Source organism: Flavobacterium sp. N2550 (genome assembly GCF_025947265.1).
Taxonomy (GTDB): Bacteria; Bacteroidota; Bacteroidia; order Flavobacteriales; family Flavobacteriaceae; genus Flavobacterium; species Flavobacterium endophyticum.
Map to the genome: position 1 here is coordinate 3634369 of NZ_CP110007.1, position 56371 is coordinate 3690739.

The 56371-nt window shown below is 38.1% G+C and carries 62 protein-coding genes, 2 tRNA genes and 1 pseudogene (2 of these 65 running past the window's edge); 33 read left to right on the forward strand and 32 right to left on the reverse strand.

Annotated features, from left to right (window positions below; genetic code table 11):
* Both OLM56_RS16230 and OLM56_RS16235 read left to right on the forward strand, forming a co-directional pair.
* A protein-coding gene (locus OLM56_RS16230; RefSeq protein ID WP_264527720.1) for a PAS domain S-box protein crosses the window boundary here: on the forward strand, positions 1 to 2928 show its 3' portion. Its footprint begins 570 nt before the window's first position; 2928 of the gene's 3498 nt are visible here — the last part of the coding sequence; the start codon falls outside the window, past its left edge; the stop codon is at positions 2926 to 2928.
* 1 nt (position 2929) lies between these two features.
* Positions 2930 to 3328, forward strand: coding sequence for a response regulator (locus OLM56_RS16235; RefSeq protein WP_182492435.1), 399 nt, complete (start codon positions 2930 to 2932; stop codon positions 3326 to 3328).
* Between the two features lie 47 nt (positions 3329 to 3375).
* Here the strand turns inward: OLM56_RS16235 and OLM56_RS16240 are convergent, their stop codons facing one another.
* From OLM56_RS16240 to proS, 5 genes are all read right to left on the reverse strand, one after another.
* Positions 3376 to 5400, reverse strand: a complete 2025-nt coding sequence (locus tag OLM56_RS16240) for a zinc metalloprotease (RefSeq protein WP_264527721.1) — start codon at positions 5398 to 5400, stop codon at positions 3376 to 3378.
* 321 nt (positions 5401 to 5721) lie between these two features.
* Positions 5722 to 5973 (reverse strand): 30S ribosomal protein S20, encoded by a 252-nt coding sequence (rpsT, locus tag OLM56_RS16245; RefSeq protein WP_121374831.1) that lies wholly within the window; start codon positions 5971 to 5973, stop codon positions 5722 to 5724.
* A 32-nt stretch (positions 5974 to 6005) separates the two neighbouring features.
* Positions 6006 to 6077, reverse strand: a tRNA-Glu gene (locus tag OLM56_RS16250).
* Between the two features lie 44 nt (positions 6078 to 6121).
* Positions 6122 to 6193, reverse strand: a tRNA-Glu gene (locus OLM56_RS16255).
* A gap of 78 nt (positions 6194 to 6271) precedes the next feature.
* Positions 6272 to 7750 (reverse strand): proline--tRNA ligase, encoded by a 1479-nt coding sequence (gene proS, locus OLM56_RS16260; protein ID WP_264527722.1) that lies wholly within the window; start codon positions 7748 to 7750, stop codon positions 6272 to 6274.
* A gap of 100 nt (positions 7751 to 7850) precedes the next feature.
* Here proS and OLM56_RS16265 point away from each other — a divergent pair, with 100 nt between their 5' ends.
* Positions 7851 to 8831, forward strand: coding sequence for a hypothetical protein (locus tag OLM56_RS16265; RefSeq protein WP_264527723.1), 981 nt, complete (start codon positions 7851 to 7853; stop codon positions 8829 to 8831).
* Positions 8832 to 8922: 91 nt separating this feature from the next.
* Complete coding sequence (locus OLM56_RS16270; protein ID WP_264527724.1) at positions 8923 to 10422, forward strand: OmpP1/FadL family transporter; 1500 nt, start codon at positions 8923 to 8925, stop codon at positions 10420 to 10422.
* A 52-nt stretch (positions 10423 to 10474) separates the two neighbouring features.
* Here the strand turns inward: OLM56_RS16270 and OLM56_RS16275 are convergent, their stop codons facing one another.
* Positions 10475 to 11383 (reverse strand): M23 family metallopeptidase, encoded by a 909-nt coding sequence (locus OLM56_RS16275; protein WP_264527725.1) that lies wholly within the window; start codon positions 11381 to 11383, stop codon positions 10475 to 10477.
* Positions 11384 to 11450: 67 nt separating this feature from the next.
* Between OLM56_RS16275 and rimO the strand changes: the two genes are divergently transcribed.
* A complete protein-coding gene (rimO, locus tag OLM56_RS16280; RefSeq protein WP_121374836.1) occupies positions 11451 to 12767 on the forward strand; it encodes a 30S ribosomal protein S12 methylthiotransferase RimO in 1317 nt (438 codons plus the stop codon).
* A 55-nt stretch (positions 12768 to 12822) separates the two neighbouring features.
* On the opposite strand, the gene OLM56_RS16285 is transcribed toward rimO, so the two are convergent.
* The 3 genes from OLM56_RS16285 to OLM56_RS16295 all read right to left on the reverse strand — a co-directional run bounded on the left by OLM56_RS16285 (position 12823) and on the right by OLM56_RS16295 (position 14476).
* The gene (locus tag OLM56_RS16285; protein WP_182492441.1) at positions 12823 to 13599 is read right to left on the reverse strand and encodes a tetratricopeptide repeat protein; all 777 of its coding nucleotides are present in this window, start codon (positions 13597 to 13599) and stop codon (positions 12823 to 12825) included.
* Positions 13600 to 13711: 112 nt separating this feature from the next.
* Positions 13712 to 13921 (reverse strand): helix-turn-helix domain-containing protein, encoded by a 210-nt coding sequence (locus tag OLM56_RS16290; protein ID WP_182492442.1) that lies wholly within the window; start codon positions 13919 to 13921, stop codon positions 13712 to 13714.
* A gap of 3 nt (positions 13922 to 13924) precedes the next feature.
* Entirely contained in the window at positions 13925 to 14476 is a 552-nt protein-coding gene (locus OLM56_RS16295; RefSeq protein ID WP_264527726.1) for a DUF2975 domain-containing protein, read from the reverse strand.
* 206 nt (positions 14477 to 14682) lie between these two features.
* Here OLM56_RS16295 and OLM56_RS16300 point away from each other — a divergent pair, with 206 nt between their 5' ends.
* The gene (locus OLM56_RS16300; RefSeq protein WP_264527727.1) at positions 14683 to 14850 is read left to right on the forward strand and encodes a FeoB-associated Cys-rich membrane protein; all 168 of its coding nucleotides are present in this window, start codon (positions 14683 to 14685) and stop codon (positions 14848 to 14850) included.
* Positions 14851 to 14933: 83 nt separating this feature from the next.
* Entirely contained in the window at positions 14934 to 15368 is a 435-nt protein-coding gene (locus OLM56_RS16305) for a hypothetical protein (RefSeq protein ID WP_264527728.1), read from the forward strand.
* 5 nt (positions 15369 to 15373) lie between these two features.
* Here OLM56_RS16305 and OLM56_RS16310 read toward each other — a convergent pair whose 3' ends face one another.
* The 5 genes from OLM56_RS16310 to OLM56_RS16330 form a co-directional block, all read right to left on the reverse strand.
* Positions 15374 to 17566: a B12-binding domain-containing radical SAM protein gene (locus tag OLM56_RS16310; protein WP_264527729.1), complete on the reverse strand. Its 2193-nt coding sequence runs from the start codon at positions 17564 to 17566 to the stop codon at positions 15374 to 15376.
* Positions 17567 to 17659: 93 nt separating this feature from the next.
* Positions 17660 to 18346 (reverse strand): hypothetical protein, encoded by a 687-nt coding sequence (locus tag OLM56_RS16315; RefSeq protein ID WP_264527730.1) that lies wholly within the window; start codon positions 18344 to 18346, stop codon positions 17660 to 17662.
* A gap of 83 nt (positions 18347 to 18429) precedes the next feature.
* Positions 18430 to 18954, reverse strand: a complete 525-nt coding sequence (locus OLM56_RS16320; RefSeq protein WP_264527731.1) for a hypothetical protein — start codon at positions 18952 to 18954, stop codon at positions 18430 to 18432.
* Positions 18941 to 19630, reverse strand: coding sequence for a peptide chain release factor H (gene prfH, locus OLM56_RS16325; RefSeq protein ID WP_264527732.1), 690 nt, complete (start codon positions 19628 to 19630; stop codon positions 18941 to 18943). The genes OLM56_RS16320 and prfH overlap by 14 nt, the downstream gene beginning before the upstream one ends.
* An 11-nt stretch (positions 19631 to 19641) precedes the next feature.
* Positions 19642 to 21033, reverse strand: coding sequence for an RtcB family protein (locus OLM56_RS16330; protein WP_264527733.1), 1392 nt, complete (start codon positions 21031 to 21033; stop codon positions 19642 to 19644).
* Positions 21034 to 21565: 532 nt separating this feature from the next.
* On the opposite strand from OLM56_RS16330, the gene bshC reads away from it, so the two are divergent.
* Complete coding sequence (gene bshC / locus OLM56_RS16335) at positions 21566 to 23164, forward strand: bacillithiol biosynthesis cysteine-adding enzyme BshC (protein ID WP_264527734.1); 1599 nt, start codon at positions 21566 to 21568, stop codon at positions 23162 to 23164.
* Positions 23165 to 23271: 107 nt separating this feature from the next.
* Positions 23272 to 23691 (forward strand): nucleoside-diphosphate kinase, encoded by a 420-nt coding sequence (locus OLM56_RS16340; protein ID WP_121374845.1) that lies wholly within the window; start codon positions 23272 to 23274, stop codon positions 23689 to 23691.
* Between the two features lie 77 nt (positions 23692 to 23768).
* Here OLM56_RS16340 and OLM56_RS16345 read toward each other — a convergent pair whose 3' ends face one another.
* A complete protein-coding gene (locus OLM56_RS16345; protein WP_264527735.1) occupies positions 23769 to 24065 on the reverse strand; it encodes a DUF721 domain-containing protein in 297 nt (98 codons plus the stop codon).
* Complete coding sequence (locus OLM56_RS16350) at positions 24046 to 24486, reverse strand: hypothetical protein (protein WP_264527736.1); 441 nt, start codon at positions 24484 to 24486, stop codon at positions 24046 to 24048. The genes OLM56_RS16345 and OLM56_RS16350 overlap by 20 nt, the downstream gene beginning before the upstream one ends.
* A gap of 103 nt (positions 24487 to 24589) precedes the next feature.
* On the opposite strand from OLM56_RS16350, the gene OLM56_RS16355 reads away from it, so the two are divergent.
* Positions 24590 to 25657: a serine hydrolase domain-containing protein gene (locus tag OLM56_RS16355; protein WP_264527737.1), complete on the forward strand. Its 1068-nt coding sequence runs from the start codon at positions 24590 to 24592 to the stop codon at positions 25655 to 25657.
* Between the two features lie 10 nt (positions 25658 to 25667).
* On the opposite strand, the gene OLM56_RS16360 is transcribed toward OLM56_RS16355, so the two are convergent.
* From OLM56_RS16360 to OLM56_RS16405, 10 genes are all read right to left on the reverse strand, one after another.
* A complete protein-coding gene (locus OLM56_RS16360; protein WP_182492453.1) occupies positions 25668 to 25877 on the reverse strand; it encodes a hypothetical protein in 210 nt (69 codons plus the stop codon).
* 12 nt (positions 25878 to 25889) lie between these two features.
* A complete protein-coding gene (locus OLM56_RS16365; RefSeq protein WP_264527738.1) occupies positions 25890 to 27122 on the reverse strand; it encodes a hypothetical protein in 1233 nt (410 codons plus the stop codon).
* 28 nt (positions 27123 to 27150) lie between these two features.
* Positions 27151 to 28086, reverse strand: coding sequence for a signal recognition particle-docking protein FtsY (gene ftsY / locus OLM56_RS16370; RefSeq protein ID WP_264529028.1), 936 nt, complete (start codon positions 28084 to 28086; stop codon positions 27151 to 27153).
* A gap of 185 nt (positions 28087 to 28271) precedes the next feature.
* Positions 28272 to 28424, reverse strand: a complete 153-nt coding sequence (locus OLM56_RS16375) for a DUF4295 domain-containing protein (protein WP_113988621.1) — start codon at positions 28422 to 28424, stop codon at positions 28272 to 28274.
* A gap of 9 nt (positions 28425 to 28433) precedes the next feature.
* Positions 28434 to 28616 (reverse strand): 50S ribosomal protein L33, encoded by a 183-nt coding sequence (gene rpmG / locus OLM56_RS16380; protein ID WP_056069900.1) that lies wholly within the window; start codon positions 28614 to 28616, stop codon positions 28434 to 28436.
* Between the two features lie 25 nt (positions 28617 to 28641).
* Positions 28642 to 28878: a 50S ribosomal protein L28 gene (gene rpmB, locus OLM56_RS16385; protein WP_056069897.1), complete on the reverse strand. Its 237-nt coding sequence runs from the start codon at positions 28876 to 28878 to the stop codon at positions 28642 to 28644.
* A 71-nt stretch (positions 28879 to 28949) separates the two neighbouring features.
* On the reverse strand, positions 28950 to 30215 hold the full coding sequence (locus OLM56_RS16390; protein WP_264527739.1) for a competence/damage-inducible protein A: 1266 nt from the start codon (positions 30213 to 30215) through the stop codon (positions 28950 to 28952).
* Positions 30216 to 30260: 45 nt separating this feature from the next.
* Positions 30261 to 30605, reverse strand: a complete 345-nt coding sequence (locus tag OLM56_RS16395) for an Hpt domain-containing protein (RefSeq protein ID WP_182492456.1) — start codon at positions 30603 to 30605, stop codon at positions 30261 to 30263.
* The gene (locus OLM56_RS16400) at positions 30605 to 31216 is read right to left on the reverse strand and encodes a fumarylacetoacetate hydrolase family protein (RefSeq protein ID WP_121374852.1); all 612 of its coding nucleotides are present in this window, start codon (positions 31214 to 31216) and stop codon (positions 30605 to 30607) included. Before OLM56_RS16400 ends, OLM56_RS16395 begins: the two co-directional genes overlap by 1 nt.
* A gap of 52 nt (positions 31217 to 31268) precedes the next feature.
* A complete protein-coding gene (locus OLM56_RS16405) occupies positions 31269 to 32045 on the reverse strand; it encodes a 3'-5' exonuclease (RefSeq protein WP_121374853.1) in 777 nt (258 codons plus the stop codon).
* Positions 32046 to 32254: 209 nt separating this feature from the next.
* On the opposite strand from OLM56_RS16405, the gene OLM56_RS16410 reads away from it, so the two are divergent.
* Positions 32255 to 33205, forward strand: a complete 951-nt coding sequence (locus OLM56_RS16410) for an erythromycin esterase family protein (RefSeq protein WP_264527740.1) — start codon at positions 32255 to 32257, stop codon at positions 33203 to 33205.
* A 60-nt stretch (positions 33206 to 33265) separates the two neighbouring features.
* Here OLM56_RS16410 and OLM56_RS16415 read toward each other — a convergent pair whose 3' ends face one another.
* The 4 genes from OLM56_RS16415 to OLM56_RS16430 form a co-directional block, all read right to left on the reverse strand.
* Positions 33266 to 34573, reverse strand: a complete 1308-nt coding sequence (locus OLM56_RS16415; protein WP_264527741.1) for a dihydrolipoamide acetyltransferase family protein — start codon at positions 34571 to 34573, stop codon at positions 33266 to 33268.
* A 158-nt stretch (positions 34574 to 34731) separates the two neighbouring features.
* On the reverse strand, positions 34732 to 35892 hold the full coding sequence (locus OLM56_RS16420) for a glycosyltransferase family 2 protein (RefSeq protein ID WP_264527742.1): 1161 nt from the start codon (positions 35890 to 35892) through the stop codon (positions 34732 to 34734).
* A gap of 55 nt (positions 35893 to 35947) precedes the next feature.
* The gene (locus OLM56_RS16425) at positions 35948 to 36463 is read right to left on the reverse strand and encodes a DUF4833 domain-containing protein (protein ID WP_264527743.1); all 516 of its coding nucleotides are present in this window, start codon (positions 36461 to 36463) and stop codon (positions 35948 to 35950) included.
* A 99-nt stretch (positions 36464 to 36562) separates the two neighbouring features.
* Positions 36563 to 36937 (reverse strand): DUF1801 domain-containing protein, encoded by a 375-nt coding sequence (locus OLM56_RS16430; RefSeq protein WP_319800571.1) that lies wholly within the window; start codon positions 36935 to 36937, stop codon positions 36563 to 36565.
* 144 nt (positions 36938 to 37081) lie between these two features.
* Between OLM56_RS16430 and OLM56_RS16435 the strand changes: the two are divergent.
* Together OLM56_RS16435 and OLM56_RS16440 are read left to right on the forward strand one after the other, a co-directional pair.
* Positions 37082 to 38945 (forward strand): annotated as a pseudogene (locus OLM56_RS16435) (ABC-F family ATP-binding cassette domain-containing protein).
* Positions 38946 to 38953: 8 nt separating this feature from the next.
* Positions 38954 to 39787 (forward strand): O-methyltransferase, encoded by an 834-nt coding sequence (locus OLM56_RS16440; protein WP_264527744.1) that lies wholly within the window; start codon positions 38954 to 38956, stop codon positions 39785 to 39787.
* A gap of 120 nt (positions 39788 to 39907) precedes the next feature.
* On the opposite strand, the gene OLM56_RS16445 is transcribed toward OLM56_RS16440, so the two are convergent.
* Positions 39908 to 40597 (reverse strand): hypothetical protein, encoded by a 690-nt coding sequence (locus OLM56_RS16445; protein WP_121374859.1) that lies wholly within the window; start codon positions 40595 to 40597, stop codon positions 39908 to 39910.
* Positions 40598 to 40781: 184 nt separating this feature from the next.
* On the opposite strand from OLM56_RS16445, the gene OLM56_RS16450 reads away from it, so the two are divergent.
* The 19 genes from OLM56_RS16450 (at position 40782) to OLM56_RS16540 (ending at position 54715) form a co-directional block, all read left to right on the forward strand.
* Complete coding sequence (locus OLM56_RS16450; protein ID WP_121374860.1) at positions 40782 to 41465, forward strand: ABC transporter ATP-binding protein; 684 nt, start codon at positions 40782 to 40784, stop codon at positions 41463 to 41465.
* Between the two features lie 87 nt (positions 41466 to 41552).
* Entirely contained in the window at positions 41553 to 42125 is a 573-nt protein-coding gene (locus OLM56_RS16455) for a cob(I)yrinic acid a,c-diamide adenosyltransferase (protein ID WP_182492464.1), read from the forward strand.
* A 184-nt stretch (positions 42126 to 42309) separates the two neighbouring features.
* On the forward strand, positions 42310 to 42531 hold the full coding sequence (locus tag OLM56_RS16460) for a DUF2795 domain-containing protein (protein WP_022828503.1): 222 nt from the start codon (positions 42310 to 42312) through the stop codon (positions 42529 to 42531).
* Positions 42532 to 42619: 88 nt separating this feature from the next.
* Positions 42620 to 45976, forward strand: coding sequence for a preprotein translocase subunit SecA (gene secA, locus OLM56_RS16465; protein ID WP_264527745.1), 3357 nt, complete (start codon positions 42620 to 42622; stop codon positions 45974 to 45976).
* 110 nt (positions 45977 to 46086) lie between these two features.
* Positions 46087 to 46500: a nuclear transport factor 2 family protein gene (locus tag OLM56_RS16470; RefSeq protein WP_264527746.1), complete on the forward strand. Its 414-nt coding sequence runs from the start codon at positions 46087 to 46089 to the stop codon at positions 46498 to 46500.
* 9 nt (positions 46501 to 46509) lie between these two features.
* Positions 46510 to 46866, forward strand: coding sequence for a DUF4180 domain-containing protein (locus tag OLM56_RS16475; RefSeq protein WP_264527747.1), 357 nt, complete (start codon positions 46510 to 46512; stop codon positions 46864 to 46866).
* Positions 46867 to 46985: 119 nt separating this feature from the next.
* Complete coding sequence (locus OLM56_RS16480) at positions 46986 to 47357, forward strand: glyoxalase (RefSeq protein WP_264527748.1); 372 nt, start codon at positions 46986 to 46988, stop codon at positions 47355 to 47357.
* 132 nt (positions 47358 to 47489) lie between these two features.
* Positions 47490 to 47810 (forward strand): ArsR/SmtB family transcription factor, encoded by a 321-nt coding sequence (locus tag OLM56_RS16485; protein ID WP_121374866.1) that lies wholly within the window; start codon positions 47490 to 47492, stop codon positions 47808 to 47810.
* The gene (locus tag OLM56_RS16490) at positions 47807 to 48310 is read left to right on the forward strand and encodes an SRPBCC family protein (protein ID WP_264527749.1); all 504 of its coding nucleotides are present in this window, start codon (positions 47807 to 47809) and stop codon (positions 48308 to 48310) included. Before OLM56_RS16485 ends, OLM56_RS16490 begins: the two co-directional genes overlap by 4 nt.
* 6 nt (positions 48311 to 48316) lie before the next feature.
* On the forward strand, positions 48317 to 48928 hold the full coding sequence (locus OLM56_RS16495; RefSeq protein WP_264527750.1) for a YdeI/OmpD-associated family protein: 612 nt from the start codon (positions 48317 to 48319) through the stop codon (positions 48926 to 48928).
* A 173-nt stretch (positions 48929 to 49101) separates the two neighbouring features.
* The gene (locus tag OLM56_RS16500; protein WP_264527751.1) at positions 49102 to 49680 is read left to right on the forward strand and encodes a Crp/Fnr family transcriptional regulator; all 579 of its coding nucleotides are present in this window, start codon (positions 49102 to 49104) and stop codon (positions 49678 to 49680) included.
* Between the two features lie 93 nt (positions 49681 to 49773).
* Positions 49774 to 50307, forward strand: coding sequence for a YceI family protein (locus tag OLM56_RS16505; protein WP_182492471.1), 534 nt, complete (start codon positions 49774 to 49776; stop codon positions 50305 to 50307).
* A 24-nt stretch (positions 50308 to 50331) separates the two neighbouring features.
* The gene (locus OLM56_RS16510) at positions 50332 to 50550 is read left to right on the forward strand and encodes a tautomerase family protein (protein WP_182492472.1); all 219 of its coding nucleotides are present in this window, start codon (positions 50332 to 50334) and stop codon (positions 50548 to 50550) included.
* A gap of 18 nt (positions 50551 to 50568) precedes the next feature.
* Entirely contained in the window at positions 50569 to 51309 is a 741-nt protein-coding gene (locus OLM56_RS16515) for an SDR family NAD(P)-dependent oxidoreductase (protein WP_264527752.1), read from the forward strand.
* Between the two features lie 27 nt (positions 51310 to 51336).
* Positions 51337 to 51714: a nuclear transport factor 2 family protein gene (locus OLM56_RS16520; RefSeq protein ID WP_182492474.1), complete on the forward strand. Its 378-nt coding sequence runs from the start codon at positions 51337 to 51339 to the stop codon at positions 51712 to 51714.
* A gap of 3 nt (positions 51715 to 51717) precedes the next feature.
* Entirely contained in the window at positions 51718 to 52791 is a 1074-nt protein-coding gene (locus OLM56_RS16525) for an NAD(P)H-dependent flavin oxidoreductase (protein WP_264527753.1), read from the forward strand.
* Positions 52792 to 52895: 104 nt separating this feature from the next.
* Entirely contained in the window at positions 52896 to 53144 is a 249-nt protein-coding gene (locus tag OLM56_RS16530) for a hypothetical protein (protein WP_121374875.1), read from the forward strand.
* A 25-nt stretch (positions 53145 to 53169) separates the two neighbouring features.
* Positions 53170 to 53964: a DUF3667 domain-containing protein gene (locus OLM56_RS16535; protein WP_264527754.1), complete on the forward strand. Its 795-nt coding sequence runs from the start codon at positions 53170 to 53172 to the stop codon at positions 53962 to 53964.
* A gap of 91 nt (positions 53965 to 54055) precedes the next feature.
* On the forward strand, positions 54056 to 54715 hold the full coding sequence (locus OLM56_RS16540; RefSeq protein ID WP_264527755.1) for a hypothetical protein: 660 nt from the start codon (positions 54056 to 54058) through the stop codon (positions 54713 to 54715).
* An 86-nt stretch (positions 54716 to 54801) separates the two neighbouring features.
* Here OLM56_RS16540 and OLM56_RS16545 read toward each other — a convergent pair whose 3' ends face one another.
* A complete protein-coding gene (locus OLM56_RS16545) occupies positions 54802 to 55734 on the reverse strand; it encodes a fibronectin type III domain-containing protein (RefSeq protein WP_264527756.1) in 933 nt (310 codons plus the stop codon).
* Between the two features lie 284 nt (positions 55735 to 56018).
* Between OLM56_RS16545 and OLM56_RS16550 the strand changes: the two genes are divergently transcribed.
* Positions 56019 to 56371: the 5' portion of a hypothetical protein gene (locus OLM56_RS16550; protein WP_264527757.1), read on the forward strand. It continues 181 nt past the right edge of the window; 353 of the gene's 534 nt are visible here — the first part of the coding sequence; it begins with the start codon at positions 56019 to 56021; its stop codon lies beyond the right edge, outside the window.

Below are 56371 nucleotides of genomic sequence, written 5' to 3' on the forward strand. Positions count from 1 at the left end.
GTCGCCAAGAAAGATTCTGAAAAAGCTTTCAATCTGGTTAAAGAAATAAGAGAAGACAGCAAATTCATGGAAACTTCCTTCAAGCACATCAAGAAGGATGGAGAGATGATTGATGTCATCACTCAAAGTAATGAGATCAATTTCAACGGAAGAAGAGCCAGACTCGTGTTAGTTACAGATGTCACGGAAAAATTAAAGTCCGAAAAAGAGAATGAACTGACAGAACAGCGCTTTCGGGCATTAGTTCAAGACGGATCCGAACTTATCGCTATTCTCGATACGGACGGAGTTTTTACCTACATAAGCCCGAATGTCGAAACAAACTACGGACTGAATCCTAACGACTATATCGGCATTAATGCTTTCGAACGACTTCATCCGGATGAAATGGAATTTTTCCAGCAAGAGTTTTCCCGTCTGAAAACAGAAAAACGCGTCGCAACACGGCCCTTCCGATATATAGAAATCGACGGTAAATGGCGGTGGCTCGAAGCTAATATCGTCGACATGACCGACAATGCCGCCGTCAACGGAATCGTTCTCAATGCCCGCGATGTTACCGAAAGAATCGAAAATGAGCTAAAAATAAAGGAGAGCAACCTTCGCTACGAAGCCATTGCCAAGGCTACTAGTGATGCTATTTATGAATTTGATACCGTTTCCAAAAAAATCTATATTACAGGATCGAATTACAAAAAGTTATTTGGATTTAATTTTGTAGACCAGCAGTATCTCGATCTGGATTTCTGGGTCTCGCGACTGCATCCCGACGAAAGAGAAGAAGTAAGAGCCAAAATAGCGGCTATCAAGGAAGACGCCTCAGGATCACATTTTGAAATTGAGTACCGATTCAGAAAACAAGATGATACCTATGCTCATGTTCTTGATCGTTTTGACCTTATATGGGAAGACGGCAAGCAGATTAAAAAAATAGGAGCGCTTCAAGACATCACGACTCGAAAATTTCAAGAGACCATACTTGCTTTTGAAAAAGATACATATAAGCTCAATGCTGAGCCTAATAAGTCGCTGAAAGAAGTTTTGGAAAAAGTAATCCAAAATATCGAAATTCTCATACCAGGAGCCATATGTTCCATCATTGAGATTAAAAACCATAAGATAAAACACTTTGTGGGAAATTCGCTTCCAAAAGGATATATTGAATATGTGAGTGAATTCGATATGAAAAAAAGTATTTTCAAAAATGAGAATGCTTTTATTTATGACATCGAAAAAGAGCCACTTTGCAAAAATTTTGCTCCCGCTGCAACTGCCCATGGCTTAAAATCTTGCTGGTCTATTCCGATTAAGAAGACAGACGGTACCAATCTCGCCAATTTCGTAACCTATTACAAAACCAACAGAGAACCGGATCAAAACGAAATCTATCTTCTTGACAGGATAGCAAACCTTGTAGGTGTGCTGATTGAAAACAGAAGAGCTGGCGAAGAGCTAAAACAAGCTATAGACCGGTATGATATTGTTGCAAAAGCAACCAGCGATACCATCTGGGACTGGAAAATCCAAGAAGACGATTTCCAATGGAATAAAGGAATTCGCAGCGTTTTTGGATATAGAAAAGACGAAGTCGGTGATACTTCAAAATGGTGGTTCGACCGAATCCATCCCGAAGACAGCCTCAGAGTATCCGTAAAACTTTATAATTTTCTAGAGAAAAAAGTTGAAAAATGGCAAGATGAATACCGTTTCAAATGCTCAGACGGCACTTATAAATACGTCTTTGATCGAGGATTCCTTATAAAAGACAACGATGGAAAACCGATTCGGATGATCGGTTCCATGCAGGATGTCACCAAACAGAAAGAAGAAGAACAGCGCCTAAAACTTCTTGAAACCGTAATCACCCAAGCCAAAGATGCCGTAATAATCACGGAAAACGATACTTCGGAAACTCCGATACCGAAAATCATCTTTGCAAACCAGGCATTTACAGAAATGTCAGGATACAAGGCATCTGAAGTTATTGGAAAATCACCATTGATATTCAGAGGAAAAAATTCTGATGAATCGGAGTTTAAAAAACTCATCAATGCAATCAAGAATGAAGAGGAAACTCAGGTAGAAACTATCAGTTACAGAAAAAATAATGAAGAATATTGGGTCAGTTTTTCAATGATCCCAATCGCAAATAAGGAAGGCCAGCTTTCGCACTGGATTTCAATACAAAGAGACATAACTTTACAGAAAAAGCAAGAAAAAGAACGCGAGCAGCTAATCCGCGAACTGACGCAAAACAACAAGGATCTAAAACAGTTTTCTTATATCACGTCGCATAATCTTAGGGCGCCGCTGTCAAATCTGACTGGGCTTCTTAATCTGATAGAGGACATTCCGATCGAAAATGACGACTTAAAGCTCATACTGAATGGGTTTACAAAATCGACGCATCTTCTCAACGAGACCATAAACGATTTGGTTAAGGTTGTCATTATCAAAGACAATCCTTCCATCCAAAAAGAAGAAGTTTTGTTCAGTGAGGTCTTTGAAAGTGTTTTTGACCAGCTAAGCTATCTTATAAATCTGCATCAGCCGATCTTAAAAATCAATCTCGAAAAAGATTCGCTTTCCTTTATAAACAAAGCTTATCTGGAAAGCATTATGCTGAACTTGCTCACGAATGCCATAAAATATAGGAATCCAGCAAAAAAATTAAAAATAACTATAGCGACAAAGGAGAAACATGATAAGACAATTCTTACCTTTGAAGACAATGGAATAGGAATCGATATTGAGAGAAACAAAGACAAAATATTTGGCCTCTATCAAAGATTTCACAACTATCCGGACAGCAAAGGACTCGGGTTGTATCTCGTCAAATCTCAGGTAGAAACAATGGGCGGAACAATAGAAGTCCAAAGCCAGGTGAATAAAGGAACTAAATTTACATTAACATTCAAAAAAGAATAAAATGCTACATAAAATCTTATGTGTGGATGATGATCCAATTACTTTAATGCTCTACAAGATGGTAATTGCCAAGGCATCTTTTACAGAAGAAATAATTACTGCAAAAAACGGACAAGAAGCCCTGGATTATTATAACAACCTAAGAGCGGAAGGCGAATCACAATCTCCGGAACTTATTTTCCTAGATTTGAACATGCCGGTCATGGGAGGATGGGAATTTCTGGACAATTTCACCAAATCCGAATATCAAGAATTCAATACCAAGACAAAAGTAATCGTGCTTTCGTCTACTATCGATCCGACTGACATCGAAAAATCCAAGACGTATTCGATTGTGATTGATTTCTTGTCAAAGCCCATCACTAAAGAAATGCTGGAAGACCTAAAAGATAGATTATAAAAAAAGCTCTCAATCGAGAGCTTTTTTATTTGAATCAGTGAAATGGGCTAATTATTGATTTTTATTTTTATCAACTGTCCTCCTATCAGCTCGCCATTTTCTGAATATTGTTCCACTAAAAACTGGTTTACATTTCGCCTAAACAATGGCTGTTTATCATTTTTTCTTGGATTTCTTTTCTGCTCGGAAAGGTTAAATATGATTGATACTATTTCGCCTCTCTCCATCTTTACACCCTTTATTTCTACGCCATTTTCCGCAACTACATACTCTCTTTCTGTAGGCTCAAGCCCTTTAGTGCCACGTATGTCTTCAACATTTTTCAAGAAGGTACTTCTCTTATCGATTCCCACTTTGGTATTTCCAAAAGTCTTGCCTTGATAAGGTTTTATCTTGATTATATATTTTTGGACTGTTCTTCCATAATTTGCTAGAAGTACAGAATTTTTATGACTGGCTCCATCAGCATCGGTAACTGACACATTCTTCCATACAATATTATTGTTATTTTTCACATTGTTTAAAAGATTAGAGGTTTCGGCAACAGCCATTCCAAAAGGAGCTGTTATAGCAGTTTCTATTCTAGACAAAAGACAGAAGTGATTTTGATCGGCTCCGAAAGCGGAGTATTCGCTTGGATCAGGTGCCGTCCATGGAAATTCTAAAATCACGAATCCATTTCCAGCTACCGCTCCGGTAGGCTTGCTCCCAATAGAATTACCCATTAATGCTGGGGATGTTACGCTGCCGTCCCAAGGAGAAGGCCATGCTAATCCTGAAGAGGCTTTTGCCCAATACAACTTCACATTTGCAGCAGTAGACGGCGAGCATCCTTTATTTCTCACTCGCACATATACATAGTTTGTCTGCTCTCCTATTGGGTTTTGATGCTCTTGATTCGTGAGTCCGTCGTTAGTATTTCGTATCCAGATATCATCCGTCAGGTAAAATACTGGAGATTCGTTATTCGCTTCATTACCTACGTCTTCATCGGTATCTTTGCTGAATAAATCTGCCGAGGCAGCAGCCGGAGGAGGCAAAGCGCCCAAAGAGGAAGCCAAAGACGCTCTTGTCGTCCAGAATGTAGCATCCATTCTTTCTGACTGTCCATTTGTAAATAGGTACATACAGGCATCATCGGTATAATCCATAAAATTCATAAACATATCGCCATTAGGTCCGTTCGAACAAGAAACATGAGGAAAAGACGGACAGCCATAGTTTTCTATTGCTTGAACTGGTGTATCTGCAACAGCATCGTCTGCGGAGCATTCATCTGGATCACCTGTATCATCACCCCAGATATGCCTTAAATTTAGCCAATGTCCTATTTCGTGTGTAGCAGTTCTTCCTAAATTGTAAGGAGCAGCCACTGTCCCAGTCGATCCAAAACAAGTAAAATCCATCACAACACCATCTTCAAGGGGACGAGTAGCCATATCTGCTGGAAAACTAGCATATCCTAATAATGTACCGCTCAGATTGCATACCCAAATGTTCAGGTATCTGTCGCTCGGCCAAGCATCATCACCTCCGGAAGAATTAAATTTTACAGGGTTTCTTACGGTTGCAACGCTAGAATTTGTATGAGTGAAAGAGGCTGTTGTAGTGCTTTTTCGGATAATACCTGTTGTAGGATTACAATTCGGATCTCTTCTCGCCAAAGCAAACTGGAAATGCGTATCGGAGGCCATCCCTGTATAGGCTGCAGGGCCACCTGGAATTTCAGTACTCAATCTTCTATAATCCCTATTCAGTACATCTATCTGGCTTTGGATCTGAGCATCCGAAACATTTTGCGTAGCATTATTATATACTACATGCACAACTACTGGAATGGTCACATTGGTGCTTCTAAAGTCAAATTTGTTGCCTCTCATTTTTCGAGTATATTCTAAAATGAGGCTTTCAAGTTTTTTTTCTTCCCTAGCAAAAACATTATCCTTGCTGAGTCTTTCTTTATAAAAATCTTCGGTACCACAATCTCTCTTGGTTGTGACAGGCTTTACTGGATCACAAGCCGACAGAATACAAAGCCCCATCAGCGTTGCCATTAAAAACATTTTTTTCATACTACACTATTTTATATTCCCTACTCTATAAGCTTTTCGGTTAACGCTTTTTACATAATTCCTTACCGGTAATACTTTGGGAAACAGGAAATAATCCCATCTCAACTAGCTGTTACAAAGTTGAAGAATTGGGAAATAGTGAGAAGAAGGCAAAAAGCCCATATTTAAAAGTAAATACCCTGTTTTTTAATGGTACCAAAACCTGCAGAAAGAAAGGGCGTAAAACAAAAAATCCCGAATGAACACATCGGGAATGAAGGGTGTAAAATAAAAAAAGCCCTCTCTTGAGGGCTTTCAATATAAAGTAGATTCAGTATCTAATTAAAGAGCTGAAACGTGTTTAGTCAATTTAGATTTTAAATTGGAAGCTTTATTATTGTGGATAATATTTTTCTTAGCCAATTTGTCAATCATAGAGATTACACCAGATAATTTTGCAGAAGCATCTGATTTATCTGTAGCTAGACGTAAAGCTTTAATAGCGTTACGAGTAGTTTTGTGTTGGTATCTGTTTAATACTCTTCTCTTTTCGTTGCTTCTGATTCTTTTTAGAGCTGACTTATGATTTGCCATTTTCTTTCCTTTTTTTCTTTAATGTTTTTTTGTAGTCCGTAGGGGAATCGAACCCCTGTTACCAGGATGAAAACCTGGCGTCCTAACCCCTAGACGAACGGACCTTGAATCCTTCTAAGTTAGTTTATTCCAATAAACTTTGAACTTGTAGCCCGTGGGGGAATCGAACCCCCCTTACCAGGATGAAAACCTGGCGTCCTAACCGATAGACGAACGGGCCTTGCTTCTCTAATGCGGATGCAAAAATACAACTATTTTTTATTCGCACAATAGCTACCGTAATTTTTTTTTATTTTTTTTAGTACGCCTTAGCAAAAAGTACTCTTCCGACAGAAGGTTTTCCAGTAAACACACAGCTTCCAGCCTCTTCTACTCTGTCTAAAGCAATACATCTGATGGTTGCTTTAGTCAAGTCTTTTATTTTTTCTTCTGTATCTGGAGTTCCATCCCAATGTGCTGCTACAAAGCCTCCTTTGTTCTCTAAAACATCTTTGAACTCGTCGAAAGAATTTACTTCTGTGATATGTGTGTTTCTGTAATCCAATGCTTTATTGAATAAATCTTCTTGGATTTTTTCTAATAAATCGCTTACATAGTTTACGATACCGTCTTTCAAGACAACTTCTTTCGACAATGTATCTCGTCTTGCTACCTCAAATGTCCCGTTTTCTAAATCTTTCGGACCGATTGCAACACGAACAGGAACGCCTTTCAATTCCCACTCAGCAAATTTGAAACCTGGCTTTTGAGTAGTCCTGTCGTCAAACTTCACAGAAATTCTTAGTTTTCGGAATTGCGACACCAACGTATTAGCAGCTTCCGTTATCGCGGCAAATTCTTCATCTGTCTTATATATAGGAACGATAACTACTTGAATTGGAGCTAAATTCGGAGGCAAAACCAATCCGTTATCATCAGAATGCGTCATAACCAAAGCACCCATCAGACGCGTTGAAACACCCCAAGATGTACCCCACACGTGTTCTTGCTTTCCTTCTGCATTTGCAAATTTAACATCGAAAGCTTTAGCAAAGTTTTGTCCTAAAAAGTGAGAGGTTCCTGCTTGTAGCGCCTTCCCGTCTTGCATCAAAGCTTCGATACAATAGGTTTCTTCTGCTCCAGCAAAACGTTCCGTTTCCGTTTTCAATCCTTTTATAACCGGGATGGCCATAAAATTCTGCACAAAATCAGCATACACATTCATCATTTGTTCTGATTCTGCTATGGCTTCGCTTCGAGTAGCATGAGCGGTATGCCCTTCTTGCCATAAGAATTCAGCAGTTCTCAAAAACAAACGCGTTCTCATTTCCCAGCGGACAACATTAGCCCATTGGTTAATCAGCAGCGGCAAGTCTCTATAGGACTGCACCCAGCCTTTATAGGTAGACCAAATGATTGCTTCACTGGTTGGACGAACAATCAGTTCTTCTTCCAGCTTGGCATTAGGATCTACCATCAATTTTCCAGGTTTGTCTGGGTCATTTTTTAATCTATAATGAGTGACGATCGCACATTCTTTAGCAAAACCTTCGGCATTTTTTTCTTCGGCCTCAAACATGCTCTTGGGTACAAACAGTGGAAAATATGCGTTCTGGTGTCCAGTCTCTTTGAACATCCTGTCTAACTCTGCCTGCATCTTTTCCCAGATTGCATAACCGTATGGTTTAATGACCATACAGCCTCTAACCCCAGAATTTTCGGCTAAATCTGCTTTTACTACCAGCTCATTATACCACTTGGAATAATCTTCTGATCTTTTTGTAAGGTTCTTACTCATATTGAATAGTTTGGCACAAATATTGTTTAACTTTATTTAACTATATAATTCAGCAAAACTAACTATTTTTGTATTGTCCAACAATAAAATTGCTCTAGATATGAAAACTTATTATTTTTCTCAAAAATCAGCCTCCATTTATTCATTGATTGGACTGCTGACAATTCTGATGACTTCTTGCGGGTCTTATCAGAATTCATCTTATTATGATTCCGACGGAGTGTATAACAACAACGAAAGAAAATCAAACAACAATACTGCCAGCAATGAGCAAAGCAGCAATGGATATCAGGAATATTTCAGGTCTTTGCAAGACGATCCTCAAGTTTTCACAGAACCAGACAACTATCAATCTCCTTCTTATAACGGCCAAGTAAACGATTCTACTTATGTAGCCACAACAGGATATCCTGCTTGGGGCAGCAGCTCAGAAAACGTAACTGTAAATATCTATGATAACAGCTGGGGCTGGAATAACTGGTACGGACCTGGCTGGGGCTGGGGTCTTGGATGGGGCGGCTGGTATGGCGGCTGGGGCTGGAATAGTTGGTATGGTCCAAGCTGGGGACTTGGCTGGGGCTGGGGAGGCTGGTACGGAGGTCCGTATTATGGAGGCTGGAACCACTGGCACAACCATGGATACTACAACAACTATGCGTATTCTAACGGCAGAAGAAGCAACTACGCTAACAGCAGCTTCGGAAGAAACAATTATTACAGAGGAAACGCAGCTAGAAGCAATAGAAGCAACAGCGCTTACAATACTTCTTCAAGAAGAACTGATGCAAATTATTCGACTAGAAATTCTACAAGATACAACACGAATACGAGCACGCGTAACAGCAATGCAACTACAAGAGATTATAACACGACAAGAAACAGCTATAATACTACAAGAAATAGCAGCAACAACAATTACAGCACTCCGACTCGAAGCAACAACTCTACGAGAAGTCAAAATGTAGCACCATCAAGATCGTACAGCAGCCCAAGCTCAAGCGGCGGCGGAAGATCGTCAGGAGGAGGTTCCTATGGCGGCGGCGGAAGATCTGGCGGCGGTGGCGGCGGACGAAGAGGATAACTACAAAATTTAATGATCCAAAATGCCTATGTCTAGACGTAAAAGTTATAGCATAGGTATTTTTTTGAACCCCTAAGAAAAAATTAATCCTATGAAAAAGTACTTTTTATTTATGATCACGGGACTTGCTTTAAGTTCTGCTCAGGCTCAAGAAGTTTCTGATGCCATGAGGTATGCTCAAGATAATCTGACAGGAACTGCTCGCTTTAGAGGAATGAGTGGCGCCTTTGGAGCTCTTGGTGGCGATTTTTCATCTATCGGTGTCAATCCTGCCGGAGGTGCCGTATTCACGACCAACCAAATTGCAATCACGCTCAGCAATTACAGCACAAGCAACAAATCGAGCTATTTTGGAACCACTACAAAAGAAAACGATAATACTTTCGACCTGAATCAAATAGGTGCCATTTGGGTTTTTCAAAACGAAAATACGTCAAGCAATTGGAAAAAATTTACTGTTGCAGCCAATTACGAGAACCAATCTAATTTCGATAACCAGTTCCATGCGGTAGGCTACAACCCGACAAATTCGGTATCGCAATATTTTTTAAGCCATGCTAATGGAATTCCGTTAGCTGATATTACAGGCCAGCCTTTTGGAGCAATGACTTACAAACAGCAACAAGCCTTCTTTGGTTATGATGGTTACCTAATCAATCCGGCTGTTAACACTGGAAACAACACAGCTTACACCTCGAATACTCCTGCAGGCGGCAATTATTTTCAAGAAAATTTCATTGAAACTACAGGCTATAACGGAAAGCTGTCTTTCAATGGAGGTGTGCAATATATGGACCGATTCTATTTCGGACTTAGCCTGAATTCGCATTTTACAGATTATACACGCGTCAGCAATTTCTATGAAGATTATCTGGACACACCAGGTAATAATCCAAATTCTGGACCTCAGGCGTTACGCTTCCGCAATGAATTGTATACCTATGGAAACGGATTTTCTTTCCAAGTTGGAGCAATTGCAAAAGTCACATCGGAACTCCGAATTGGACTTGCTTACGAATCACCAACATGGTTCCGTCTGAACGAAGAATTATATCAAAATTTAGTTGTGGACTGCCCAGACTGCGGAACAGGAAATCCCGTAATTGTTGACCCGAATCTTACGATTATCTATCCGTCATACAGATTACAGACTCCTGGGAAATATACTGGAAGTTTAGCCTATGTTTTCGGACAATACGGACTAATTAGCATTGATTATGCCATGAAAGATTACAGCAATACCCGATTCAAGCCAAGCAGCGACTTCCGGGAAACCAATGCACAGCTCGAATCATTATTAGACGTAACTTCAGAAGTGCGTGTTGGTGCTGAAGCCCGAGCCAAACAATGGAGTTTTAGAGGCGGATATCGCTTTGAACAAAGCCCTTATAAAAACGGAAAAACAGTTGGTGATCTTCAAGGGTTTTCCGCCGGACTTGGTTATAATTTTGGAGGAACTAGATTAGATGCCGCTTATTCTTACTCTAAAAGAGATATGCAGCAGACCTTTTTCTCGCAAGGGCTTATTGACCCTACAACAGTCAAATCGGTCAATAATAACGTAACGCTTACTTTGCTATTTGATCTATAAATCAATTTTACTTGATAAAAAAAGCATCCTTTGTGGGATGCTTTTTTTTGGATTAAAACTCATAATCTTTTTTATAAAATTTCTTTTCTTGCAGAAATTCTAGCCTATTCCCTTCTGTCCTGAATTTGGTGCGAATAGACCTTCTTCCTTTTTCAATATCAGACACAAAACTAAAAAAATGCAAGTGTGGCCCTGAAGACCAGCCAATATTGCCACTGAGTGCAATCTTGTCACCTCTCTTGATAATATCGCCTTTCTTGACAAAAGAGCCATTGGTATCTATATGCGTATATTCGGCTAAAGTGCCATCTTCGTGATAGACGACGATATAATTATTAAACTCAGCACAGTCTTTTTTCATGCAATTTTCCGTATTGCTGTCTTGCACATCAACTACAATTGCATCTCTAACGGCCGTGATTTCAGTACCAATCGGCATGATAAAGTCAAGTGCAAATTCGCCTTGATGTGAAATCTTTCCGTTGTAGCCTTGCCCTATCATATATTCTTCACCCTGCTTATACGGCAGACTATACGGAAAATCAATATCATATTTCTTAAGGTTGATATCGCCTAACAGAAAAGAGTTCTGGTATTTGAAATTGAATTCTTTTTTTAAATCAACTACAGATATTTCGGCAATCACGAATCTTTTAGTTCTTGCCGGAACCAAAACATAAGGCGCTTTAAGACTGCTCCTCATGTTTACTAATTCAGCACGCATCAAGACTGATACTGGACAAAATTCGTTATTGTCTGCAAATACGACTGTTTTTCCTTCTATAAATTCCCTATAAACCTTAACATCGCGCTGTTGCGAAAAAAGCATCAGAGGAGCGAACAATAAAAAAAGGGCAGTGATTTTCTTCATAACTACTATCATAAAACGTAAGGGTTGCAATATATCAAAAGTAATGTCGATATAAAAACGGCTTTCCTTCAAATCTATTTTACGCTTCATAAAATTTACCAAACGATGATGCTACTATTCATAAAAAGCTTAATTTTGCACTCCAATTTACAATTCTATGAGAACCAAGACGTTAAAGAAAAACAAGATTAATGTAATCACTTTAGGATGTTCTAAAAACGTGTATGACAGTGAAGTGCTGATGGGACAATTGCGGGCCAGCGGCAAAGATGTTGAGCATGAGGCACCAGCGGAAAGAGAAGGAAACATTATCGTTATCAACACCTGTGGTTTTATTGATAATGCGAAGGAAGAATCTGTAAATATGATCCTGAATTATGTCGACAAAAAAGAACAAGGTTTAGTAGACAAAGTATTCGTAACCGGATGTTTATCTGAAAGATACAAGCCAGACTTAATCAAGGAAATTCCTAACGTAGACCAATATTTCGGAACAACAGAGTTGCCAGGATTATTGAAAGCGCTTGGCGCCGATTACCGACATGAATTGCTTGGCGAGCGTTTGACGACAACTCCAAAAAATTATGCTTACCTTAAAATAGCCGAAGGATGTGACCGTCCTTGTAGTTTTTGCGCAATTCCATTAATGCGCGGCAAGCACGTTTCTCAGCCAATAGAAAAATTGGTAAACGAGGCAAAAGGATTGGCCAAGAACGGCGTAAAAGAACTTATATTAATAGCACAAGACCTGACGTATTACGGACTCGACTTATACAAAAAAAGAAATCTGGCTGAATTGCTAGAAAATCTAGCCGCAGTAGAAGGTATTGAATGGATCCGTCTGCATTATGCTTTCCCTACAGGATTTCCGATGGATGTGCTGGAATTGATGAAGCGCGAGCCAAAAATCTGCAACTACCTTGATATTCCGTTACAGCACATTTCTGACAAGATCTTAAAATCGATGCGTCGCGGAACAACACAGGCTAAAACAACAAAACTTATCAACGATTTCCGTGAAGCTGTTCCAGGAATGACTATCAGGACAACTTTGATTGTCGGTTATCCAGGTGAAACAGAAGAAGATTTCCAAATCCTAAAAAATTGGGTGGAAGAAATGCGTTTTGAAAGATTAGGCTGTTTTGCCTATTCACATGAAGAAAACACGCATGCTTACTTGCTTGAGGATGATGTTCCTGCTGAAGTGAAACAGCAGCGCGCTAACGAAATCATGGAAATACAGTCACAAATTTCATGGGAATTGAACCAAGAAAAAATCGGGCAGACTTTCCGTTGTATTATTGACAGGAAAGAGGGAGCTCACTTTATTGGCAGAACGGAATTTGACAGCCCTGATGTTGATAATGAAGTTTTAATCGACGCTTCAAAAGCATACTTAAAAACAGGCGAATTTGTAGATGTTAAGATTACAGATGCAGCCGAATTTGATTTATACGGCGAGGCTATTCTATAAAGAAAGTTGCCTTCCAAAATAAAAAAAGCCTTGACCGAGTCAGGGCTTTTTTATGTTACCATAATTTCAAAAAATAGGCTTGATAGGGATAGCGTTCGTAAATTGCGTTATCTTCATTGATAGTAAATCCATTCTTATAATCTGCAATAGCCTTGCGTAGCAACACATCGGCTTCCTTGCTCCTTCCTAGCTTGTGCAGGCACAAAAACTTGTAATATTCTGCATCTGAAAATTCTGGATAGGTTTGAAGCGCCTTATCAAATTCCGTCACTGCAGCCTCGAATTTTCCTAATTCATACTTTGCGATTCCTAAATAAAATACATCTAAAAAATGTGCTTCCACTCCACCTCTAGCCTGAAGCGCCTCTCGATCGATTTCCAGTATCTTTTCTGCTTCACTGAATTTCCCCAACTGCAAACAACAAAGCGCAATGTAGAAATCATAGGTATGATCCATCACGTACGAATTGCCGCTAATTGCTTTGGCAGCCTCAAAATCTTTGATTGCCTCAGTATAATTCTTGGAAAAAATACATTTCATAAAAGCCCTATAATCCATATATTGCTTCGGATCTAAGTCCACGGCTTTGTCGAGTATCGGCATTGCTATTTCATACTTACCTTGTTTGAAAAGCGGCATTGCTTTTTGTTGCCAAGCATAAGCCGAACGTGGATGATCTTTCAATATGGCGTCGAGAGCTAATTGATAATCTTGCGAAAACAAGAATAATTTACTTGCTTCTGAAATGCGTTTTTCTACTATTTCTTTTTCAGTCTGCCCTTGAACATTAAAACCAATTAGAAAGACAAGAATTGCAACTATTATTTTCATTGACAAAAATTTAATCATTGTCTTACAAATGTATCATTATTACGGAAAGACTGTGTTAATGGAAGCTACTTCTTGGTTAATGGCTTGTTAACTGTTATACAAATGCCATCTTCTATATAGTATCCCTATATTCTAAGATATCGGCTGGCTGACAGTCCAGTGCCTTGCAAATTGCCTCCAACGTGCTAAACCGAACGGCTTTTGCTTTTCCTGTTTTTAAGATGGAAAGGTTAGACAATGTTATATCAACCTTTTCTGAAAGCTCATTTAACGACATCTTGCGCCTTGCCATCATTACGTCTAAGTTTACTATTATGGGCATGAGTTATATGGTTAAATCATTTTCGGACTGGATCTCTATACCTCTTTTGAAAATCTGCGCTATTATTAGAAGAATAATGCCCATGAATATCCATACATCTTCGCCACCTAAACGTAAATACAGTATATCAGGCATTTCTACACCTTGCTTGACCAACCACTCACTATAGTTAACTCCGCAATGCGAAAATAAACCTACTCCTAAAGCCAAGTAAGATAATCCTGAAATAAAGCGTTGCATCTCTTTATTAAAAGGTTGCGATATGCTTAGTTTTTTATTGTGTAAAATCCTTATAATCAGATAAAACATGATCGCTCGCATTACTGACACAATAATCATCACTGATATCATTATGACAAAATATCCAGGATCATATTTATAAAGACTTGACAGGTCAATTTCTTTCCAAAAAAATCCAGCTTCGGGTTCCAGTGCAAATGTAAAAATAGCATTGAAAATAAAACCACCTGCTTCAATACCGACACCAATAAATAATAGCCAGCAAATGATGTACAATACCTTAAGCATCTCTTTACTACCAATTTTAATTTCCATAATTGTTCGATTTTAAATTTCTATGGGACAAATATATTTATTTTTATTGAAAAACAATAAATATATAATGAAAAATAAAAATTATTTCTTGATTACAGGTTAAATTATATTGATAAAAGGCATATTATATGAATAAGAACAATTGTAATTTTATTCCGTATGTCCGATTTTCAAAGGGTATTGCTTAACTTTATAGAAAAAAGATAATGAAAACAGATTGGATTATTATCGGCATAGTAGTTCTGTTCGCAGTTGTTTTGATTATTCTTTTGGTTAAGCGAAATCTGAAAGACAAAAAAGAAATCGAAAAATTTCTTAACCAAGATCATAAAGCAACCCAAAAAGAAGAAGCTGAGATGAATGACGATCGCTAAACAGCACAACATGATGTTAAAAAGCATCACATTTTATTATTAGCCCAAAAATGAGTAAGTTTGGGTCTTGAAATTTTCAACTTATGAAGACTAAATTATTTTTTATCGTGGCAATAGTATTCATGCTCCTACCTGACACAGCTTCTGCTCAATATTACGGTAGCAGTACTGGTGGTGTTGATAGATCTATCGGCAGAGAAGTAAGAGGAAACGGCCCTAGAAATAAGAATAAAAAAGCAACTAACGATTTTGGAGAGGTTTGGGCTAAGTACTTAGGCCAAGAACTAAATTTGGACGGACTGCAATATGCGGGAGTAAAGTCTATCATGAATGAGAATAGAGAAAGTCTTGAGCAAATCTCAAAAGACGAAACACTGCACCCGCAAGAAAAAAAGAACAAAATGCTCGAGATCATGAATAAAATTGATATTCAGATCTTAAAGTTTCTTTCTAAAGAACAGGGAGAAAAATATACCAAACTTAAAGAAGAGCGAGAAAGAAGAGCGATGACGCAATAAAAGCATCAAAGTACTAACAGGCCTTGCTCTCGCAAAGAATTCACTGGCCTGCTCTGCCAAAACAATTCAAAATCGTCTAATCCTGCATTTTCATAATCTGTCTTCATTTCTTGGTACGTATAGATTTTTGAATTAGAAACAGCTATCTTAGCAAGTATATCAGCTAGCCACATCCCTTGTTCCTTGCTTGCCGTAATACTGAAAGCTTCTTTTTTGGTATGAAAATCCAACAAAGCCATTTCCCAAGAATTTCCTTTTTTAGACTTGTTATAGGTTGAAATAGAAGGCTTGCTACCAATCCAGACTATTTTTGCCGAAGGTTTTACCAACGAATCTTCTTCTTCATGTATTGCATTATAAATGTAATCGCTTGGTATTTTGGTACGCGGTACTTTGAATTCAAACCAATCCTGAAGCGGAAAGTCAAAACAGATTCCATGCATATAGTTAAAAAGCGACTTTTTTAGTCCGAAACTGAACGCATCATGGTCAGTCCCTGTCTTGTCTATATGAATGATATCATTATTAGCAAAAGCTCCGACGGCTTCGGTTTCTTTCAAGACGCCAAATTTTTCAGGATACATCCCCACCGGACTATGTGCCGTCATGGCAAATTGATGCCAAAAGCCAGATTGCAAGATTCCGATTTCGAATAACTGGCGTACCATTTCTAATGAATCTATTGTTTCCTGCGCTGTCTGGGTCGGAAAACCGTACATCAAATAAGCATGCACCATAATTCCTGCTTCAGTAAAATTCCTCGTCACACGGGCTACTTGTGCCACGGTCACGCCTTTTTGAATGAGCTCCAACAGCCTGTCAGATGCGACTTCCAATCCCCCAGAGATTGCAATACAGCCGGAGGCCTTAAGCAATAGGCATAAATCTCGGGTAAAACTTTTTTCAAAACGAATATTTGTCCACCAAGTAACCGTCAGTTTTCTTCGGAGAATCTCCAACGCCAAAGCCCTCATCAATGCAGGAGGTGCCGCTTCATCAACAAAATGGAAACCGTTTTGCCCCGTTTGCGCAATCAGTTCCTCCATCCTATCGCAGAGCAGCTTAGCGGCAACCGGCTCGTATATTTTTATATAGTCTAATGAAATATCACAGAAAGTACATTTTCCCCAATAGCAGCCATGAGCCATAGTAAGTTTGTTCCATCTTCCGTCGCTCCACATTCTATGCATCGGATTGACAATTTCTATAACAGAAATATATTGATCTAGAAGCAGGTCGGAATAGTCCGGCGTTCCTACTTCGGACTGCTTATAGTCTTTTTTAGCAGAATTATTTTTATAGACAATCTTTCCGTTCTCTAGAAGAAAAGTTCGTTTATAGGAATCATATTCTGAATTCTGCATGCTCAAGATCAGCTCTTCGAGCGGCACTTCACCGTCATCCAATGTAATAAAATCAAAGAATTCCATCACTCTGACATCCGCCAGCGAACGCAGTTCCGTATTTGGAAAGCCGCCTCCCATCGCAATCTTTGTATCGGAAAAATGCTTTTTAATAAATTGGGCACTTTTAAAAGCACTGTATAAATTACCTGGAAAAGGAACTGAAAAGCAAACCAATTTTGGTTGCAGCTTTTTCATTTTCTTATTTAGATTCTCAAGCAATAGCCTATCTATATAAGTCGGTTCTTTTTGCAACATTTCGTAAAGCGAATCAAAAGAATTGGCCGAACGTCCCATTCTTTCGGCATAGCGACTGAATCCGAAATTTTCATCGACACACTCGATAATCAGGTCTGAAATATCTTCAAGATATAAAGTCGCCAAATGCTTGGCTTTATCTTGCGTTCCCATTGTTCCGAATGCCCAATCCAATTCTTCCAATTGTGAAAACCGTGAGGCTTCCGGCAGAAAATCTTCTTGACAGATGAGATGAGAAAGCGTAGGATTTTTGCCTTGCAGAAACAGCATGACCGAATCAATCGTTTTGATATACTCTTCTTTCAGCGCAAGAATCCTCTTTGCATTTTCTGATTTTTCTTTCGCTTTTTCGGCTTCAATAAACAAATCAGTTAATCCTTGCTTTGAAAATAATTCCAATATAACTTCAATCCCAAGGTCAGCTTGAAAAGATGAAATGTTTTTCGTGTTCAAAAATCCTTTTATATAAGCCGTAGCCGGATAGGGAGTATTCAGCTGGGTAAAAGGTGGCGTGATTAGAAAAACGGTAGGATTCAAAACATACAAATTGAACTGCAAAAATATTGCTTATTTATGAAAATGCTTGTATAAAAAGAAAAAACTCCCGATTGGGAGTTTTGAATTCTAAATTTAATCTTTAGTCAGGAATTCATCGAGTGCTTCTTCCCGAATTTCTTGCTCTTCTTTATAGAAATTTTTCAGGTATTTTTCCATCCCGAAAAACATGATTATAAGCAAGAACAGAATGGTCGCCATGTAATAGGCCGTTCCCATTCCAATAGAAATCATTCCACCTCCCATACCATCAGCCATTGATGAAACGGCGTTCAGTTCGCTCGAACTTTTGATGATGATACCGAAAATCAGCAGTACCAAAAATCCGATGGCTGAAAAAATGATATGCAGCAAACCTTTACGTTTGATTCTTATAAAACTGAATATGAGTCCGGCTATAGCCATCAGAAACGGAATCCCCATCATGATCATCATCGCGATTCTTGAATTTTTCTCATCAGCAGTTTCTGCTGGCAACGGAAGTCCTTCTGTTTTCTTCGGATTTCCATCTTCATCAACTGCAGAAGAATCTTGAGTCGTATCAAACAAATCTTTTCCTAGTTTTTCCTGCATTTTTTTTGAAAATTCATTGCTTTTCATTTTTTCTTTCATATCTGTTCCTACAACATAATCAAAACCAGTCACAGAAACCAATTCTGTCGTACCACATTTGATGGTTATAAACGGAAAGAAAAAACAGATTAAGATTACCGTATAACTTGGAATCGGAAGTAAATCTGAAATGATTTTGAGTGCTCTCATAAAAGGTTTGTCTTTTTTATATTCATTTCAAACATAACACATATATCTTAAATTTCAGACAAAACCGATTCCATTTTATAAAATTATTTTTTTCCTGATTTCTTTTTAGGCTTTACTTTTTTCTTTTTAACCAACTCCATCTTATTCTTAATCCTTTTTTCTACTTCGCTGATTTCAGATTCTGAAGCATAGCAAATAGAATGCAGCTTCGCATTTCTGATTTCTTTTTTTGCTTTCTTGAATTCATGCTGCGCCTCAAACAGAATGGCTTTCTTTATAAAAATCTCGGCTTTACTTATACCTTTAATAGTAAGTGCAAAATCGATTAGTTTCTGCGCTTCTTCATAATCTTCATTTAGGATAAGCGTTTGGATATAATACGGATAGACTTCAAGCGCATGGATATTAATCGTAAAGGCTTCTTCAAAATAATTTTTAGCGGCTTCATAATTCAATAGCTGTTCTGATTGAATTCTTCCGTAAAGGCAAAGTACCATCGTATTTTTAGCATCATAGGAAAAAGCGTAATCTAAAGACTCAATAGTTTCTTCAAGCGAATATGGATAGCTATCCAATGCTTGGAATACATATTTATCAATTGTTTTCATTTCTTAAATCTGTTTTTAATTTCTGGCGCATTCCTTTGTAGCTTTTCTCAATTTTATTCTTCTTGAAATCTGTCCCGGTAAATGTTCTTGTGGGATTACCACGCTGAATGTTCAACTGGTTTTCCCATTGCTTACCGACCTGATTTTTGAGATCTTGCAAAGTTTCGCCTTCTAATTTTTTTAATAATCGTTCTGTTGCCAGTTTTTTGTTTTGGTGCTGCGAACGACTGTCCATTGCCACGACAGCAATTCCTGTCGGCAGATGTGTCGCTCTGACAGCAGAGCTGATTTTATTGACGTGCTGACCTCCTGCTCCTGAACTTCGCATTGCTTGGTACTGGATATCGTTTTCTGAAACTGTCCAATTCTTTTGTGGCTCTATTTCAAAAATTCCGATAAACCAATTCTTGCGTTTGTGCATCTTTCTGAATTGGCTTTGCCCGATCCATTGAATCGTTCCCAACCAAGAATTTGCGAAGGTTGCAGCATTTTTTCCTTTCAAGGAAACTGTAGCTGTCTCGACCGTTCCATTTTCAGAACCTGCCTGTCGCTGCAACACTATAGCTTCGAGTTGCTGTTCTTGTGCTTCTTCCAAAACTTTTTTAAGCACTTGGGCAACTACCCAAGTGCATTCTGCAGGTCCGCGACCCGCCGTTATCTGAATTATTTTTTCCATTTTTTTACTTTTTAACGGTCCATCCTGACAATTTTCGGAGTAAAAGTTCCAAGCACTTCTACCAATTCGCTCTGGTTCGCCATTACCTTCGTAATGTCTTTGTATGCCATGGGTGCTTCATCAATATTGCCTCCAATCAGAGTGACATCATTGGCCTGCAGCACTTTTTTAATTTCGCTTTGCGTAAAAGTACTTTTGCACTTTGCTCTTGAAAATAATCTTCCGGCACCATGAGAAGTCGAATTCAAGCTTTCTGCATTTCCTTTTCCTCTAACAATATAGCCTGGCGCAGTCATCGAACCTGGAATGATTCCTAATTGCCCTTCGGCTGCTGGAGTCGCTCCTTTTCTATGGACGATACATTCCTTGCCATTGACCATTTCTTTCCACGCAAAATTGTGATGATTTTCGATGGTCACTACTACTCTTTTCCCAAGCACTTTGGCAATTCTTCGATGGATATCATCATGGCAAGCTTTGGCATAATCGCCAGCCAGATTCATTGCCAGCCAATATTCCTTTCCGTCATGCGTGTTCAGATCGAGCCAAGCCAAATGCTGTACATTTTTTGGCAACGGACATTGTTTTGTTGCCAGATAGGTATAATGCTTCGCAATATTAGCTCCTAATCCTCGCGAACCGCTGTGGGAAAGAACAGCGAAATACTCCCCTGCTCCTATTTTCCACTCGTCAAGCGGATTATCGATTTTGACTATTCCAAACTCCACAAAATGATTTCCTCCTCCAGACGTACCCAACTGTTTGTAGGCTTTGTCCAAAAGGCGTTTCAACAGCGGAATGTCTTGAAATTCTTGTCTGTAAAACACCTCATGGTCTGCCTTGACCGCATGGGTTTCATTCATCCCAAATTTGGTATGGTCTTTCAAGATAGCTTGTAATTGATGATCTTTCCCTTTCAGGAAGGATGTCGGCAGATCAAAAATCGAAAGGCTCATGCGGCAACCAATATCGACACCAACTCCATACGGAATCACTGCATTGTCTGTTGCTAAAACACCTCCAATTGGCAGACCATATCCTGAGTGCGCATCGGGCATCAAAGCTCCTGCTATCGAAATCGGCAGTTTTAATGAGTCATACAATTGAAACTTGGCCTGCTCATCGATTTCATTTTCTCCAAAAATCGTAAACGGAACTCGCGTCATTTTCAATTGGTGCATTCTCACTTGCACAGGATTTACCAAACCTTCGGCAACTTTTCCCCAAGTTCCGTGACCGCTGAATTTATCTGGATAGAGCAAAACTTCTTTTGCTTCTGCTAGGATGGATTCTTTCTTTTCTCTTTTTCTATATCTATTTATCTGCCCTAAGGCGATATTTATTGAATTGTTTTTTGGAAAGCCTAATTTGATTAGGTCTTTTCCAGATAATTTATTTCCCATAAATTTTGTTGATTCGTAATTTCTTTGTGCACAGCATTGAATCAATTTCTAAATAATTTAAAATGAGACATAAGCGTGCTAAACCTTTTATCCCTTCGGATAAATAATGGAACTGACTTTCGGGAAAATTTTGAAGTATCTAGAATAAAAAAGCCCGAAACTAAATGGCTTCGGGCTTTTTCATATATCTAAAAATGTATTTCTAAGATTGAAATAAGCCACGAAGACGCACCGCACCAAATCCTGTTGGTGAGTAGCTTTGAAATGATGATGTTGATACAAACATTTTTCTTCGTTTTAAAAGTGTTACTAATTTTTCGTGTGCAAATATTTAGAATAGTTTTTGGATTATCCAAATTTAATTGTAAAAAAGTCGAAAGTTTTTAAAGTTGGAAGTCATAAAGTCCCCTGTTTATCGTATTTATCGTAATTAAAAAGCCATTTATCTTTCGACTTTTTGACTTTCGACTTTAAGACTTATTTAATTATTTATGCCTTAATTTTATTTATTTTTACAAAAAATTTCTAAACTATGCCAACCGACTGTATCAGTTATCAAGAATCTGGTTATTTCACATCGCTCATCAACGATTATCTAAATCAAAAACCAGGCTTACAGTCGCTTTACCATCGATTTCCTACTTTAGAAAATTTTGAAAAGCAATTGCTTGAAAAAGAAAAGAATTTCAATTCAAGTGATAATTTGAAGCGAAAAACGTTGGTTTCTGCTTTAGAAAAACAATATTCAAAACTCAATGTTTCTGACTTGACAAAATTGAACATTCAAGCATTGGAAAGTTCTAAAACATTTACGATTACGACCGGGCATCAGCTAAACTTGTTTACTGGACCATTGTATTTTTTATATAAAATCGTTTCGACGATCAATCTTACGAAGCAATTAAAATTAAAATATCCTGAGTATAATTTCGTGCCAGTATATTGGATGGCAACGGAAGACCATGATTTTGAAGAAATCAACTATTTCAATCTTCATGGAAAAAAAGTACGTTGGAATACAGAAAGCGGCGGACCAGTAGGAAGATTGTCTACTCAAGGATTAGAAGAGGTCTTTGAAATTTTTTCTTTGGAACTAGGCATCGGAAAAAATGCGGAATATCTTAAAAAACTATTCCATGAATCCTATGTAAATCATACTAATTTGGCGGATGCGACTCGCTTTCTTGCGAACGAATTATTTGGAAAAACGGGCTTAGTGGTTTTGGATGCCGATACTCCTGAACTAAAAAAGATATTTATTCCTTATGCAAAAGAAGAGCTTCTGAAACAGACCTCGCATCAAAAGGTAATGGAAACTTCCGAAAAGCTAAAAGATTATAATATCCAAGTAAATCCACGCGAAATCAACCTTTTTTATATCGAAGACGATTTCCGTGAGCGAATTATTCTGCAAAACGGATTCTACTATATCAACAACAGAGAACTGAAATTTACGCAATCAGAAATAGTACAACTGCTGGAAAATCATCCTGAAAAGTTCAGCCCTAATGTTATCATGCGACCTCTATATCAAGAAGTCATCTTGCCGAATCTTTGCTATATCGGCGGCGGCGGAGAATTAGCCTATTGGTTGGAATTAAAATCATATTTTGAAGCTTCTGACGTGACTTTCCCTATTTTGCTTTTGCGAAATTCGGTTCTTTTAGCTACAGAAAAATTGGCAAAAAAAGCAGACAAATTAAATCTAACGTGGAAAGACCTATTCTCAAAACAACAAGATTTGATGAATGCTAAAGTGAAAACGTTTTCAGAATTCCCGATTGATTTTACAGAACAGAAAGCATTTTTAAGAAAACAATTTGATGACCTAAACGAAATGGCAAAACAAACCGATAAGTCTTTTATCGGAGCTGTTAAAGCCCAAGAAATCAAACAAATCAAAGGTTTAGATAATCTGGAGAAACGGCTGCTAAAAGCTGAAAAGAAAAAGCATCAAGAAGAATTGGAACGCATAGCTGATCTTCAGAACGAGCTATTCCCGAACAAAAGCTTGCAGGAAAGGATTGTGAACTTTTCTGAATTTTATCTCGGATATGGCGATCTGCTGCTCGATAAATTGTTTGAAGAATTGAATCCTCTGGAGCAAGAATTTAAAGTAGTAGTTCTTTAGTTACTATAATTCAAAACAATACTTAAATTTATATTCCTAATTCTTGCAATTGTTTTTCGTGTTCTGTTAAAAAACACTACTTTTGCGCCAAATCTAAAAAAAATACAATGGCAACGAATAGAACATTCACAATGATTAAGCCTGATGCAGTTGAAAACGGACACATCGGCGGAATTTTAAACATGATTACAGAAGGTGGTTTTAAAATTGTTTCTTTGAAACTGACACAGCTTACTGTAGCTGATGCTCAAAAATTTTATGCAGTTCACAGTGCAAGACCATTCTATGGAGAATTGGTTGAATTCATGTCTAGAGGTCCAATCGTAGCGGCTATCTTAGAAAAAGATAACGCTGTTGAAGATTTCAGAACTTTAATCGGGGCTACAAATCCTGCTGATGCTGCTGAAGGAACTATCCGTAAAAAATATGCAAAATCAATCGGAGAGAACGCTGTTCACGGTTCTGATAGCGATGAAAATGCAGCTATCGAAGGTGCTTTCCACTTCGCTGGAAGAGAGCAATTCTAATTCGAAGCAACCTAAATAAAAAAAATCCGTTTCAAATGAAACGGATTTTTTTATGTTTAATTTTTAGTCTTTTGAATCTATCTAAAAATTATTTCCTTGACAATATCCCGACGAAATTCTTCGTTGATCATTCGTATAATTTTCTCTTTTCCGTAACTCAATTCTTGTCGTAATACCGCTGAAGTAAGTTCTACATATAGCGTGTTTTTACGCAACGTGACATCTTTGGTATAACTGTTCACGCCATTGCCCATCAAAGAAATCCAAGCTTCTTTTACCGCAATTTGATCAATTCCAGGCTGGAGTTTATTGGCTTCGATGATATGCTTCAAAACATCTCCAACCGAACTGTCATTATTTAGTCTCTTCGCCATCTAGCAGGTTTATCGGGGTTGCTTTTTTATATTGGTATTCTATTTTTTGCTGATTAACAATGGTCATCTTATCTTCAGAAATCGATTTTAATTCTTCTTCCCATTTCGCATATTCTGTTTTGTAATCCAGATATATCTTCCCGTCTTTTTCTACAATTTCAACTGCTTCGGAAGAATCATCTGCAAGAAATTTTCCGTTCAACTGTGGACTTACTTTTTTACGAAAGCCTCTATAATTACTGCCAATTTCAAAGAAATCATATGTCGTATTGATTTTATAATCTTTTTCCGATCCATCGGCCAAAATCACTTTTTCGATTTCCCAATAGCCATTCAGTTTTTTAGCATCTTCTTTTGATACTTTTTGGGCGCAGGCCGTAAGCATCAGCGTTGTAAACAGTAATAGAACTCCTTTTTTCATCTTAAAATTTAAAAAAATAAAATTACCACTATTTGTCATGATAAAAAAGCTTCTGGGTTAAACTATTTGGTATTTTTAAAGTCTATATAAGAAACCCTACACCATGAGAAAAATATACTACCCTTTGTTTCTTATCCTTGCTTTGGCCGGATGCAGTTCTGAAAGCAATGAATCCAGTCCGTCTGAATCCTTATACTTTCCACCTTTGGAAGAAAATGCATTATGGGAAACAAAATCATTGAGTTCATTAGGATGGAATGAAAATGCTACAGCACCGCTCCTTTCTTATTTGGAAGAAAAACACACCAAAGGCTTTATCATTTTAGTTGATGGAAAGATTGTGATGGAAAACTATTTCAACGGGCATTCTGCTTCATCCAACTGGTATTGGGCAAGTGCAGGAAAAACGTTGACAGCAACAATGGTTGGAATTGCTGAACAGGAAAACCATCTGAACATTAACGACAAGGTTTCCGATTATCTAGGCCATGGATGGACAAGCCTTCCCTTGGCAAAAGAAAACCTGATAACGAATAAGCACTTGCTTAGCATGACTTCTGGGCTTGAAGATATTGATAATGGTGATTGTGTAGAGCCTGAATGCCTTACTTATAAAGCTGATGCAGGAACACGCTGGGCCTATCATAACGTCTATGTCAAGCTTCAAGATGTCGTGGCAAATGCCGTCTCAACAACGTACAGCAGTTATTTCAATACAAAATTAAGAGACAAGATAGGAATGAATGGCGCTTGGATTCAGTCTGAAAACAACAGCGTTTACTGGAGTACCACCCGAAGCATGGCTCGTTTTGGCCTGCTCATGCTCAATAAAGGGAAGTGGAATAATGAAATGATACTGAATGAAAATTATTTTAATGCCGCGACAAACACGTCTCAAAATATCAATCTAGGGTATGGATATTTATGGTGGCTAAACGGAAAATCCAGTTATCATCTGCCTCAGACGCAGCTACAATTTTCTGGAAGTATAATTCCGGACGGCCCAAATGACATGTTTATGGCATTAGGCAAAAATGACCAGAAAATCTACGTAATTCCTAGTCGGAAGATGGTCGTAATTCGAATGGGCGATGCGGCCGACAACGTCAATCTGGCCTTATCTGATTTTGATGAAGTCCTGTGGCAAAAAATAAATGCGCTAATTAATTAGCGCATTTATTTTATTTCTTTTTTGCATTGACGTGTTTCTTATTTCCAGAGCCTCCTTTGATAAGATTCCGAGCTGCCATAAAAAATGCGGCCCATCCTAAAAACACAAATAAATAATAGATTGCCTGTATCTTGCCTTCAAAAAATCTTGATATAAAAATCAAGAGCACGAACAAGATATAAAGATGTAGCGGTTTTACATTTTTTATTGAAAAGGCCATCGTCAATTTTTATTAATTGAATGTATACTTAAGATTTAAGCCAATTCGAGAAAATTTAGAAGAGTCATCACTTCTTGTATTTCCGAATAAATTTCTGTTTGTATCGGCTCTTAAATCGATTCCGAATTTATTGTTAAATGTATATCCGACTCCAAAATTAAAAAAAGTATTGCTGCCAGTAGCATATATATTTGTTATTGTTCCAGTTCCACTAGCTTCAGGAAAATTGATATTATACTCGACATCATTAAATGGCATATTGATTCCGATAGCTCCATCAATAAAAATCTTGTTTTTATTATTCAGGATAAAATTATATCTACCTCCTATATTCAAGTTAATAAAATCAGACTCTAAAGAATAATTATTCTCTTGTCTTGAGCTACCTGTCAAATTATTTGCATATCTTGATTTACCAGAATAATTCTCATATTCAGCACGAATAAAAATTTCAAATTTTTCAGAAGGAAACACCAATCCTATTTCTCCTCCAAATCCAACAGTAGTTTTTGTTTCTTTTTCAGATTCTCCTACAGCAGATTCTACTGCAAAACTAGATTGATAAATCCCTACTATGGCACTGTATTTGAATTTTATCTTCTTGCCAGATTTATTTCCATATATGATTGATGCCTTGTTTTTACAAGCATTATACTTTTCAAAGATTTTTAAAATACCTTCTTTTCTGTATCGTAACTCTACAAAATCATTTATTTGCAAAGTTTCACATTTCATTATACTATTTAGCTGGTTTCTGAAATAAGTATTCTCAATAATTCCATGATTTTCGTTTTGCTGATATTTTCTGTAAATCAATTGCATTGCCCCATCATTTGAGTTTTCAACTTCATAGAAAAATTTTGTGCTTCCATTTTCATAATAAGAATACAATGTAATCTCACCTTCAGAAAGCACATTCAAGAACAAATCCTCATTAACTAGAATAGGTTCCTTAGCAGTATTGATTTCATTAAATGTTTTATCGTGCTTGACAGATTTCTTTATGAATTTATAATCATTTTCAATACCATACTCAATCGTATTATTTTTATCGATTGGTTGATAGTCATCATTCTCAGAAACTTTATATTTTATAGAGGAGTTATCGATAAAATCAGCATCCTTAAAAAGAACTTCAGTCTTCTTATTATTTTTATCGATTAAATATCCTTTTTTGAAATCTTGCGCAAAAACACACAGATGAGAGACTAGGCCTAGCAATGCTAAGGAATGTTTTAATTTCATTTTTAAGTTAGTTAAGTATAGTTAAAGATTATTTAAAAAACGAATCTACAAATTCTATTTTATTAAAAACTTGCAAATCTTCAATCCCTTCTCCTACGCCTATATACTTCACAGGTATTTGGAACTGGTCTGAAATTCCGATTACAACACCGCCTTTTGCAGTTCCGTCTAATTTAGTTACAGCAAGAGCTGAAACTTCAGTGGCAGCCGTAAATTGTTTGGCTTGTTCAAAAGCATTTTGGCCAGTAGATCCGTCAAGAACTAATAAAACATCGTGGGGAGCATCGGCTACGACTTTCTGCATCACGCGTTTTACTTTTGTCAATTCGTTCATCAAGTTTACTTTGTTGTGCAGACGTCCGGCCGTATCAATGATTACGACATCAGCATTTTGAGAAACTGCGGATTGAAGGGTATCGAAAGCTACAGAAGCCGGATCGCTTCCCATTTGCTGTTTTACGATAGGAACCCCAACTCTGTCGGCCCAAATCTGCAATTGATCGATAGCTGCAGCACGAAAAGTATCGGCAGCACCAAGAACAACTTTGTACCCGGCTTTGTTGAATTGATGCGCCAGCTTTCCAATGGTAGTTGTTTTCCCAACTCCATTGACTCCGACAACCATCAAGACATAAGGTTTTTTATCTTTTGGTATTTCAAACTCTGTGGCTTCGCCAGAATTTGTTTCTGATAATAATCCTGCAATTTCTTCACGAAGGATTTGATTCAGCTCGTCGGTCCCGAGGTATTTGTCATTGGCAACACGCTCTTCGATTCTTGTGATAATTTTCAGGGTCGTATTTACACCTACATCTGATGAAACTAAGATTTCTTCTAGATTATCAAGGACTTCATCATCAACTTTTGATTTCCCCGCTACGGCTTTGGTAAGCTTTGAAAAGAAAGAGGTTTTTGTTTTTTCCAGACCTTTATCAAGGCTTTCTTTTTTTTCTGATGAAAATATTTTCTTAAAAAAAACTCATTTTTTTTGATTGGTTAGATTTTGCGGCTATCAGATTTTATACATTCTAACATTCCTAGAACTTAAAGAAAACGACATGATTCCTCTTCTCTAAATTTCAAGACAAATATAAAAATAAAAAAGCTACTTCCGAATGAAAGTAGCTTTTCTATATAATGTCTGAATGATTATTTCTTTTTCAAGAACTCGTCAACTAATTCAGGAGCCATAACGCTTTCAACGAAAGTGTAAGCACCAGTCTTAGGAGATTTTACCATTTTGATAGCTTTTGTTAATCTCTTAGAAGCTGTCTGTAAGGTTGCTACGGTTTTCTTTGCCATGACTAATAATTATTTAATTTCTTTATGAACAGTTACTCTTTTCAAGATTGGATTAAATTTTTTAATCTCTAATCTGTCTGGAGTATTTTTTTTGTTCTTTGTTGTTATGTATCTTGATGTACCTGGTTGACCACTAGTTTTGTGCTCAGTACATTCTAAAATTACCTGGATTCTATTACCTTTCTTTGCCATCTTGCTATATATTATTTAGGAAGGATTATTTAATAAATCCGTTAGCTTTAGCTTCTTTCAAAACCGCAGCAATTCCGTTTTTGTTGATAGTTTTTATTGTAGATGCAGCTACTCTAAGAGTAATCCATCTGTCTTCTTCAGGAAGATAAAAACGTTTTTTAACTAAGTTTACAGAAAATTTTCTCTTAGTCTTGTTCATCGCGTGGGAAACATTGTTTCCAACCATCGCTCTTTTACCCGTAAGGTCACAAACTCTTGACATTATGCTTATCTTTTATCGTTATTCAAAATCAGGGTGCAAAGAAACAAAAAAGAAACCTTTATACAAAATAATTAAAGTAGATTTTTTAAAATTTCTTTCTGAAGCATTTCAAAAGCCGTATTTACCGCTCTATCAATGACTTTTTCGCGCGGTTGGCCAAAGTGGAATTCTTCGCATATTATATTATTTGGAGCTGGATTTGGCGTTGCCAAAGCAATAAAAACCGTTCCTACTTCCGCCGGCGAATCTCCTTTTTCTGGCCCTGCATTTCCTGTAGTAGCAATGGCATAATCGGTTTGAAGCAATTTTTGAGCTCCAAGCGCCATCTCAATAGCTACTTCTCGGCTTACAACAGAATACTTTTCAATCAGCTCTTGCGGAACTTTTAAAATTTCGGTCTTTACTTCGGTTGCATAACTCACTACGCCTCCTTTAAAGTAAGCTGAGGAACCTGGAATTGAAGTCAGCAATTGGGCTATTTTGCCTCCTGTACAGCTTTCGGCAGTAGAAACTGTCATTTTATTTTTCGTCAGCAATCTGCCAAGAATCACTTCTAAGGTTTCGTTTTCATCATAGCCTACGATGATATCGCTTATAATCTTTGAAAGCGAATCCACATTTTCTTCAATGGCATTTTGCAGAACCTGCTCGTCTGTTCCTCGCGCAGAAAGACGGAGCCTCACTCTTCCGGGGCTTGGTAAATAGGCCAGCTTTATAAACTCAGGAAGATTGTTCTCCCAGGCTTCAATTCTTTCGGCCACAAGACTTTCTCCTTGTCCGTAGGTAAGTACGGTTTTATGAATAATAAACGGACGTTTATATTCTCTTACCACTTTTGGCACAACTTCATTTTCGATGAGATATTTCATCTCGTAAGGAACGCCTGGAAGAGAAACAAACACCGTATCTTCTTTTTTGAGCCACATTCCCGGCGCCGTGCCAACTTTATTGTACAACACAGTCGCTTTTGACGGAACAAATGCTTGGTCTTTGTTTATTTGGGAAATTGGACGTTTGTAAAATCCTTCGATTAATTCTGTCACATGAGCAAGAACCTGTTCATTTACAACCAATTCATCTTCAAAATAGTCGCAAAGCGTTTTTTTGGTGATATCATCTTTTGTCGGACCTAAACCGCCGGTAATAACAACCAGTTCTACTTGGTTCTGAAGGTGTTTCAGCGTTTCTAAAATATGATCTCGGTTATCGCTGATGGAAATTACCTCGTGGATATCAATCCCTATTTTGTCTAGAGATTTTGCTATAAAAGCAGAATTGGTATCGATAATCTGCCCGATCAGGATTTCATCTCCTATGGTTACAATAGTTGCTTTCACAGATATTTTTGATTTTGGATTGCAGACCTGAGAATTTTAAACGAACTAAATATTAAAATCCTTACGGATTTCTTTAACCGCCTTCTCAACCCTATCTGCTATACTTTTGTAGGTTTCTTTGATTTCTTTCTTTTTTCCCTCGCGTTTTGTCCAATCTTCAATCAAAAGAATTTCTTCAAAAGCTACTGTCATTCCAAGCAAATCTAAAGTTGGCTTGATCTTATGGGCATAACCATAAGCCAGCTTATAGTCTTTCTCTTTTATTCCTTTTTTGACATTTTTCAAGTCAGCCGGAACCTCAGTTACGAAAAGATTTATGATGTCTTGGACAAACTCGCTATCGTTATCCGAAATCTCATAGACTTTTGCTAGATTGTAATGTATAGCCATTATTTTACTTGTATTCTAAATAATTTATGTCCTTCTAAAAATCCTTCCAGAATATCATCTGGATTGACTCTTTCAACTCCTTCTGGCGTTCCAGTGAATATAATATCGCCGATTTTCAGCGTAAAATATTGCGAAACATAAGAAATAAGTTCGTCAATCTTCCAGAGCATGTGGCTTGTATTTCCAATCTGGACTGGTTTTCCATTGTTGGTCAATTCAAATGTAAGATTTTCTAGAGAATTGAATTGCGATTTTGGCAAAAATTCTCCAATGACCGCCGAACCGTCAAACGCTTTGGCTTTTTCCCACGGAAGTCCTTTTTCTTTTAGGGTTGCTTGTACATCGCGTGCCGTAAAATCGATCCCTAAGCCGATCTCATCATAATATTTGTGAGCGAATTTAGGCTCTATATGTTTTCCTACCCTATTTATTTTGACCAAAATTTCGACTTCATGATGAATGTCGTTGCTAAATTCCGGAATAAAAAAAGGAAAATTTTTAGGAAGTATTGCAGTATCCGGCTTTAAGAAAATTACAGGCTCCGAAGGTTTCTCGTTTTGCAACTCTTCGATATGCTTGGTGTAATTTCTTCCGATGCAGATTATTTTCATAAACTCAATGTTCTGTTTTCACATTCTAGTAAAAAATCGCAAACGGATCTTACTAGCTTAGTTTGTTATTCAGTTTTCTCAGCTTGATAGCCGTCAACACTTTTTTAGTATATAACGGAAAGTCTGCATTTTGTATCCATCCAAAATAGCCTGGCTCAGCCTCAAGGACTTTTTCAACCTTGGCGCCTTTGTGTTTTCCGAAAGTAAAAATTTCCTCGTTGTCTTTGTCTAAAGCGATAAAACCTGCAAAATCAACTGATTTTTTTCGTGTCGTATATTCCGAAAGCGATTTCATATCATGAGGAAGATCTTCATAACGAGTCAACTGCGCTTTTAATATTTCATAAGTCGCCATAGTGTCGGCTTCTGCAGAATGCGCATTTTCAAGGCTCTGTCCGCAATAAAATTTATAAGCAGCACTTAAGGTTCTTTCTTCTTTTTTATGGAAAATTGTCTGGATATCTACCGCAACACGGTTTTTCATATCAAAATCAACTCCGGCACGCAATAGCTCCTCTGCCAATAAGGGAATGTCAAATCGATCTGAATTGAATCCGGCCAAATCCGAATCTTTTACCATAGTGTGAATCGTAACGGCCAGTTCTTTAAAAGTCGGCTCATTCGCTACTTTTTCATTGGTAATTCCATGAACAGCAGTAGTCTGCGGCGGTATAGGCATTTCTGGATTTACAAGCCAGGTCCTGCTTTCTTTATTTCCGTTTGGAAAAACTTTAAATATTGATATTTCTACAATCCTGTCTTTACAGATATCGATTCCTGTGGTTTCGAGGTCGAAAAAACAGATTGGTTTTGTCAGTTTAAGTTCCATCTTCTTGTTTTTATGGACTGCAAAGATAACGGTTTTTGCATTGAATTTCCGTTCAAAAGTTTGCTGTTTATGATATAGACAAACATCAAAACCTTTTATTGTCAGCTTCTTATTTTCAAGAGTCTTCAAGAATTTATGAAGAAAAAAACTACTCCTTCTAAGTTTTTCATTAGATTTACTTTTTGCCTCGGGCAATTAACAACTCTGATATGAAAATAAAAACAATTGTCGCATTTGCTCTTATCCTTTCAAGCCTTTCAGCCTATTCACAAGACAAAAACTTGCAGTGGATTAATGAGAATGCAGTTTCTTTAGCTGAAAATCATTCCTCTGATACCACTTTTTCATTTTTGGATTCGGAATTAAAAGAAAATACTATTCTAGGATTAGGAGAAGCTTCGCATGGAACGCACGAATTTTATACCCAGAAGGCACACATCATTCAATATTTAATCACGAATAGCAATTATAAGCTAATTGGCTTTGAACTCACACAAGCCTACCTCAAGCCTATTAATGACTATCTCCAAAATGGAAACGGAGACCTGAAAGGACTTATGAAAGACCTCATGCTGTACAATACTCAGGAAATTTTCGAACTTTTTCAATGGGTAAAAGAATACAACCAAAAACAGACGCCTTCTAAAAAAGTAATTTTTTTTGGATTTGACAGCGAAGATTTTTGGCATGACCCTCTTACACGAGACAAAAACATGGCCGAAACAATTATTAAGACACAAAAAGTCGATAAGCTGAAAACAATCATCTGGAGCCATAACGTACACATAGCAAAAGACAAAACCATGGCAGAAGTTGAGGCAATGGGCGGTTATCTAAAGCAAGAATTCGGTTCTAAATACTATGCTTTGGGTTTTGACACTTATCAAGGAACCGTAAACGTAATCGCGGAAGGAAAAATTGCAAAACATAGTTTTGATTCCGATCCAAATACATTTTCTGGATTGTTTTCTAAAGCAAAAACAGGCAACTTTTTTCTTTCTTTTCACAAAAAATCTAATCCTTTTTTGCAGAATAAAAACAAAATCACCAACATCTATTCGGTATGGACAGAGAGCAGAGCCTTGCCGATACAGCCAGGTTTAGATTTTGACGCTATTGTATTCGTTCGCGAAACTACTGCATCTTTTATCCTTGAATAGAACACAGTTTAGGGCATAAAAAACCTCTCGCTTGAGAGGTTTTTTATTTATAATGGATTCTTAGAAATCTCTATTGACATCAAAAGCTTCAAGATAATCGGCAACGCGTTTCACAAAGCTTCCTCCTAATGCGCCATCTACAACACGGTGATCGTAGCTGTGAGAAAGGAACATTTTTTGACGGATTCCGATAAAATCGCCTTCAGGAGTTTCAATAACCGCCGGTACTTTTCGGATAGCTCCAAGAGCCAAAATTCCTACTTGTGGTTGGTTGATAATCGGCGTTCCAAAGACACTGCCGAAAGTTCCTACATTTGTAACTGTGTAGGTTCCTCCTTGCGTATCGTCTGGTTTTAGTTTTCCTGCTTTTGCACGGTTTCCTAAATCATTCACCGCTTTTGCCATACCTACAAGGTTTAGCTGGTCAGCATTTTTGATTACAGGAACAATCAGGTTTCCGTTTGGCAAGGCTGCCGCCATTCCAAGATTGATATTTTTTCTTTTGATGATAAAATCGCCATCAACAGAAATATTCATTCCTGGGAAATCTTTCAAGGCTTTCGCCACAGCTTCCATAAAGATTGGCGTAAAAGTCAGCTTCTCGCCTTCTCTTTTTTCGAAAGCATTTTTCACTTTATCTCTCCATTTCACAATGTTCGTCACATCAACTTCGATAAATGACTGAACGTGAGCCGAAGTCTGAACTGAAGCGACCATATAGCCTGAAATCAGCTTGCGCATTCTGTCCATTTCTACAATCTCATCGCCTCCGTTTACTGAAACTGGAACCGCTGCTGTAGCTTTAGGCGCAGGACTGCTTGGCGCAGAAACTACCGGAGCTGGAGCCTCTTGGCTTGTTCCTTTAGTTTCTTTTCTTTTTGCTACATAGCCTAATATATCGTCTTTTGTTACTCTTCCATCTTTCCCAGAACCATTGATCGATTCTAATTCAGCTACAGAAACTCCTTCTTCTTTTGCAATGTTTTTTACTAAAGGTGAAAAGAATTTTTCTGAATTGGAGAAATCTTGCGGTGTCGAAACAGCTTGCTGTGCCGCTTCTACCGTTTTTTCAATTACGGCTGCTGAAGCTGGCGCTTCTTCTTTTGGTGCTTCTACAACAACACCTCCTGATACTTCGATATAAGCGATTGTCTGACCGACTTTTACAACGTCGTCAACATTGAAAAGGATTTCAGACAAAACTCCTGATACTTCAGAAGGCACTTCAGAATCTACTTTATCAGTAGCAATTTCAAGTACTGCTTCGTCAGCCTCAATTGGATCGCCTACTTTTTTTAGCCAGTTGGTAATGGTTGCTTCTGCAACGCTTTCTCCCATCTTTGGAAGTTTCAATTCAAATTTTGCCATATTGTTAACCTAATGGTGAATTTTTATTTTCTGCTTGCAAAATTAGTGATAATTTTTAGGCTACGCCAAGAATTATATAATTTTACGATACTTTTTTCAAACACAAACGCACAAATTTATTCTAAATTTGAAGCGTTAAGAACTTAATTTTCATCATTTTAAAATCGAACGACTTCTCCTCTGTCGTTATTGCTATTGCTTCCAATAATGAAATCAGATTTTTTAGGCAGGATTTTAAAAGTCATATTTTTGTTTTTGTGCGCTTCCAAAACGGAGATGCACTCCTTGAACGTAAGATGATTGTTATCAAGAATTACTTCTACAGGCTCCTTATCCGAAAACGTTTGCGAAAATACTGCTTTTTGGTTTTCAAATTTCTGGATTTGGATATTTTTTTTCAGTGCAACTCGCAATTTTTCTTTAAGAACTTGGTCATCTGACACAAAAATATAACTTTCCGGATTAATTTTAGGTCTCGATTTTCCTTGAAACATTTTTATGAAAGAGAAGAAAAGCATTCCAAATTTCATAAAAATCGAGAAGAAAATCGAGGACTTCATATTCTTCTCATAAAACAACTCCATTCCTTGCTGGAAACGCTTCATGTAAGTTCCGTCTTTTACGGTACTTTCTCCTTTATAGTGAATGATGCTGGTTTCGTGAAAATAATAATTTGACAACCCTTTCTTTAGCACCGAAAACGAAAAATCAATATCTTCTCCGTACATAAAATACCGTTCGTCAAAGCCTCCTACTTCTTTGTAAAGTTCTCGTTTCAGCACCATAAAAGCACCAACTAAAACAGCAACCTTTCCTGTCTGATTTTCTGTAATATGCCCTGCATAATAACGTCCGAATACATTTGACGAAGATGCCATTTTATAAAGTCCGGATATTTTCGTGAAGGCTACCCAAGGCGATGGAATTCCTCTTTTTGATTCTCGAAGAAAGTTTCCTGTCCCATCAATCAGCTTGCAGCCAATAATACCTAAATCGGTTTTGGTTCGGGCAAAGGCTAGGATTTTTTCAAACGTATCTTCGGCGACAACAGTATCCGGATTTAATATGCAGATGTATTCTCCCTTAGCTCTTTCAACTCCTATATTATTGCCTTTGGGAAAGCCAACATTTTCCTTGTTTTCAATCAGGATTACCTCCGGAAAACGTTCTTTTATCATCTGACAGCTATCGTCTGGCGAATTGTTGTCGACAACGATAATCTCCGCCTCAAGTCCGCGAATAGCTTCTTGGACGCTCAGAATGCACTGCTCGAGAAAATAACGGACATTGTAGTTGAGAATGATAACGGATAACTGCATTGAGCAAATATAAATAGATTTTTAGATTGCTCCATTAGGAATAGCGAGATTCGTCTCACTTCATATAAAATCGTTCTTTTATCTCTTTCTTGGATTCGGGGTCGATGCCATAAAAATCGATATATTCTACTTTAGGTTTCAGGCTTTTTGATTCTTCCATCGAAAGAAACATCTTGTTGAGAATCATTTTCTTGCCATTGACAGTAGTTTTTACGTGCGGCTTGTCTTTAGGGCCAAGTTCCATGTAGAGCTTTTTGCCTGGATAGGAAACTAGCGAAAACTCATAGTGATTCTCTTTTAATTTTTGGATTTCTATGCCATAGGCCAGCTTTCGCTGTAATTTAGTGAGTTCTTCCTTAACGCCGCCTTTTGTATAAGCAATCCTATGAATTTTTATAGGTTCAACGTCATCGAATCTTTTATTTGTAAAATTAGCCTCATAAACAAAGGTGTTATGATTCTGGCTGTGCTGTATATAGAATAAGTGATTGTCAGCCATTGCAGGCGTTGGATAACCTTTTTGCGCTTGCATACTGATTGAAATAAAAAGCAGTAGGTATATTTTTTTCATTGTATTGCAATTAGTTAGCATCACGAATATACTAAATAGTTAATAATGTAAGTTTTTTTCTATTGTTAAAACTTAATCAGCCTCTCTCAATTAAAAATATCATTTTAACTTTATTTCTCCAGAAGCATACAAATTGATTGCTTTTTTCAAAATAGCCTCAATAGTTTCTATCGGCAAGTCTTCATTTGGATCAAACAGCATGATTTTCATCCTTGAGCGTTTTTCGACAATCAATTTGGGATGATCCAAGCGTGTGCCTTCTACCATTCCCAAATAAGGTTGCTTGTATTTTTTATGTATCCACAAATAACAGAACATTTTTTGCTTGTAGCAGAAGAAAGGCATCCCATATTTCAGCACATTCGTAATTTCAGCATCCTGCGAAAGGATAATATCCTTCAAGGCAAGAAGGCAGCTACTAAAGGGCTCCTCTTGTTTTAGGTAGAAATTATCTATGTCCTTTATTTCGTTCATATCCAAGTTTTCAACATAACCTGCAATCAAATATATCAATTTATAAATAACCTTTTAGAGTAGATTCTTTTAAGAGACGCCAGTTTTAAATCGACAATAAGTTATTTTGGTTTTAAAAAGTTACTTTTGCAAAAAATTTCTACCGTGAATTACTTATCTGTTGAGAATATTTCGAAATCTTTTGGGGATCGCACGCTTTTCAAGGACATTTCGTTTGGAATTAATAAGGACCAGAAAATTGCTTTTATCGCGAAAAAACGGTTCGGGCAAGACATCAATCATGAAAATTATCAATGGTGATGACGAACCAGATACAGGCCAAGTGGTAATTCGAAAAGATATCAAGATGGCCTTCTTGTCGCAAGACCATAACCTCCAAGACGAATTGACGATTGAAGAAAGTATTTTTGCTTCCGACAACGAAACTCTTGACGTAATCCACCAATATGAAAAAGCATTGGAAAATCCGGAAGATGAAGAAGCCTATCAAAAAGCTTTTGACCGCATGGACCAATTCAACGCATGGGATTTTGAGACGCAGTTCAAACAGATCCTATTCAAGCTAAAGCTGGAAGATTTCAGACTCAAAGTAAAAAATCTCTCCGGTGGACAAAAAAAGCGTTTGTCTCTGGCTATTATTTTGATCAACCGTCCCGACTTATTGATTCTCGATGAGCCTACCAACCACTTAGATTTAGAAATGATCGAATGGTTAGAAAGCTATTTTGCCAAAGAAAATATTACGTTGTTTATGGTAACGCATGACCGTTTCTTCTTAGAGCGCGTCTGCAATGAGATTATCGAACTTGACAACGGAAAATTATACCAATACAAAGGCAATTATTCTTACTATCTAGAAAAGAAAGAGGAGCGAATTGCTTCTGAAAATTCAAGTGTCGACAAAGCGCAGAATCTTTTCAAAAAAGAATTAGAATGGATGCGCAGGCAGCCAAAAGCGAGAACTACCAAATCCAAATCGCGCCAAGATGACTTTTATGTAATCAAGCAAAAAGCAGAAAGCCGACGCAAGGAAAACAAGGTAGAGCTTGAAATCAACATGGAACGTATGGGAAGCAAAATTATTGAGCTTCACAAGATTTCAAAACGTTTTGGCGACAAGGTTATCCTAGACAATTTTAGTTTCGATTTTCAGCGCGCAGAACGCATCGGTATTATCGGAAAAAACGGTACTGGAAAATCTTCTTTCCTAAATTTATTGACCGGAACCATTCCTCTTGACAGCGGGAAAGTGATTGTTGGAGATACGATAAAAGTCGGATATTATACCCAAAGCGGTATCAATCCAAAACCTGGCCAGCGTGTTATTGATGTCATAAAAGAATACGGAGAATATATCCCACTGACGAAAGGAAAGATTATTTCGGCTTCGCAGTTGCTAGAGCGTTTCCTTTTTGACAGCAAGAAACAATATGATTATGTAGAAAAATTAAGCGGAGGCGAATTAAAACGATTGTATTTATGTACCGTTTTGATTCAAAATCCAAACTTCCTGATTCTCGATGAGCCTACGAATGATTTGGATATCGTAACTTTAAATGTACTGGAAAGCTTCCTTTTGGATTATCCTGGATGTTTGCTCGTGGTTTCACACGACCGTTATTTCATGGACAAAATCGTAGACCATTTATTCGTATTCCGTGGTGAAGGCGTGATTGAAGATTTCCCTGGAAACTATTCTGACTTTAGGGCGTATGAAGACAGTGCCGACGTACAGCAAAAAGAAGACAACAAGACCGAGAAAAAAGCCTGGAAGCAAAATAATCCGACAGGAAACCTGACTTTTAACGAGCAGAAAGAATTCCAAAAAATCGAACGCGAAATCAAAGATCTGGAAATCGAAAAATCCAAAATCGAACAGCTATTTTCTGATGGAAAAGTCGCAGACGCCGATATTGAGAAAAAAGCCAATGAGCTTCAATCTATAATTTCGAAAATCGAAGACAAAGAAGAACGATGGTTTGAGCTTTCCGCCAAAATGGAAGGCTAATTAAAAGCATGCATATCCTAACTTCATATTTAAAATTTCTATGGAATTCAAGCAATGCGCACGGAGTTCATTCTCCGTTTGTATTTGATTTGGTTCGGAAATGCTTTTATGACACAAAAAAATATGGTGAATACAAAACCTTAAAAAAATACCGCGATTCACTTTTAGAAAATAAAAACACGATTGAAGTAACCGATTTTGGATCTGGCTCAAGAGTATTCAAGTCTAACATTCGGGCTATAAACCAGATTGCTAAAAATGCAGGAGTTTCTTCTAAAAATGCTCGGCTTTTATTTCGTATCGTGTGCCATTTTCAGCCTAAAAACGTCTTAGAAATAGGAACTTCGCTCGGATTAGCGACTTCTGCGCTAGCTTTAGGAAATTCCAAAGCAAAAATTACGACTTTAGAAGGCTGTCCTCAAACGGCGAAAGTAGCTCAGCAGCAATTTCAAGACTTCAACTTTAATGTGACTTCTGTCGTAACTAAATTTGAAGCGTATTTGGAATCTGAAAACATCCAATCCGCAACCTACGATCTTATCTATTTTGACGGAAACCATTCAAAAGAAGCCACATTACACTATTTTGAAGCCTTGCTTCCAACAATTGCGAATAATACCGTCTGGATTTTCGATGACATCCATTGGTCTTCTGGAATGCAGGAAGCCTGGGAAACTATAAAAAAGCATCCGAAAGTAACCGTTACGATTGACACGTTCCAATGGGGATTGGTCTTTTTCCGAAAAGAACAAGAAAAAGAACATTTCATATTGCGTACTTCAAACTATTTTGTAGTGAACAGCATTTTAGGTATCCGAAAGCTCTGGGGACTATTGCCTTAATTATTTTACAACGCCTTGGTCAGTTCTTCGGTCATGTTAGAAAGCCCTGCAGTTAAAACCATTACAAATAAAAAAGACTGCCTTTTACAGCAGTCTTTTTCCAAACTCAAATAACTATTTTTATTCTTTTGCTTTCTGGTTTTCTTCAGCTTTCGCTCCCATTCTTTCCCATTTGAATTTTGGAGCAAATTTAAATTTCAGTTCCGCTATTTTCGCGTTGTCTTTAGAAGAAAGACCTTCTTTTTCAACTTTATTTTTATGCGCATCTAAAGCTTCATACATTGCCTTGATTTCGTCAAAATCTTCTCTTGAATAAGTATCTTTATTTTTATCGAACTCATTATAGAAATCATTATAGACTCTCAAGATGTTATCCTTGTTTACCCAAGAGAAATTCATGTCTTCTCCAATTTTTCCAGCGCCAAAATAAGCATCTCTCAATAATTGTTTTTTATTTGCTGGCTGGCTCGCTGCCGCCGCTTTCGCTGCTTCTGCATCTTTGGCCGCTTCAGCATCTAATTTTGCTTTTAGCTCTGCATATTTTGCTTTTGATTTTTCAAGCCTTGCTTCGGCAGCTGCTTTATCCTTTAGCTCGGCTAGGGCCGCTTCGGCTTCGGCAGTTCTTTCATTATAAGAAACTTCAATAGTTTGCCAATTTGCTTTTGCATCGGCTACCGCAACATTGGTGACAGAGTCTACATATTTTTCATATGACCCTACAGTCATTTCGGCTTGTTTTTCGCTTTCACTCTTGCAAGAAACAAAAGCAATCGCAATGATTGCTCCTAAAAATAAATTAATCTTTTTCATAAGTTAATGGTTTTAATTAAAATTGTTCTTATAAATTTAGCTATAAAAAAAATAAAGCTAGTATTTGAGTTAATTTTTTATGAATACTTTAATATAAAAATTTCTCATTACCTTCTTTTCTTTAACGATCTGACGACTAAACCATTTTATAAAAATTCATTACTTTTAGACTCAAATTAAAATTATGTCATTAATCAAAATCACCAATATAAAAAGAGACTTTGTCCTCGGAAACGAAATTATCAACGTCCTCAAAGGAATCGACCTTAATATCTCGAAAGGAGAATATGTTGCGTTGATGGGACCTTCGGGCTCTGGAAAGTCTACGTTGATGAACCTTCTTGGCTGTCTTGACACTCCAACATCAGGGCAATACATCTTAAATGGAAATGACGTAAGTCAGATGAGCGATGACAATCTGGCCGAAATACGCAATAAAGAAATTGGGTTTGTCTTTCAGACCTTTAACCTATTGCCAAGAACGACGGCCTTGAACAATGTGGCACTGCCTATGATTTATGCCGGCTACTCAAAATCTGAACGTCTTGCAAGAGCAGAACAAGTATTAAAGCAGGTAGGTCTTGGTGACCGAATGGACCATGAGCCCAATCAGCTTTCTGGAGGACAACGTCAGCGTGTTGCTGTTGCCAGAGCTTTAGTTAACAAGCCTTCAATCATTTTGGCAGACGAGCCGACTGGAAACCTTGACAGTAAAACTTCTGTTGAAATCATGAACCTTTTTAATGAAATCCATGCCAACGGAAACACCGTAATCTTGGTGACTCACGAAGAAGATATTGCGGCCTATGCCCATAGAATCATAAGGCTGCGTGATGGATTAGTAGAAAGCGACAAGCCAAACAAATAGAATAGCAATAGCAAAAACTCATTATTTAAGCTACATTTCCTTTAGGAAACAATAGTTTTTGTCCGACACGCAAAATCAAAAAACACAATGAAAGTATATACAAAAACAGGAGATAAAGGAACTACCGCCTTGTTTGGAGGCGACAGAGTTCCTAAGCACCATATCCGAATTGAAAGCTACGGAACTGTCGATGAACTTAATTCCCATATCGGGCTTATTCGTGACCAAGAAATAAATACACATTATAAGGACATTTTAATCCGAATTCAAGATCGGCTCTTTACTGTCGGTGCCATTTTGGCTACACCGCCCGAAAAAGAAATCTTGAAAAACGGAAAACCAAGATTAAATATTCCCAAAATAATCGAAGGTGACATACAATTACTTGAAAATGAAATTGATGATATGGAAAACGCCTTGCCGCCCATGACACATTTTGTGCTTCCCGGCGGACATACCACTGTGTCATATTGTCACATTGCGCGCTGCGTATGCCGTCGTGCAGAACGCCTTTCGGTACATTTAAACGAGCTTGAACCTACCGACGAGCTCGTAATTAAGTACTTAAACCGACTTTCTGACTACCTTTTTGTACTGGCACGAAAGTTGTCCTACGACCTTAAGGCAGATGAAGTGAAATGGATTCCTGAAAAACAGTAATCCTAGTGCAGACGGAGGTTCCGGACGGCAGATTAAGATTAGCAGACAATATAAAATCTGAAATCGCATATCTAAAATCAGGCAACTCGAAAAAACGTTCTTGACTTTTTTAAAATAAATACAATTTTACTTGACTATTTCAGTAAAAAAATTATTTTTGCATAAATTATTAAATCGATATCAGATGTATTGGACATTAGAATTGGCATCCTATTTAAGTGATGCGCCGTGGCCTGCAACCAAAGACGAACTTATCGACTATGCTATTAGAGCTGGAGCACCATTGGAAGTAGTGGAAAATCTTCAGTCTATTGAAGACGAAGGTGAAATCTACGAATCAATGGAAGAGATTTGGCCAGATTATCCAACTGACGAAGATTATCTTTGGAATGAGGATGAATATTAAAAAATAATAAACACAACGAAAAAGTCTCACTTGAGGCTTTTTTTTTGCTTAAATTTGCAACATTTTATAAATAGAAATACAACAAACCATGAGTTTCATCAACAGCATATTAAAAGCTTTTGTGGGCGACAAATCGGAGAAGGATGTAAAATCCATCATGCCGATCATCAACAAGATAAAAGCATACGAAGAAACATTAGCTTCCCTTTCGCACGACGAACTGAGAGCCAAAACAATCTACTTCAAAGAAAGAATTAAAGAAGCAAGAGCAGATAAAGACGCCAAAATCGCTTCCTATAAATTAGAAGTAGAAAAGACGCAAGATATCGATGCCAGAGAAGACATTTACGCTTCTATCGATGCTCTTGAAAAAGAAGCTTACGATATTTCTGAAAAAACTTTGATGGAAATTCTTCCTGAAGCGTTTGCCGTTGTAAAAGAAACTGCCAAAAGGTTTAAAGACAATACTCAGATTACAGTAAAGGCAACTGCAAAAGATCTGGAACTTTCTGCTACAAAAACATACATTACTATTGAAGGCGACAATGCAATCTGGGCCAACACTTGGAATGCCGCTGGAAAACAGATTACTTGGGACATGATCCACTACGACGTGCAGTTGATTGGTGGTATGGTGTTGCACCAAGGTAAAATTGCCGAGATGCAGACGGGTGAAGGTAAAACGTTAGTCGCTACCCTTCCTTTATATTTAAATGCCTTGACAGGAAACGGAGTACACTTGGTAACCGTGAACGACTACTTGGCAAAACGTGATAGCACATGGAAAGCACCTCTATTCGAATTCCACGGCTTGACAGTTGAATGTATCGACAATTACCAGCCAAATACCGAAGGCAGAAGAAAAGCGTACAACGCCGATATTACCTACGGAACAAATAACGAATTCGGTTTCGATTACCTAAGAGATAACATGGCACACACGCCAGAAGAGTTGGTTCAAAGAAAACACAACTTCGCAATTGTCGATGAGGTCGATTCGGTTTTGGTCGATGATGCTAGAACGCCGTTGATCATATCCGGTCCAGTTCCACAAGGTGACCGTCATGAATTTAATGAATTGAAGCCAAAAGTTGACAATCTTGTAAACTTGCAAAGACAATTGGCAAACGGTTTCTTGGCCGAATCTAAAAAACAATTAAAAGAAGGCAATACTAAAGAAGCTGGATTCTTATTGTTGAGAGCTTACCGAAGCTTGCCTAAAAATAAAGCATTAATTAAGTTTTTGAGTGAAGAAGGCGTTAAGCAATTGCTTCAAAAAACAGAAAACCAATACATGCAAGACAACAACCGCGACATGCACAAGATCGATGAGGCCTTGTATTTCGTGATTGAAGAAAAAAACAACCAAGTTGAGTTGACAGACAACGGAATTAAATTCCTTTCTGGAGATACTGACAGCGATTTCTTTATCCTTCCAGACATCGGAACCGAAATTGCAAGAATCGAAAAATTGAATCTTGACAAAGATGCCGAAGCTGAAGAAAAAGAAAAACTATTCCAAGATTTCAGCATCAAAAGCGAGCGTATCCACACCTTGACACAGCTATTAAAAGCATACACTTTATTCGAAAAAGATACAGAATATGTAATCATGGACAACAAAGTATTGATTGTTGATGAGCAAACAGGACGTATCATGGACGGCCGTCGTTATTCTGACGGATTGCACCAAGCGATTGAAGCTAAAGAAAACGTAAAAATCGAAGCCGCTACGCAAACATTCGCGACAGTTACTTTACAAAATTACTTCAGAATGTACAGCAAATTAGCGGGTATGACTGGTACTGCTGTTACAGAAGCTGGCGAGCTATGGGAAATCTACAAATTAGACGTAGTTGAAATCCCTACCAACAAGCCAATCGCAAGAAAAGATAAAGAAGACTTGATCTACAGAAGTACGCGTGAAAAATTCAACGCAGTAATCGAAGACGTTACAGCGCTAGCGGAATCAGGAAGGCCTGTATTGATCGGTACCACTTCTGTCGATATTTCAGAATTATTAAGCCGAATGCTGAAGATGAGAAATATTCCTCACAACGTATTGAACGCCAAAATGCACAAGCAAGAAGCACAGATCGTTGAAGAAGCAGGAAAAGCCGGAGTCGTGACTATCGCAACAAACATGGCAGGTCGTGGAACGGATATCAAGCTTTCTCCAGAAGTTAAAGCTGCCGGAGGTTTAGCTATCGTTGGTACAGAACGTCACGATTCACGTCGTGTTGACCGTCAGTTGAGAGGTCGTGCCGGACGTCAAGGAGATCCAGGAAGCTCACAGTTCTATGTATCTTTAGAAGACAACTTGATGCGTTTGTTCGGTTCAGAAAGAGTCGCAAAAGTAATGGACCGTTTAGGCTTGAAAGAAGGCGAAGTGATCCAGCACTCGATGATGACAAAATCAATCGAAAGAGCTCAGAAAAAAGTAGAAGAAAACAACTTCGGAGTCCGGAAGCGTCTTTTGGAATACGATGACGTTATGAACGCACAACGTGAGGTAGTCTACAAACGTCGCCGACATGCATTGCACGGAGAGCGTCTGAAGGTAGATATAGCCAACATGATGTACGACACTTGCGAAGTTATCGTTGAAGCGAACAAAGCATCTAACGATTTCAAAAATTTCGAATTCGAATTGATCCGTTACTTCTCTATCACTTCCCCAGTAAATGAAGCTGATTTCGCAAAAATCACGCCTATGGAATTGACAGGAAAAGTATACAAGTCAGCTTTAGAATTCTATACCGAAAAAACAGCAAGAAGCGCAAGAGAAGCTTTCCCGATCATCAAAAATGTTTTTGAAAACGAAAACAACCAATTCGAAAGAATTGTAGTTCCGTTTACAGACGGCATCAAGACCTTAAACGTAGTAACCGACCTGAAAAAGGCTTACGAAACAGAAGGTACGCAGTTGATTGGCGATTTCGAGAAAAACATCACTTTGGCAATCGTTGACGAAGCTTGGAAAAAGCACTTGCGTAAGATGGACGAATTGAAACAATCTGTACAATTGGCTGTTCACGAACAAAAAGACCCATTGCTTATCTATAAATTCGAAGCATTCAACCTGTTCAAAAACATGATCGACAATGTGAACAAAGAAGTAATTTCTTTCTTGTTCAAAGGCGATCTGCCACAACAGAATACTCCGAATATCCAAGAAGCAAGAGAAGTAGCGCGTCCGAAAGAAAATTACAAGACTTCAAAAGACGAAATTCCAAATTCAGATGAAGCTGCAGCAGCCAACCGCGAAGCAGGACAAACTCAAAGACCACAGGTGACGGAAACTATCGTACGCGACATGCCAAAAATCAACCGTAACGACAACGTTACCGTGAAGCATGTTATGAGCGGCAAGACCGAAACCATGAAATATAAAAAAGCTGAAAGTCTTTTAACTTCTGGCGAATGGGTTATAGTCAATGAATAAGATTTCAAGTTTGAGATTTTAGATTTCAGATTTAGAATAAATATAAATCCCCGATTGCAATTAGCGGTCGGGGATTTTTTATATTTGAAGTATACAAAATTGCTAACACTATGAATTCTGACACTACACAACAGACACTAAATACAATTCAAAACTATCTTGGAGCGCTCGCCCAAAGAGATTTAGAAAAACTATTGGCTTTCTTTCCTGAAAATGTAGATTGGTTCGTTCCCGGAAACGAAGATGCAGCCCCGTGGCTCGGAAAGAAAAGTACAAAAGAAGAAATAAAAACATTCTTTGAACTATTGTGGGCAAACACAGAGCCTTTGGGTGCAAAAATTGACTCTATTTTTGCAGAAGACAATCATGCCGCAGTAATAGGAGAATTTTCTTCCCGAATGACCAAAACTGGCAAAACGTATGAATCTTTATTTTCCATACATTTCACCTTAGAAAACAACTTAATTGTTCGGTATCGCCTGTTGGAAGACAGCTATGCACTTGTGAATTCTTTGAGTAATTAAACTTTAAACATGAAAATCGAAACTCATATAATAAACGAGACCAGAATTGCCGAAATAATTTCAGACACAACAGTAATCGAAACTGCCGAAGACGGATTGGATTTGTTGGGCAATCTTTATTATCAAGATTTTGGCACAATTATACTCCATGAAAAGAATATTACTCCGAGCTTTTTTGACTTAAAGACAGGCATCGCTGGCGAAATACTCCAAAAGTTTTCAAATTACCGCGTTCGTTTGGCAATTGTTGGTGATTTTAGCAAATACCAAAGCAAGAGTATCAAAGACTTTATTTTTGAAAGCAATAAGACAGGGCAGATTCATTTTGTGTCTTCTACTTTGGAAGCTTTAGGGAAACTTTCATAAGATTGATAAATGAATTGACGCCAGTATAAAAATATGACAATTGAAGTATCCGAAGATCCTTCATATAAATACGATTCGGCAGATAACATTTCAATTAAACGTACTGTAAAAAGAAAACTATGAAAACTAAAAACATCTCAATCCGCGCTTTTATTGGAGCCGAAAACTTTGAAGTATCGCGCAGTTTTTACCGAGACTTGGGCTTTGAAGAAGTAGTCCTATTTCCTAATATGTCTTTCTTTAAGACCCAAGAAGGACTAGGATTCTATCTGCAGGATGCCTATGTCAAAGATTGGGTAGACAATACTATGCTTTTTTTAGAAGTTGAAAACGTAGCAACCTGCTGGAAAGATCTTTTGGCTTTAGACCTGCCTGCTAAATATAAAAACGTAAGGCTCACTCCTATCCGCCACAACGATTGGGGTAGCGAATGCTTCTTACACGATCCTTCTGGCGTACTGTGGCATTTTGGAGAATTTTCAAAACCATAATTTTAATACAACTCCCCGATTATAACATTCGGGGAGTTTTTATTTAAAAAAAAAACGAAAAAAATTTGCGAAACCAAAAAGTTGCACATATATTTGCAACCAATTAGTTGCTTTAATTAAACAAACAAAACAATGAGGAGAGATGTTTTTCAAGCCATAGCAGACCCAACAAGACGAGCAATTATCGCTCTGATCGCATTGCAGCCCATGACGCCCAATGCTCTTGCTGAGCATTTTGACACAACCCGCCAAGCCGTTTCAAAACACCTAAAGATATTAAACGAGTGCGAACTCGTAAAGCAAGAACAGCAAGGCAGGGAAATTTATTACCAGCTCGAAATTGACAAAATGAAAGAGATAGACAAATGGCTCGAACAATTCAAGAAAATCTGGGAAAGCCGCTTCAGCCAACTTGACGACCTATTACTAACAATCAAAAAACAAGAAAAATGAAACCAAACCTGCAATTTGACTTCATCGTCGACAAACAAAACAATACCCTAACCGTAAAACGCGAATTTGCCGCAAACCGACAGTTGGTTTGGGACTGCTACACCAAAAGCGAATTATTAGACCAATGGTTTGCGCCAAAGCCATTATCGACTAAAACCAAGTCTATGGATTTTAGCAAAGGCGGCCACTGGCATTATGCTATGGTGGAACCAAACGGTACAGAATACTGGGGACTGACGGAATATACCGAAATACACCCGATCGACTACTACAAAGCGCTTGATGCTTTTTCTGATCCTGATGGCAATATCAATACTGAACTGCCACGCGCCAAATGGAATGTTTCCTTTCAAGATTTTGGCGAAAATGCTATCGTCGAGACTATCGTGACGTATAAATCACTTTCCGATTTAGAAACCGTTATCAATATGGGAATGGAAGAAGGAATGCTTTCGACACTAGAAAGACTTGACGATCTATTGGCAACCTTAGCAAAATAGCATACAATGGCACAATTTGATTCCAAAGTACAAGACTATATCGCAAAATCTGCTGATTTTGCCCAGCCTATATTAAACCACTGGCGACAGCTGGTTCATGCCACATGCCCAGAGGTTGTAGAAGCCATCAAATGGGGCATTCCCCACTTCGATTACAAAGGCGACTTTATGGCGGTCATGGCTTCCTATAAGAACCATTGCTCCTTTACGTTTATAAAAGCTGAATTATTGAGCGACCCTCGCCTAAAAGACAAGGCAAAACTAAAACCTGTCGAAAGATACTTAGGCAAAATTACCAGCCTGTCTGATCTGCCAGACGATGTCGAGTTTGTCGCTCTGCTTAAAGAAGCGATGGCACTCAATGAAAAAGGCATAAAAGTTTCAATGAAGAAAAATGACACGCCAAAAGTTGTCGAAACGCCCGATTATTTTATCAAAAAACTAGAATCCAACCCAAAAGCAAAACAAGTCTTCGACAGCAAATCTCCAGCCTTTAGGAAAGAATACAACATTTGGATAACCGATGCCAAAACCGATGCCACGCGCGAAAAAAGAATGGAAGAAGCCATAGAGTGGATTGCGGAAGGGAAAGGCCGATTCTGGAAATACGCAAAATAAGCCCAACATGATTTTAGTTTTACCTAATAATCCCTAGTTGTACCCTACAGTTGGGGATTATTAATTTCTAAAATTCATAATTCATAATTCATAATTCATAATTCATAATTCATAATTCATAAATACACTTCTATCTCTTTTAATACTAATTTTGTTAAACTAAACTTTTAGAAATGGACGGCAAAGATCTATTACGACAGCACATAGCAAAAACAGCTTCATTAACAGACGATGAGTTTGACTATTTCTTTTCGCATTTCAAATCCGAAACTTTCAAAAAAGGACAAGTCATTATTAGCGAGGGTGACCTAGTCGAAAAAGAATATTTTGTCCTTTCAGGATGCCTAAAAGCTTTTTTTGTCAACGACAACATAAAGATGCACATCCTCCAATTCACAATGCCTACTTGGTGGACGTCTGATTATGCCGCTCTATACAACAACACCAAAGCCACCATCTGCATCGACTGCATCTCAGATGCCGAAGTCCTTTCAATTTCTAACGAAGACAGAGAGAAAATCTGCAACGAATTGCATCAAGTCGAGCATTTTTTTCGATGGCGTACCAACAAAGGCTATGTAGCGGCTCAAAAAAGATTGCTTTCTTTCATGAACAATGATGCCAAGACGCGTTATGAAGAACTTCTGGCGCTCTACCCTGCCCTTTATAACATGGTCCCGAAACACCTGATTGCTGCCTATTTAGGGGTTTCAAGAGAAACACTAAGCCGATTATACACTTCCTCAAAATAGTCCTCTGCAGAATGTGACCTATGTCACCTAGCTCCCCTATATTTCCTTCCGTCCTTTGTACTATAAATTAATAACAATTTAAAGTACAGAAAAATGAAAACACAAAATTTTAAAATTGAAGCACAACAAAGCAGAGTCGAATGGATAGGAAAAAAAGTAACCGGAGCACATAACGGTACAATTGCTATCAAAGAGGGAAATTTTATTTTTAACGACGGCAAGCTTTCAGGCGGAAACGTTAGCATCGACACTACCTCAATTATCATTCTAGATGTTACCGATCCGGCAACCAACGCACAATTTGCAGGCCATTTAGCATCAGACGACTTTTTCTCTAGCGAAAGTTTCCCGACAGCTTCTCTAGAAATCACTTCAGTTAGGCAACATTCAGAAACCAGCTATCATGTCGAAGGCAACCTGACCATAAAAGGAATTACCCATTCTATTGGGTTTGACTTGAAAACAACTGTTACAGGAGAAACGCTCACAGCTTCCGGCAAGATCCTCATCGACCGTACCAAATACGATATGAAATTCCGTTCTGGTAATTTCTTTACCAATCTGGGCGACACTTTAATCTACAATGAATTTGAATTGAATGTAAATCTCGTGGCAAAAGCCATCTGATCTTAATCTAAACAATTAGAAATCATGCCTTACGTAAAAATTGAAGTAACCCGTGAAGGCGTTACAAGAGCACAAAAACAACAGCTGATTGCAGGCATCACAAACCTCATCACCGACGTATTAGACAAAGACCCTAGTCTTACCCACGTGGTCATACAAGAAATAGAACTTGACGACTGGGGCTTTGCCGGAGAACAAGTTTCCGTCCTTCGTGAAAAAGGGATAACTGCACAGAAAAAATAATTCGTAAAACTTACAACAATGAAAACAGCAATAATAACAGGCGCATCTACCGGAATAGGAAAATCCATCGCAAAATTATTTTTAGACAAAGGATATAATGTAGTAATCAACTCGGCCAACGCGAGCAACCTCGAAAGAACCCAAAAAGAGCTCGGTCATGCAGACCGTTTGGCTTCCGTAGCCGGAGATATAAGCGATGCTTCCGTAGGAAAACAATTGGTCGAAACTGCCGTTAGCCGTTTTGGTAAAGTAGATGTAGTAATTAACAACGCTGGCATATTTCAGCCTAAGCCCTTTCTAGAGGTAGAAGAAAAAGACCTTGACCGCTTTTTGGAAATCAACCTCAAAGGCACCTTTTTTACCAGTCAGGCTGCTGTAAGGCAGATGCTGCAACAAGGCGGCGGTGCCATCATCAACATAGGCACGGTACTGGTTGACCATGCCATAGACGGCTTTCCTGCTACTGCTCCAATTTCGAGCAAAGGGGGCGTCCATGCACTTACGAAACAGCTTGCCGCTGAATTCGGAAGAAACAATATCCGTGTCAACGCTATAGCGCCAGGCATCATAAGAAGTCCGTTGCAAGCCAAAACAGGCGTGGCCGATGCCGACAGCTTGGCCGGGCTGCATCTGCTCAACCGTATCGGCGAAACCCAAGACGTAGCCGAGCTAGCTCTTTATCTTGCCGAAAGCAATTTTGTAACCGGAGAGATTATCAATCTGGATGGCGGACATGTAGCAGGCCACCGCATTTCGTGATAACCGTTTCACTAAAAAAACAAGACGATGAAAAATACGAATGAAAACAGAAAGCGCATAACTTCTGTACTAGAAGATTATTTTAATGGTATTTTTGTAGGTGACGTCGATTTGCTAAAAAGCGTTTTTCACCCGCAGGCATTTTTATCTGGCGACATTAAAGGAGAGCCTTATTTCAAAACACTCGACCAATATCTAGAAGGCGTAAAAAATCGGAAGAGTCCGAGCGAACTAGGAGCTGCATTTGGCATGGAAATCTTGTCGATAGAGATTATCAACACCATTGCTATTGCCAAAACACGCGTTCCTATCTTTGAATACAATTATTATGACCTGCTCAGCCTGTCAATAATTGACGGACAGTGGGTCATCACAAACAAGCTATTAACACACGTAAACGAGTAAGTGATGTGGAATAAAACCAAAATAACAGAACTGCTGGGCATCCAATACCCTATCCTGCAAGGGCCTATGGGCGGCGGGTTTTCAACTGCCGAACTCTTGGCTGCCGTATCTAATAATGGCGGACTAGGAAGCTATGGAGCGTATACAATCACTCCCGAAGAAATACTGGAAGCCGCCAAGACCATAAAAGTAAAAACGGACAAGCCTTATAACATTAATTTATGGGTGTCAGACGTGGATAAAAGCTTAGCAAACTATTCTCTAGAATCGTTAGAAAAAGTAAAAATTCTGTTCAAGCCTTATTTTGATGAGCTTGGAATTCCCTTGCCGGAACTGTCAACGGATATTCCTTCCAAATTTGAAAAACAGGTAGAAGCGCTGTTTGAAATCCGCCCAGCTGTGTTCAGTTTTATATTTGGCATTCCCTCCAAAGAAATCCTTGCAGAAGCCCGAAGGCTCGGGATAAAAACAGTCGGCGCAGCAACAACCCTCGACGAAGCACTGGCGTTAGAAGAAGCCAAAGTAGACGCTATCGTAGCTGCTGGATTTGAAGCCGGAGGCCACCGTCCTTCTTTTCTTAGGCCCGCCCAAGATTCACAAACCGGACTCTTCGCGCTGATACAGCAGTTAAAAGCAAAAACCGCTACGCCTATTATTGCGGCTGGAGGTATTGCAGATGCCAAAGGCATAGCCGCGGCGCTGATGCTAGGTGCCGATGCCGTACAGCTAGGCACGGCTTTTCTTGCCACAGACGAATCGGGCGCTACGCCTTTACACAAAGACCTGCTGTTTTCAGACGGCTCAAAACATACGACCCTAACAAAATCCCTTACCGGAAGAATGGGCCGAATGATTGCCAACAAAATATCTGACGAAATAAAATTTGAGACCGAAGTGCTTCCTTTTCCGTTACAGACTAGGTTGATAGCTCCTCTAAAAGTAGCAGCACTAGAACAAGGAAGAACAGATATGGTAAGCTTTTGGTCCGGACAAAACACGGCTACCTTAAAACATCATAAAGCAGGAGAACTGATGCAGGCGTTGATTAAGGAAACAAGCCAACTGCTTGCTCTATAGACAATCTTTAATTGAGAAATAATAATCCTCGGTTGCAATTGCAGTCGGGGATTTATTATATTTGGAAACATTTATGAAATACCTACCAACCTACCAACAGCATTATGAAAACAAATAAATTATCCGAATTAACTCTCGAAGAACTCCATAAAGAAAAAAACAAATTAAAAGGAGTCGTGATTGGGTTTGGCATTGTAATGCTCCTAGCCTGCGGCGGACTCTTATTTCTGATTATCAAAAACCAAAACTTTGCGCTTTTTGCGGTTATTCCGGGCTGTATGCTGACATTGCTGCCAAGCTTTATCCGATTGGGACAACTGAATACCGAAATCAAATCGCGAAACTCTAACTAACAACCTCCTGCCAAACTTTTACAAAATGGAAAACACTTGCCTTAACTGCAACCATCTTATAACTGAAAATTTTTGCACCTACTGCGGACAGAAAAAATACAAAAGGATTGACCGAAAATACCTGACCGACGAGGTACAGTACATGGTCATCCATACCAACAAAGGCTTTTTTTATTCGTTAAAAAATATCATTAAGGCTCCGGGAAAGACCGCAAGAGATTTTATCGACGGCAACAGGGTCAACCATTACAAACCCCTTTTGATGGCCTTTGTATTGAGCGGTATTTCAGCCTTCATATCCTTTAAGATTATCGATATGAATTCTGTAATGGAGCGGTACTTTGCAGCGCATACAGAGCAAAAAATAGCTGTCTCATGGATGAATGACCTAACATCCGTAATGTCTAGCTACAGTTCTGCCCTAATGCTGTTATTGATTCCGATAGTTTCAATTGTCACGGTCTTAGTGTTCCGCAAATGGGGCCAGAATTATTACGAGCATATAATCATGAATACCTATATTCAGATTTTATATACTATTATCTCGATAGTCCTCTTGTCACCCATAATGTATTTTTTAAAAGACAGTCCCGATACGTTCATGCTTGTAGTAATAGGCTCTACATTTATCATCTATCCAATTATCATGACATGGTTTTATAAGCAATTCTATTCCCAAAAAAGCATAAGCGACGTCATCATAAAGGTGCTCCTGCTTATGGCAGTAGGTATTATCTTGTACCTAGGACTTATATTTGCTGTAGCTATTTATATGATTATAACCAATCCTGCAATGTTCCAACAGATGCAGCCTAAGTAATATAATTGTTTCAGATAAATCATATCGCTATCAGCTATTTATAGATTATTTCCTTAATGTTGCGTTAGATATAATAATCATCCCAATTATCATGAAATTAATTATTCTACTAATAATTCCAATATTTTGCTTTTCGCAAAATGATGATTACAACAAACTAAAAATGTTACCTAAAAAAGAGCTAGAGTATGCTATAAATGACAGCATAAAAAAGCTAGAATCTCTAGATTTGTGGAATTTTTTAAAGGTAATTAAAGAAGATACAACTATAGATTTAAAATCTTTTAACAACTCGCTTATTAAAAAACTAGAAACATCCAAGTTGCCTCATGACTTACACTTTCTAACTGTTATATTACTTGAACAAAATACACATAAAATTATATTACAAACTATTCTAAACCAAAAAAAAGACATTTGGGATAAAGGATTTTGGGCCGAAAAATTTTGGAAAATCATTAGAAAAAACAGCTTTGTAGTTGATGAAGATAAAGATTATAAAGTTGATGCGGCTGGTGAAAAACAATATGACATAGAACTTTATCTAAAGGAGAAGATAGCTAATGACCAATTAGGCCTGAACCCAATTTTGATGGTTAATCATACAATAGTTTCCTATACTGAAAATCAACTTATGAAAACATTAAACGATTTAAATATAAAAGACATGCAAGCTACTTCAAAGGACACAAGTGTTGGATTGTATGGCAAGCGAGGAATAGATGGCATGATCAGTATTCTAACCCGATAATTTTATATTAAAAATTAATCGAGACTAACAAAAAACGCGGGCTTCCAATAGAAGCCCGCGCTATATTTAGAATTTCCTATACTTTCTTAAAAGTAATAAGGACCAGCCCATTCGCTTCTGTCAGAACCCGTACAGTTGGCTCTTACATAAAAAGCATTCCATAAGCAGTACATGTTCGAAATAGAAATAGAGGTGTTAGAAGTTTCAAAAGTATTTCCATTTGCTGGATTATCAGTAGCCTCTTGAACGATAGAAATCGTATAGCTCTGAGGGTTGCCTCCCAGATAGCTCCATGAAAAAGCCCTTGTCTCTCCCATTCCTGCATTGCAAGCTCCAGAAATATTCCAGCTGTTTAAATTAACCGGTTTTGGGCAAGAGCCCATCGTGGTATACGTATATTTGACAAAAGCAGTCGTTTCGCCCGAAGAACAATACGAACGCACATAAAAATCATAAGCCGTAGAAGCTTGGATACCCGAAATTGTTTTTGAAGAACTTCCAAAAGAAGTAGTCTCTCGAGTTCCGGTTCCTAAAACAAATCCCGCAAGGCCATATTCTACCTCAAAGTGATCTGCAGACCCGCCCGTAAAAGCAAATTGAAGATCGACTGCATCTGGATAAAACTGTCCTATCTGTACCGTAGTACTGCCCACGCACTGGCTGGCTTGGGTGGTCACGCTCGAAAGCTTATAAGGAGCGCTGTTTTCGGTAGCGCTGCAAATGCCCGTGATATAAAAATCATAAGTTGTAGAAGGCGTTAGGCCCGTAATTTCTTGCTGCGAGTTAGAAGTCACCACAACCGTTCCGGATCCTGGCGTAAAGCCGGTCGCGCCATACTCTATCCTAAAAGAGTTGGCATTGCTGCCTGGCATAAAGCTGAGGGTAGCGCTGACAGGAGAGGTATAAAAAGAAACCGATTCTACCTTGCCGCAGTTCGATCCGCCGTCATCGCCGCCAGAACATCCCATGAAGAGGACAAAAATAAAAAGAGAAACGAGGGTCTTGATTTTTGTGTTCATTCGTTAATTTTATGAGTTAGTTTGCTAAAATATTTGGCGCGGCAAGATAGCAACATTTTAATTCTGGCAAAAATTTTTATAAAACTTTATTAAAACCACTGCCGCATTGCTTATATAGCAAGACTTTTACTATTTATATTGAAGAATTATTATCTTTGATAGCAGGCAGTGCCGGTTGGCTGTTAGCGTTGGTTGGCACCGTTTTATAGTTATCAGTATAAACTCTCTCTTAGGCTATATAAAAATACGGCCCTAATATTAACAACAGCAAACCAACCTAAACTATGCCTAAACCAGCTCCCCTATTTCTCCTCCTTGGCTGGCTCATGTTGGCTGGCTGTTCTGGCAACTCTACAGACCCAACAGCACTTTACAATAAAAAAGCCAATGAATTAATGGCCAAAGTTATCGAAGACTCAAATTGCTCGTGTTTGTTTCCAATCCCTAAAAGATCTTTAATCGCGATGGCTTATGCCGAAAGCCTTTCTCCAAAAATTGAAAATATTGTAATGGAAAAGCTAAAGCTACGCAACAATGCAGAATTGGACAGTCTGGTCAATTGGTCTCGAGAATTTAAACTAGATCCGCAAACGCTCAAAGAAAACGGCGTCAAAATCATTAGCCTAGAAGACTTTAA

What these genes read in the sequence shown, in the direction of transcription:
- OLM56_RS16235 (WP_182492435.1), top strand. Translation starts at nt 2,930, where the DNA reads ATGCTACATAAAATCTTATGTGTGGATGATGATCCAATTACTTTAATG.
- OLM56_RS16240 (WP_264527721.1), bottom strand. Translation starts at nt 5,400, where the DNA reads ATGAAAAAAATGTTTTTAATGGCAACGCTGATGGGGCTTTGTATTCTG.
- rpsT (WP_121374831.1), bottom strand. Translation starts at nt 5,973, where the DNA reads ATGGCAAATCATAAGTCAGCTCTAAAAAGAATCAGAAGCAACGAAAAG.
- proS (WP_264527722.1), bottom strand. Translation starts at nt 7,750, where the DNA reads ATGAGTAAGAACCTTACAAAAAGATCAGAAGATTATTCCAAGTGGTAT.
- OLM56_RS16265 (WP_264527723.1), top strand. Translation starts at nt 7,851, where the DNA reads ATGAAAACTTATTATTTTTCTCAAAAATCAGCCTCCATTTATTCATTG.
- OLM56_RS16270 (WP_264527724.1), top strand. Translation starts at nt 8,923, where the DNA reads ATGAAAAAGTACTTTTTATTTATGATCACGGGACTTGCTTTAAGTTCT.
- OLM56_RS16275 (WP_264527725.1), bottom strand. Translation starts at nt 11,383, where the DNA reads ATGAAGCGTAAAATAGATTTGAAGGAAAGCCGTTTTTATATCGACATT.
- rimO (WP_121374836.1), top strand. Translation starts at nt 11,451, where the DNA reads ATGAGAACCAAGACGTTAAAGAAAAACAAGATTAATGTAATCACTTTA.
- OLM56_RS16285 (WP_182492441.1), bottom strand. Translation starts at nt 13,599, where the DNA reads ATGAAAATAATAGTTGCAATTCTTGTCTTTCTAATTGGTTTTAATGTT.
- OLM56_RS16290 (WP_182492442.1), bottom strand. Translation starts at nt 13,921, where the DNA reads ATGCCCATAATAGTAAACTTAGACGTAATGATGGCAAGGCGCAAGATG.
- OLM56_RS16295 (WP_264527726.1), bottom strand. Translation starts at nt 14,476, where the DNA reads ATGGAAATTAAAATTGGTAGTAAAGAGATGCTTAAGGTATTGTACATC.
- OLM56_RS16300 (WP_264527727.1), top strand. Translation starts at nt 14,683, where the DNA reads ATGAAAACAGATTGGATTATTATCGGCATAGTAGTTCTGTTCGCAGTT.
- OLM56_RS16305 (WP_264527728.1), top strand. Translation starts at nt 14,934, where the DNA reads ATGAAGACTAAATTATTTTTTATCGTGGCAATAGTATTCATGCTCCTA.
- OLM56_RS16315 (WP_264527730.1), bottom strand. Translation starts at nt 18,346, where the DNA reads ATGAGAGCACTCAAAATCATTTCAGATTTACTTCCGATTCCAAGTTAT.
- OLM56_RS16320 (WP_264527731.1), bottom strand. Translation starts at nt 18,954, where the DNA reads ATGAAAACAATTGATAAATATGTATTCCAAGCATTGGATAGCTATCCA.
- prfH (WP_264527732.1), bottom strand. Translation starts at nt 19,630, where the DNA reads ATGGAAAAAATAATTCAGATAACGGCGGGTCGCGGACCTGCAGAATGC.
- OLM56_RS16330 (WP_264527733.1), bottom strand. Translation starts at nt 21,033, where the DNA reads ATGGGAAATAAATTATCTGGAAAAGACCTAATCAAATTAGGCTTTCCA.
- bshC (WP_264527734.1), top strand. Translation starts at nt 21,566, where the DNA reads ATGCCAACCGACTGTATCAGTTATCAAGAATCTGGTTATTTCACATCG.
- OLM56_RS16340 (WP_121374845.1), top strand. Translation starts at nt 23,272, where the DNA reads ATGGCAACGAATAGAACATTCACAATGATTAAGCCTGATGCAGTTGAA.
- OLM56_RS16345 (WP_264527735.1), bottom strand. Translation starts at nt 24,065, where the DNA reads ATGGCGAAGAGACTAAATAATGACAGTTCGGTTGGAGATGTTTTGAAG.
- OLM56_RS16350 (WP_264527736.1), bottom strand. Translation starts at nt 24,486, where the DNA reads ATGAAAAAAGGAGTTCTATTACTGTTTACAACGCTGATGCTTACGGCC.
- OLM56_RS16355 (WP_264527737.1), top strand. Translation starts at nt 24,590, where the DNA reads ATGAGAAAAATATACTACCCTTTGTTTCTTATCCTTGCTTTGGCCGGA.
- OLM56_RS16360 (WP_182492453.1), bottom strand. Translation starts at nt 25,877, where the DNA reads ATGGCCTTTTCAATAAAAAATGTAAAACCGCTACATCTTTATATCTTG.
- OLM56_RS16365 (WP_264527738.1), bottom strand. Translation starts at nt 27,122, where the DNA reads ATGAAATTAAAACATTCCTTAGCATTGCTAGGCCTAGTCTCTCATCTG.
- OLM56_RS16375 (WP_113988621.1), bottom strand. Translation starts at nt 28,424, where the DNA reads ATGGCAAAGAAAACCGTAGCAACCTTACAGACAGCTTCTAAGAGATTA.
- rpmG (WP_056069900.1), bottom strand. Translation starts at nt 28,616, where the DNA reads ATGGCAAAGAAAGGTAATAGAATCCAGGTAATTTTAGAATGTACTGAG.
- rpmB (WP_056069897.1), bottom strand. Translation starts at nt 28,878, where the DNA reads ATGTCAAGAGTTTGTGACCTTACGGGTAAAAGAGCGATGGTTGGAAAC.
- OLM56_RS16395 (WP_182492456.1), bottom strand. Translation starts at nt 30,605, where the DNA reads ATGGCTATACATTACAATCTAGCAAAAGTCTATGAGATTTCGGATAAC.
- OLM56_RS16400 (WP_121374852.1), bottom strand. Translation starts at nt 31,216, where the DNA reads ATGAAAATAATCTGCATCGGAAGAAATTACACCAAGCATATCGAAGAG.
- OLM56_RS16405 (WP_121374853.1), bottom strand. Translation starts at nt 32,045, where the DNA reads ATGGAACTTAAACTGACAAAACCAATCTGTTTTTTCGACCTCGAAACC.
- OLM56_RS16410 (WP_264527740.1), top strand. Translation starts at nt 32,255, where the DNA reads ATGAAAATAAAAACAATTGTCGCATTTGCTCTTATCCTTTCAAGCCTT.
- OLM56_RS16415 (WP_264527741.1), bottom strand. Translation starts at nt 34,573, where the DNA reads ATGGCAAAATTTGAATTGAAACTTCCAAAGATGGGAGAAAGCGTTGCA.
- OLM56_RS16420 (WP_264527742.1), bottom strand. Translation starts at nt 35,892, where the DNA reads ATGCAGTTATCCGTTATCATTCTCAACTACAATGTCCGTTATTTTCTC.
- OLM56_RS16425 (WP_264527743.1), bottom strand. Translation starts at nt 36,463, where the DNA reads ATGAAAAAAATATACCTACTGCTTTTTATTTCAATCAGTATGCAAGCG.
- OLM56_RS16430 (WP_319800571.1), bottom strand. Translation starts at nt 36,937, where the DNA reads ATGAACGAAATAAAGGACATAGATAATTTCTACCTAAAACAAGAGGAG.
- OLM56_RS16440 (WP_264527744.1), top strand. Translation starts at nt 38,954, where the DNA reads ATGCATATCCTAACTTCATATTTAAAATTTCTATGGAATTCAAGCAAT.
- OLM56_RS16445 (WP_121374859.1), bottom strand. Translation starts at nt 40,597, where the DNA reads ATGAAAAAGATTAATTTATTTTTAGGAGCAATCATTGCGATTGCTTTT.
- OLM56_RS16450 (WP_121374860.1), top strand. Translation starts at nt 40,782, where the DNA reads ATGTCATTAATCAAAATCACCAATATAAAAAGAGACTTTGTCCTCGGA.
- OLM56_RS16455 (WP_182492464.1), top strand. Translation starts at nt 41,553, where the DNA reads ATGAAAGTATATACAAAAACAGGAGATAAAGGAACTACCGCCTTGTTT.
- OLM56_RS16460 (WP_022828503.1), top strand. Translation starts at nt 42,310, where the DNA reads ATGTATTGGACATTAGAATTGGCATCCTATTTAAGTGATGCGCCGTGG.
- secA (WP_264527745.1), top strand. Translation starts at nt 42,620, where the DNA reads ATGAGTTTCATCAACAGCATATTAAAAGCTTTTGTGGGCGACAAATCG.
- OLM56_RS16470 (WP_264527746.1), top strand. Translation starts at nt 46,087, where the DNA reads ATGAATTCTGACACTACACAACAGACACTAAATACAATTCAAAACTAT.
- OLM56_RS16475 (WP_264527747.1), top strand. Translation starts at nt 46,510, where the DNA reads ATGAAAATCGAAACTCATATAATAAACGAGACCAGAATTGCCGAAATA.
- OLM56_RS16480 (WP_264527748.1), top strand. Translation starts at nt 46,986, where the DNA reads ATGAAAACTAAAAACATCTCAATCCGCGCTTTTATTGGAGCCGAAAAC.
- OLM56_RS16485 (WP_121374866.1), top strand. Translation starts at nt 47,490, where the DNA reads ATGAGGAGAGATGTTTTTCAAGCCATAGCAGACCCAACAAGACGAGCA.
- OLM56_RS16490 (WP_264527749.1), top strand. Translation starts at nt 47,807, where the DNA reads ATGAAACCAAACCTGCAATTTGACTTCATCGTCGACAAACAAAACAAT.
- OLM56_RS16495 (WP_264527750.1), top strand. Translation starts at nt 48,317, where the DNA reads ATGGCACAATTTGATTCCAAAGTACAAGACTATATCGCAAAATCTGCT.
- OLM56_RS16500 (WP_264527751.1), top strand. Translation starts at nt 49,102, where the DNA reads ATGGACGGCAAAGATCTATTACGACAGCACATAGCAAAAACAGCTTCA.
- OLM56_RS16505 (WP_182492471.1), top strand. Translation starts at nt 49,774, where the DNA reads ATGAAAACACAAAATTTTAAAATTGAAGCACAACAAAGCAGAGTCGAA.
- OLM56_RS16510 (WP_182492472.1), top strand. Translation starts at nt 50,332, where the DNA reads ATGCCTTACGTAAAAATTGAAGTAACCCGTGAAGGCGTTACAAGAGCA.
- OLM56_RS16515 (WP_264527752.1), top strand. Translation starts at nt 50,569, where the DNA reads ATGAAAACAGCAATAATAACAGGCGCATCTACCGGAATAGGAAAATCC.
- OLM56_RS16520 (WP_182492474.1), top strand. Translation starts at nt 51,337, where the DNA reads ATGAAAAATACGAATGAAAACAGAAAGCGCATAACTTCTGTACTAGAA.
- OLM56_RS16525 (WP_264527753.1), top strand. Translation starts at nt 51,718, where the DNA reads ATGTGGAATAAAACCAAAATAACAGAACTGCTGGGCATCCAATACCCT.
- OLM56_RS16530 (WP_121374875.1), top strand. Translation starts at nt 52,896, where the DNA reads ATGAAAACAAATAAATTATCCGAATTAACTCTCGAAGAACTCCATAAA.
- OLM56_RS16535 (WP_264527754.1), top strand. Translation starts at nt 53,170, where the DNA reads ATGGAAAACACTTGCCTTAACTGCAACCATCTTATAACTGAAAATTTT.
- OLM56_RS16540 (WP_264527755.1), top strand. Translation starts at nt 54,056, where the DNA reads ATGAAATTAATTATTCTACTAATAATTCCAATATTTTGCTTTTCGCAA.
- OLM56_RS16545 (WP_264527756.1), bottom strand. Translation starts at nt 55,734, where the DNA reads ATGAACACAAAAATCAAGACCCTCGTTTCTCTTTTTATTTTTGTCCTC.